The following is a 54,867-nucleotide window of genomic DNA, read 5'->3' on the forward strand; positions in this document are numbered from 1 at the left end:
ACAAAAAGCATTACTTCGTTGGAACGGCCGAAGCGCTGGTGGAAAAGGCGCACAAGGTGTGCCCGTACTCCAATGCCACCCGCGGCAATGTGAATGTGCGGCTGCACGTAGCCGTTTAAGCCTGCCCTCCAGGTGCAGCGATGCACAATTGGCAGGCACAAAAAAACCCGGCCGAAGCCGTTTTTTTACCCTTCACAAGAAGCATTACTTCTTGGAACGGCCGAAGCGCTGGTGGAAAAGGCGCACAAGGTGTGCCCGTACTCCAACGCCACCCGCGGTAATGTGGATGTACGGCTGCACGTAGCCGTCTAAACCTGCCCTGCAGGTGCAGTGATGCACAATTGGCAGACACAAAAAAACCCGGCCGAAGCCGGGTTTTTTGCCTTTCACAAGAAGCATTACTTCTTGGAACGGCCCTTGAAGCTGTTGTCGCGGGTGTCGATGTCGATCCACTCGTCGATCTGGATGAAGTCGGCAACCGAAATCTCGGTACCGTTCTTCAGTTTGGCAGGCTTCATGACCTTGCCCGAGGTGTCGCCGCGCGCAGCGTTCTCGGTGTAGACAACCTGACGGCTGATGGTGGTCGGCAGTTCAACCGATACCAGGCGGCCTTCGAAGAACACGGCTTCGCAGACGTCTTCCATGCCTTCTTCGATGTAAGGCAGAACAGCTTCGATGTCTTCTTCGTTCAGCTCGTACATGGTGTAGTCGCTGGTGTCCATGAAGGTGTACGAATCACCGCTGATGAACGACAGGGTCGCTTCTTTGCGGTCCAGGATCACGTCGTCCAGCTTGTCGTCTGCACCGTATACGGTTTCGGTTTTGTAGCCGGTCAGCAGGTTCTTCAGCTTGGTTTTCATGATCGCGCTGTTACGGCCCGACTTGGTGAACTCAGCTTTTTGAACCAGCCACGGGTCGTTGTCGATGCGCAGCACGGTACCGGGTTTCAGTTCTTTACCAGTTTTCATTACGAAGTATCCGAATCTGGATGGATTTATAAAAATCGAGGCCGCATATCATAGCGAATTTCCATAAAAGTGTACTAGCGCCGTGGCAAGGTCCGGCTGAGCGGCCTGTTGCGCCGCCCAGCGCCGGGCGTGCTGCTGCAGTTGCGGCCAATACCGGCGGGCTTCCTGCCAGGCCTGGCCCATGTCCTGATCCATGTTCCAGGCCCGCCACAGGCCCAGCAACGCGGCGCCGGCATCGGCTGACAAACCGCGTCGGTAATGCGCCAGGAACGCTTCGAGCTTTTCCCAGTGAGCATTCTCGTCCTGCACGTAGATGTGCCACAACATGGGCTGCCCGGCCCACTGCGCCCGCACGAACGAATCCTCGCCCCGCACCGCATTGAAGTCGCAGCACCACAGCAGCCGATCGAAATCATCCTGGCTGACGAACGGCAACACCTGCACGGTCAGCGCACCACGCGTGCGCACCTGCCCGGCCTGCAGCGGCGCCTCGCCAAGCCAGTGGCTGAGGCCGGCGACCACACGGCCTTGCGGCACCAGCAGGTGGCAGGCTTGGTCACCGGCAGCCAAGGCATCGAGCCATTTTCCCAGTTGCGGGTTTTCATAGGCGAACAGGCTGATCAGCAGCGCCCCGGGCGCGGGGCTTACAGCCAACCCCTGCAGGAACGCCTGCCGGGCAGCCGCCGACTGTTGCAACGCGTCGCGGCGGGCCAGCAGCTCAGCCTCGCGCAGCAGGCCACCGGTGTTTTCGGTGAAGCCGGGGAAGAAGAACACTTTGCGCAGGCCATTTGCCTGCGGCGACGGCAGACCATGGCAACCCTCTACCCAATCCTCGGCACTGAGGTATTCAAGGTTCAACCACAGTGGTGGCCGGGGGGAGGCCCGCATGGCCTCGACATAGGTCGCTGGCAACTGGCAGGCAAAGGCACCGATCACCACATCGGCAGGCGCTACCGGCAACCAGGCCGCCGGCCACTGGCGTACGTCCACGCCCTGCTGCCACTGCTGCGCCGCGTTGGCGTCGGCGCCGGGGCACATGGGCGTGAAGGCGTTGAGATCATCCACCCACAGGCGCACCGCCAGGCCATGCTCGGCCACCAACTGCCGGGCCAGGCGCCAGGTCACGCCAATATCGCCGTAGTTGTCGACCACGCTGCAGAAGATGTCCCAGGTGGCTTTCATGCGCCGTTCCCTTTAACTTGCGTAAAAACGCGGATTCTGCCCGACAGCATGCGACAATGCACCCCGCCCACTTGCCAAGGAGGCCGCCATGCCCCGCCGCCGTGAACTGACCATCACCCTGAAGCCGTTGCAGTTGATACTGTGCGTGGCTTTGGGCCTATGGCTTGGCGCAATGGCGATTGCCCTTAGCCTGCTGCTGGCCCATCAACTGTGGCCGCTCCCGCCCGAGCGGCAAGCCGCGGCCCCGGCCGTGGCACCAGCACCGGCACCGGTGCAACCGGCCGATGCGCAAGCTGAAATGTTCGAGCGCTACAAGCACATGCTGCAGCAACAGGAACAACAACAGGCCGCTGAGGCTGCGCAGGGTAACCCGCGCAACCTGAACAGCCCCAAGTGCCAGTTCTGGCTGCAACAGAATCGCACTGCACCTACCGACAAAAGCCAGGCCAACGTGCTGGAGTTCTGTTATTGACCACGCGCAAGCACCACCTGCTGGCACAGATCGTCGCCACCCTGGAACATGACCTGGACGTGCTGACCCGTGCGGCCCAAACCGCCTATGAAGCCGCCACGGCGGAAGAGAACGTCGCCGAGAACAAGTACGACACCCTGGGCCTGGAGGCCTCGTACCTGGCCACCGGGCAAGCCCGACGCAGTGCGCAAATCCGCCAGGCACTGCTGATTTACCAGCAACTGCTGCTGCGCGATTATGACCCGGCGCGCGGGGTGCACATGAGCAACCTGGTGACCCTGGAGGATGAAACTGGCGAACAACGTCGGGTGTTTCTGGGGCCTGAAGCTGCCGGCCTGAAAATTGCCGCAGCAGACGGGCTGGTGACAGTGATCACCCCGCGCTCGCCCCTGGGGCAAGTATTGCTGGGTAAACGGGTGGATGATGAGGTGAGCCTGGGAGTGCAGGTACTGTTCGTCGTTGATGTTGCCTGACGCCTACTAACACTGCAGGGCATCGAAGCGCCCCGCCAGGCCCTGCTCGGCGAACTGCTCGACGATGAAATCGACGAATGCACGGGTCTTGCCCGGCAACAGCTTGTGCTCGGCGAAATACAGGCTGATATGCCCATCGTCCACATACCAGTCCGGCAACACCCGCTGCAACCGGCCGGCCTGCAGGTAGGGCACCGCGAACGGCAAACTCACCAGCGCAATCCCCAGCCCCTGCTCGGCCACCGCGCAGGCAGCGTCCGAATCGCTCATGGTCATGGCCTGGCGCAAGAGCAATGGCTGCTGTCCCTGCCAGCGGCTGGTCAACGGCCACGAGCGCACCCGCCCGGTCTGCGGCGAGCGGATCAGAATGCCGTCATGGCGCTGCAACACGTGCGGCTCATCGATCTGTGCATGCCGCTGCAGGTACGCCGGCGCCGCCACCAGCACCCGGTGCGCCGGGGTCAACTTGCGCGCCACCACCCCCGGCGGCAGTTCAAAACCACCGCCAATGGCCGCGTCGAAGCCCTGGCCGATCAGGTCGACCTGGCGGTTATCGAAATGCCAGTCCGGAGTAATGGCTGGGTAGCGGCGCAGAAATTCGCCCAGCAAGGGCAGCACGTACAAACGCCCGAACACCGTGCCCATGCTGACCCGCAGCAGCCCGGCCGGTTGCCCTTCGGCACTGGCCAGGTTGGCCACCGCATACTGAATGGTGCGAAAGCTGTCGCTTACCTCGCCAAGAAAACGCTGCCCTGCTTCGGTCAAGGTCAGCTTGCGGGTACTACGCTGGAACAACCGCACCCCCAGGCGCGCCTCCAACTGCGCAACGTGCTTGCCCACGGCAGCCGGCGTAATGCGCAAGCGCCTGGCCGCTTCGGCAAAGCTGCCTACCTCGGCACTGCGGATGAAGCATTCCAACGCGTTGAACGATTCCATGGCCATGATTGGCAACCAAAAGTTTACTCTGCTTATAGTGATTGCCATCTTATCAGCAAGTAATCGAGCGCCGATACTGCGCCTATCCAAGGCATTCCAGCCTGGCTTACAGCAGGAGATCAGCATGTCCAAGCAACTTACACTCGAAGGCAAGGTGGCCCTGGTACAGGGCGGTTCCCGGGGTATTGGCGCGGCTATCGTGCGGCGCCTGGCCCGCGAGGGTGCGCAAGTGGCCTTCACCTACGTCAGCTCTGCCGGGCCGGCAGAAGACCTGGCACGGGAAATCGGCGACAACGGCGGCAAGGCCCTGGCCCTGCGCGCCGACAGCGCCGATGCCGCTGCCGTGCAGCTGGCCGTGGATGACACAGTGAAGGCCTTCGGCCGGCTGGATATCCTGGTCAACAACGCCGGGGTACTGACGGTCGCGCCGCTCACCGAATTCGACCTCGCCGATTTCGACCGCACGTTGGCGGTGAACGTACGCAGTGTCTTTGTCGCCAGCCAGGCCGCAGCGCGGTACATGGGCCAGGGCGGGCGCATCATCAACATTGGCAGCACCAATGCCGAGCGCATGCCGTTTGCCGGCGGCGCGCCTTATGCCATGAGCAAGTCGGCGCTGGTCGGCCTGACCCGCGGCATGGCGCGCGACCTGGGGCCGCAGGGTATTACCGTGAACAACGTGCAACCAGGGCCAGTGGACACCGACATGAACCCGGCCAGCGGCGAATTCGCCGAGAGCCTGATCCCGCTGATGGCAATTGGGCGGTATGGCGAAGCGGACGAGATTGCCAGCTTCGTGGCCTACCTGGCGGGGCCTGAGGCGGGCTATATCACGGGAGCGAGCTTGACGGTGGACGGTGGCTTTGCCGCCTGATTGCGCCGTTGGTGGCGGGGCTGGGCTGGCGGGCGCTTGCCTTTGGTGCAGTGGCACACGGTAGATCGAGCGCCACCCGCCGCCCCCGGCCCCGCAAATGCATTGGCGCCGTGCCCGGCACTTGCCGATAATACCCCACTTGCTGCTGCCCGCTACGAGAAACACATGCCCGCCCCTCCTCTCAGCCGCACCCTGATCCTGCTGATGGCCACCGCCACCGGCCTGGCCGTGGCCAGTAACTACTACGCCCAGCCGCTGTTGCACAGCATTGCCCAGCAATTCGGCCTGAGCACCGCCAGCGCCGGCAGTATCGTGATTGCCGCCCAGCTCAGCTATGGCGCCGGCCTGTTGCTGCTGGCACCGCTAGGCGACCTGTTCGAGCAGCGTCGGCTGATTACCGTGATGACCGCCATTGCCACTCTCGGCCTGGTCATCAGCGCCTGTGCCCCTGGCCTGCCGTGGCTGATTCTTGGTACGGCGTTGACCGGCCTGTTCTCGGTAGTGGCACAAATTCTGGTGCCCATGGCTGCCTCGCTGAGCGAGCCGCAGCAGCGCGGCCGTGCGGTCGGCACACTGATGAGCGGGCTGCTGCTGGGCATTCTGCTGGCGCGCACCGCGGCCGGCTTCATGGCCGAACTGGGCGGCTGGCGCAGTATCTATGTGCTGGCCGCCGTGCTGATGGCGATTACCGCCGTGGCGCTGTACCGCTGCCTGCCGCAACACCACAGCCATGCCGGGCTGAAGTACCCGGCGCTGATCGGCTCGGTGTTCCGCCTGTTCCTGGAAGAGCCGGTCCTGCGCTTGCGCTCGCTGCTGGGCCTGCTGGCATTCAGCCTGTTCGCCCTGTTCTGGACACCGCTGGCATTTCTGCTGGCAAACCCTCCTTACCATTATTCAGATGCGGTGATCGGCCTGTTCGGCCTGGCGGGTGCAGCCGGTGCACTGTCGGCCAACTGGGCCGGGCGCCTGGCCGACAGAGGCAAGGGCCAGCTGGGCACCACCGTGGGCCTGGTGGTATTGCTGCTGTCGTGGGTACCGTTGGGGTTTGCCCAACAGTCACTGCTGGCCTTGCTGCTGGGCGTGCTGATGCTCGACCTGGCGGTGCAACTGGTCCACGTGAGCAACCAGAACGCCGTGATCGCCCTGCGGCCCGAAGCGCGTACACGCCTCAACGCCGGGTATATCACCTGCTACTTCATTGGCGGTGCGCTGGGCTCTTTGTTGGGCACGCAGCTGTACCAGCGTCAAGGCTGGCTGGGCATCGTCGCGGCAGGGTTGGTCATCGGCGCCTTGGCATTGCTGGCATGGCTGCTTGCCGCGCGTAGAACCGAAGCTCGCCCCTCCGCCAAGGCGGCCTAGCCTGGTCGAAAAATCGACGCCAACTGGCGCCAGCACAAACGGCCAGGCGCATCTGCCTGACGGCCGAGCGCAACGCTGGATCGTCTTAGGGTAAAGGCGGCTGATAAGATGCCGCCTTTTCCCGGCCTGTCGCGCCTCCAGGAGCCCCCCGCATGCCCCCGCGCCCTCCCCGTCTGCCCCTGAGCCTGCTCGGCCTGGGCCTGGCCTTGCAGTGCCCCGCCGTGCTCGCCCAGGGCAGCGTGCTGCTGGCCCCGGTGCAGGTCGTCGATACCTACGCCAACGACGGCTACCAGGCCAGCGAGGCAGCAGTGGGTGGCTTCCAGCCCGCCCCCCTGCTCGACACCCCGGCTTCGATCAGTGTGTTCAGCCAGACACTGCTGGAAGACCGCCAGGTGCGCATGCTCAGCCAGGTGCTGCAAAGCGACGCGTCGGTTGGCGAAAGCTATGCCCCCATCGGTTACTACGAAAACTTCAATGTGCGGGGCTTTGCGCTGAACGCGGCCAGCAGCTACCGCATCAACGGCCAGACCATCGCCGGCGAACAGAGCGTCGCCCTGGAGAACAAGCAGCAGGTGGAACTGCTCAAGGGGCTGTCCGGGCTGCAGAGCGGCGTAGCGGCCCCCGGCGGCTTGATCAACTACGTGACCAAGCGCGCTGAAGCGGTGCGCAGCCTTACGCTGTCGACCAACGAACAGGGCGAGCGCTACCTGGCCACCGACCTTGGCGGCTGGTTTGGCAGCGAACAGCAGTTCGGCCTGCGCGCCAACCTGGCCCATGAAGACCTGCGCTCGTACGTCGACCACGCCGATGGCCAGCGCGACTTCGCCTCGCTGGCCTTCGACTGGCAGATCAGCCCCGACGCCACCCTGCAGCTGGACGCTGAATACCAGCACCGCGAACAGCGCTCGGTGCCCGGTTACCAGTTGCTCGGCGGCAGCGCAGTGCCGCACGGCATCGACCCGGATGACCGGCTGGCCTACCAGCACTGGGCAAAGCCGGTGCAGACCGACTCGCTGAACCTGGGCGGGCGCTTCGAGTACCGCTTCAACGACAACTGGACCGGCACCCTCAGCGCTTCGCGCAGCAAGGTGGTGATCGATGACTACAGCGCGTTTGCCTGGGGCTCGAGTGAAGGCGCGTACTTCGGCAGCACGGGCGATTACGACATCTACGACTACCGCAGCCCAGACGACACCCGCCGCACCGACGAGGCCCAGGCCCTGCTCACCGGGCGCTTCGATGGCTTGGGGGTGGGCCACGAACTGACCGTGGGCAGCAGCGCCCAGCGGCGCACGCTGGACCAGCGCCCGTATTACAACGAGTGGCTGGGTACCGGCAACATCTACACCGGGGCCCCGGCTTTCGAGCCGTCCGACAAGCCGCTTGGCGCCAGCCAGCGCCGCCTGGACAGCCGCCAGTACGGCCTGTTCGTCAGCGACAGCATCCGTTTCAACGACCAATGGCAAACCGTGCTGGGTGCCCGTGAGGTACGCCTGGACGAGCAGACCTGGGACGAGACCGGCGTCGCGGGGCGCCATACCCGCCAATACCAGCTGCTGCCCAATGCTGCGCTCATCTACAAGCCGCAGCCGGAGACCACTGTGTATGCCAGCTACGCCAAGGGGTTGTCTGCTGGCGGGACGGCGCCCTGGTTCGCCAGCAACGCCGCCGAAATCCTTGCGCCGACAACATCACACCAGCTGGAGCTAGGCCTCAAGCACGACTGGCAGGCGCTGAGCCTCAGCGCCGCGCTGTTTCAGATTCGCCAGGCCTACCAGTATGCGCGCCCCGACGGCGCCGGGAGCTTCACTTACGTGCAGCAAGGCCAGCAGAAGAACATCGGCCTGGAACTGGGCGCCAGCGGCTGGCTGACCCGCAGGCTGCAGGTGCAAGCTAGCGCAGCGGCCATTCGGGCGCGGGTGCAGGACAGCGGCACGCCCGACTATGAAGGGCACCAGGCGATCAACGTGCCACGCTTGCGCGCAGCTCTGCACGCCGAATACACCCTGCCGGTCGCAGGCCTGGCGTTGCTGGGCGGCGCACGCTACAGCGCCAGCAAGTATGCGAGCCAGGCGGGGAATGTGGCGGTTGGTGGGTATACGGTATTCGATGTAGGCAGCCGCTATCGTACGCGAGTCGGCGGGTATGACACGGTACTGCGGCTGACGGTGGACAACCTGTTCGACAAGCGTTACTGGCGCGATGTGGGCGACTACCTGGGTGACAACTACCTGTTCCAGGGCGCGCCGCGCAGTGCCCGGCTGTCAGCTTCGGTCAGTTTCTGATATTCAGGGCCGCGTGCGGCCCATCGCCGGCATGCCCGCTGCCACAGGGGCTTTGCAGCCGGCCCAATGGGCTTTGAAGCAAAAAGCCCCCGTGCTTTTCAGCGCGGGGGCTTTTCGTAGAATGTGGCGGTGAAGAAGGGATTTGAACCCTTGATACGATTTCTCGTATACACACTTTCCAGGCGTGCTCCTTCGACCACTCGGACACTTCACCGTTTCTCTCCAAGCCGTGCGGCCCGTCGAGGTGCGCTAATTTAGTGAAAGCGTTCCCCTTTGGCAAGCATTTTTTTCAGTTTTTTCATGTATTTGCACCAGAGCCCGGCTGGGCGCTGACCGACCAGTCAGCCTTGCTGCTTTACCTTGCCCATCGCGCTGGGTAACGTCGGTGCCACGCCAACAAAAGGACTCTGCCATGAGCGAGCTGATTACCTACCACGCCGAAGACGGCATCGCCACCCTGACCCTGAACAACGGCAAGGTCAATGCGATCTCGCCGGATGTCATCAGCGCGTTCAATGCCGCGCTGGACCGCGCCACCGAGGACCGCGCGGTGGTGATCATCACCGGGCAGCCAGGCATTCTATCGGGCGGCTACGACCTGAAGGTGATGACCCGCGGCCCACAGGAAGCCATCAGCCTGGTTACCGCCGGGTCCACCCTCGCCCGCCGCCTGCTGGCTCACCCCTTCCCGGTGGTGGTCGCCTGCCCGGGCAATGCCGTGGCCAAGGGCGCCTTCCTGCTGCTGTCGGCCGACTACCGCATTGGCGTCGAAGGGCCCTACAAGATCTGCCTGAACGAAGTGCAGATCGGCATGACCATGCACCACGCCGGCATCGAACTGGCCCGCGACCGTCTGCGCCGCTCGGCCTTCCACCGGTCGGTGATCAACGCCGAAGTGTTTGACCCGCATGCGTCGGTGGATGCCGGCTTCCTCGACAAGGTGGTGCCTGCCGAACAACTGCAGGAAGCGGCGCTGAGCGTGGCGCGGGAATTGAAGAAGCTGAACATGCTGGCGCACAAGAACACCAAGCTGAAGGTGCGCAAAGGGCTGCTCGAGGCCTTGGACACCGCCATACAACTGGACCAGCAGCCTATGGGTTGAGCCCGCTGGCCGCGACGCGGGGCAGGCGTACGCTGCTCCCGCGCAGGAGTGGGCTCACCCGCGAAGAGGCCAGCACAAGCTGACACCGGCATTTGCCCCAACCAGTGCACAGCCGTACACTGCCCGGCGACTGTCTGGTGTGAGTCGTACCATGCTTTATTTATTGCGCATGCTCCTGCTGGCGCTGCACTTTCTCGCCGTTGGCGTCCTGGGCCTGGCCATTGGCCTGTGCCGCCCCTTCAACCCCGACAACAGCCGCCTGTTCGCCCGCCTTTACAGCCGGCCGGCCACCTGGCTGCTGCGCATCAAGGTCAAGGCCGAGGTCGGCCCGCTGTGGGACCAACCACCCGGTTGCGTGATCGTCGCCAACCACCAGTCCAACTTCGATCTGTTCGTGCTGGGCCAGGTGGTGCCGCAGCGCACGGTCGCCATCGGCAAGAAAAGCCTGGGCTGGATACCGTTGTTCGGTCAGCTGTTCTGGCTGGGCGGCAACGTGTTGGTCGACCGCAACAATGCCTACCAGGCGCGCAAGGCCCTGCAGAAGACCACCCGGGTGCTGCAGAACGACACCTCTATCTGGATTTTCCCCGAAGGCACACGTAATGCCGGCGAGCAGTTGCTGGCGTTCAAGAAAGGCGCGTTTCACATGGCCATCGAGGCCGGCGTGCCGATCGTGCCAGTGTGCGTCAGCCGCTATGCCCGGCGCCTGAGCCTGAACAGCTGGCGCCGGCGCACCGTGATCGTGCGCTCGCTGCCGCCCATTGCCACCGCGGGCCTGACCCAGCAGGACCTGCCAGCGCTGGTGGAGCAATGCCGTGTGCAGATGCAACAGTGCATCGACCGCATGGAAGGGGAGCTGGGCAAGGGCTAGGTTGCTCTTCAGCCGTCTACAGCCCAAGCTATGAACCGTGTTCAACCGGAATAAGCGGGCAACCATGGGTCGAGTAGTGGCGTCAGCGGTGTACAGCGCCGGCCGGAAGGTCACCAACATCAGCATCGACGAAGGCAGCGAGTGGGCACGCAAGCCCGGGCATTTTGTGTGGATCGGCCTGGAAGAGCCCAACGCCGAGGAGCTGGCTACCCTGCAATGCCAGTTCAACCTGCATGAACTGGCCATTGAAGACGCCCTGGAAAAGCACAGCCGGCCCAAGCTCGAGACATTCGGCGACGCGCTGTTCATCGTCACTTACTCGCCGGTACGTCACGAAGGCAAGCTGGAGTTCATCGAAACCCACATCTTCGCCGGCAACGGCTACATCATCACCTGCCGCAACGGCCACTCCAAATCCTATGCCATGGTGCGCCAGCGCTGCGAGGCGCGGCCCTTGCTGCTGGAGCACGGTGAAGACTTCGTGCTGTACGCCCTGCTCGACTTTGTCACCGAAAACTACCAGCCAGTCAGCGAAGCCATCCATGGCGAGATCGAAGCGCTGGAGCAGAGCGTGCTGGGTGGCTCACTGCAAGAGGACGACATTCGCCGCCTGCACAGCCTGCGCCGCGATATCCTGCGCCTGCGCCGCTACGTGGCCCCCATGGTTGAGGTCAGCGAAGAGCTGCAGCGCCTGAGCTTCCCCTTCATCGACAAGAACATGCGCCCGTATTTTCGTGATGTGCAAATCCACGTCACCCGGCAGATGGAGGACTTGTCGGGCATTCGCGACATTGCCAGCCAGACCATCGAGATCGGCATGTTCCTCGAGTCGTCACGGCAAAGCATCGTGCAACGCAAGTTTGCCGCGTGGGCGGCGATCCTGGCGTTCCCCACGGCGATTGCCGGGGTGTATGGGATGAACTTCCAGAATATGCCGGAGCTGAGCTGGCATTATGGCTATTTTGCGGTGTTGGGGGTGATTGCTGTGGGGTGTACCGGGTTGTATGCCAGTTTCAAGAGGTCGGGCTGGCTATAGGCAGCTCGCGGCACCATCGCGACACAAGGCCGCTAAGAGCGGGTTTACCCGCGAAGCAGGCGGCGCGGTGGATGGCACCGGCCTTGCCGGTGTGGGAGCGGGCGTGCCCGCGAACACCGGCGCAGCCGGTGCCAAACACCGCGTCGCCTGCTTCGCGGGCAAGCCCGCTCCCACAATGAATCGCGCAGGCTTTTCAAATTTTGAGAAAGACAGTTGCTCCTACATCGGTAGCGTGAGCTGTAAGAGCGGGTTTACCCGCGAAGCAGGCGGCGCGGTGGCTGTGCTGGGCCGCCGAGCGGCCTCCGGCAATCTCAGGCGTTACCGGAAAGCTTGAGCCGCGCCGCCTGGGTGAAGTCCAGCATGCGGTTCAATGGCTTGATCGCCTTGGGCACCAACGCGGGGTCGACAAAAATCTCATCCCCCCCATTGCGCAGGCAGTGCAGCACGCGCTCGAGGGTGTTCATGGCCATCCACGGGCAGTGCGCGCAGCTGCGGCAGGCGGCGCCGTTGCCGGCTGTAGGCGCTTCGACGAATACCTTGTCCGGGCACAACTGCTGCATCTTGTAGAAGATGCCGCGGTCGGTAGCAACGATGAAGGTCTTGTTCGGCAAGGTCTGCGCGGCCTTGATCAATTGGCTGGTGGAACCCACCGCATCCGCCAACTCGATCACCGCTTCCGGTGATTCGGGGTGCACGAGGATGGCGGCGTCCGGGTACAACGCCTTCATGTCAGCCAACTGGCGCGACTTGAATTCTTCATGGACGATACAGGCACCGTCCCACAACAGCATGTCGGCACCGGTCTGCTTCTGAATGTAACGGCCCAAGTGCTGGTCCGGGCCCCAGATGATGGTTTCGCCGTTGTCCATCAGGCTTTCGACAATTTCCAGTGCGCAGCTGGAGGTCACTACCCAGTCGGCACGGGCCTTCACCGCAGCGGAGGTATTGGCATACACCACCACGGTGCGCTCCGGGTGCTGGTCGCAGAACGCCGAAAACGCTTCGACAGGGCAGCCCAGGTCGAGCGAACAGGTGGCCTCCAGGGTCGGCATCAGCACGCGCTTTTCCGGGGTGAGGATTTTTGCCGTTTCGCCCATGAAGCGCACACCAGCCACGATCACCGTTTCGGCGGGGTGGTTCTTGCCGAAGCGGGCCATTTCCAGCGAGTCGGACACGCAGCCGCCGGTTTCTTCGGCCAGCGCCTGAATGACCGGGTCGCAGTAATAATGGGCGACCAGCACAGCGTTCTGGGCCTTGAGCTCGGCAGCGATGGCCGCACGGTATTCGGCCTCCTGCTCGGCTGTCAGCGGGTTGGGCTGCTTGGCGTCGAGGTGGGCCTGAACCAACAGGCGTTCGGAAATCTGGGTCATGATCGCTGGACCTGCAGGCGCGCGTGCGCATCAAATCGAGTGTATCACCCGGCCCTGACAGATCGGCTAAGGGTGCCGGACGGCGCAGGCCGTCACGGCCCTCTGCGGGCGCGGATTATTATCGGAGGCCGAAGGCTACAGAGAATCCAGCGATTACTAAAGGGGTTTTTGTGTTGCCGGCGCTGGCCTGTTCGCGGGTAAGGCCGGCAACAGGCCAGCGCCGGATAACCATCACCCCCGCGGGGACAGCGCTGCGAGGTGCGCGGCCATCAGCATGGCGAACTCTTCCACGGTCATCTTCTGCCCATTGAAATCGACCATGCCATCGGCATAGTGCAGGCTGCTGACCACATCATCGCCCTGCACGGTGGCCAGGCCGCTTTGCACGGCCATCATGCCGACCATCTCCCCGGCCTGCCCCGACTGCATGGCGATCGCCTGTGCATCGGTTTGGCCATCGAGCAGCGCTTGCAGTGTCGCCAGGTCGCCAATCATGGGTTTGGACAGCGAGAGCTTGCCCTTCACCTCAGTGAGGACCTGTTTGCTCAGTTGGTCCGGCGGCAGGTCGAAGCTGGCCGGCGCGGCGAAATCCATGGCCAGGTTGAAGCGGCTCTCGCCGTTGGCGGTCTTGAACGACAGGTTTTCCAACGCCACCTTGGGCTTGGCCGCCAGCAGTTGCTGCAGGTCGCCCTGGAAGCGGGCCTTTTCGGCGTCGTCCATCTGGATTTGCGGCACCGGCTGGCCGGCAGCAGCGGCAGCTTCGAACTCCGGCAGGTGCGACTGGTACCATTTCGACAAGGCCTGCAGCGCCGGGGCATGGACAGAGGTGATGCTCACCGCCATTTGCGCCTTGCCCACCGCGCGGCCGTCCCAACTGATGTCCCCGACCTTGTACTCCACGCGGCCGCCCACGGTATCGGGGGTTTCAAGGCTCTGCAGGGCATACTGCTCCACGCCCTTGACCAGCAGGACCTGCTGTTTTGGCCCTAGCGTGACCTTGGCCTCGGCCAACAACAGGTCGACGTTGCCCACGTAGATATTGTCGTAAGGCGTGGCCGCCAGGTTGCCACCAAGCTTGAGACCCTGAAGCTCGAATGTGGCCGGTGGCTGGTCGTCATTCACCAGCTTCATCAGCAAACGGTCGGCATGGCCGTGGAACTTGGAGGCCTTGCCGTCCTTGTCGCCACTGACCTCCAATTGCATCCCTGAAAAATCGAGGCGGTTGCCGTCTGCCTTGTCGAGCTTGAGCGGGGCCAGTTGAATCTGGCTGACCACATCCCCCCCGTAACCCAGGCTGGTCTGCGCGCTGAGCGGCACCTTGCCGCCGGCAGCGTCGAACCAAGGCGCGACGGCATCGTCCTTCTGCAACGTGCTGTTGCTAACGGCCATCACCGGCACCAGCTTCAGCGCCTTGATGCGCGACCAGGGGAATGGGCCGTGCTCGATGTGGTCGGTCACGCCCACGTCGAAGTTGATCACCTCGCCTTCACCCACGTTGATGTCGCGGGCCTTGAGCCGGTACTGGGCGGTACTGCTGAAGAAGTGCTGTTCCAGCGACACCCGCTCGATACGCATGCTGCCACCGGTGGTGACCAGGGCCTTTTGCAGCTCGGCGTTGCTGCGGGCCACCGCGTTGTCCAGCTCGGCTGGCAACTGCTTGCCGGTGTACCAGGCGCCAGCGGTGGTTGCGACGGCGATGGCGACAGCCAGGCCGGAAAGAATGCCAACTGATTTCTTCATGAATTGAACCGATTGCTGTCCGTAAGGGCTGATTAGGCGGCCACGGGCCACACAGAGTGCGAAGAGTATCACCCCCACAGGCAAGGGACGCAGGGCAAAGTGCTGAAATCCTGCCTTTCGGAAGCGTCCGACAAACCGCCTAATCCGACGGTCAAATTGTTGATTTTTTCGAACACATCAATTGATCATAACCGCAAAAAAACGCGTAAAAACCGAACAAACCCCAAAAAGAATCGATAAATATTTCAATTGCGTAACATCTTGTCATGTTTAACTTGACACCCACCTACCCATCGTTTTTTATTTTCACCACTTTGCGCGTCCCCCGCGCCTTCCGCCGCTCCAACATAAAAGGTGAACAACATGGAGCCCACCCGCTCGCCCTTGCCGCATGCGCCATACCCCGTGCCCGCCGTACACGCCCAGCAACAGGAGCCATGCCAGCATGCAGCATGACCCTAGCGCTGCCGACAACGGCCAACTTCGCAAAACCCTGCGCCTGTGGCACGTGATCATCATCGGCCTGGCCTACCTGACACCGATGACGGTATTCGACACTTTCGGCATCGTCAGCGGGATAACCGCCGGCCACGTGCCCAGCGCGTACATCCTGGCGCTGGCCGGCATCCTGTTCACCGCAGTCAGCTATGGCACCCTGGTAAAACGCTTTCCGCAGTCGGGTTCGGCCTACACCTACACCCAGCGCGCGATCAACCCGCACGTGGGTTTCCTGGTCGGCTGGTCGTCGTTACTGGATTACCTGCTGCTGCCAATGGTCAATGCCCTGCTGGCCAAGCTGTACCTCTCGGCGATGTTCCCGGAAGTACCTGCGTGGGTGTGGGTGGCCGCTTTCGTGACCCTCATCAGCCTGATCAACATGCGCAGCGTGAACCTGGTGGCGCACTTCAACCTGCTGTTCGTGGGCGTGCAGGTGGCGATCATCGCCGTGTTCATCTACCTGTGCGTGCGTGGCCTGCACCATGGTGAAGGGCTTGGCACGGCCTGGAGCCTGATCCCGTTCGCCGACGGTCAAACCCAGTTCAGCGCACTGGCCGCCGGCGCGACCATCCTGTGCTTCTCGTTCCTGGGCTTTGACGCCGTCACCTGCCTGTCCGAAGAAACCCGCGACCCGGGCAAGACCATCCCGCGGGCGATCTTCCTCACCGCCCTGATCGGTGGCGTGGTGTTCATCACCGTGTCGTACTTCATCCAGGCCTACTTCCCGACCATGGCGCGTTTCCATGACCACGAGGCGGCGCTGCCGGAAATCGCCCTGTATGTCGGGGGCAAACTGTTCCAGTCGGTATTCATTGCCTGCACGGTGATCAACACCATCGCCTCGGGCCTGGCCTCGCAGACCAGCGTGTCGCGCCTGCTGTACGTGATGGGCCGCGACAACGTGATCCCGGCCCGCGTTTTCGCCCGCCTGCACGCACGCTACAAGACACCGGTACTGAACATTGCCGTGGTCGGCATCATTTCGCTGTCGGCGATTTTCTTCGACCTGGTGACTGCTACCTCGATCATCAATTTCGGCGCCCTGGTGGCGTTCAGCTTCGTCAACCTGTCGGTGATCAACCATTGCTACCTTCGCGAGGGCAACCGCAAGGGCCTGGCGAACCAGCTGAAGTACCTGGTACTGCCCACCATCGGCTTCTGCATCATCGTTTCGCTGTGGCTGGACCTCAATGCCCACTCGCTGATCTTTGGCGGTATCTGGGCTGCGCTCGGCCTGCTGTACCTGGGCTGGCTGACCAAGGCGTTCCGCTCGGCGCCCCCCAACTACGTGCCTGAATGACCCACGCTACCCACAACGCCCGCGCCTGGCCGCGGGCGTTGCAGTGTTCGAAAAGGAAAGCTCCATGCTGCTGCGCCGCCTCTCCATCCAATGGAAGATCACCTTGCTGGCCGGCCTTTGCCTGCTGGCGATCGTCGCCTTGCTGGTGGCCACCTCGCTGACTCAGGCACAGCGCAGTGCCACGCTGGTCAACCAAGCCAACACCGCCATGCTCGACAGCAGCGCGCGGCAGCGCCTGGCGGCCCACGCCGAAACCCAGGCCCTGCGCATTCAGCGCTACTTCATGGACGCTTATCAATACGGCAATGGCTTTGCCCGCCTGGTGCAAGTGCTGCAAGCCCGAGGTGGCAACGACCTGCGCGCCGAACTCACCCGCCAGGCGCGAGCCAGCCTGGCCGGCAAACCTGACATGATCGGCCTGTACCTGGTGTTCCAACCCAATGCACTGGACCAACAAGACAGCCAGTACCGCGGCCAGGACGCGGCGGGCAGCAACGAAAGCGGGCGCTTTTCGCTGTACTGGTCGCAGCCGCGCCCGGGCACCCTGGAGCGCGAAGCCATGCCAGAAGCGATGCTTGGCGACGCCAGCATCGGCAGCAACGGCGCGGCGAAGAACCGCTGGCTGACCTGCCCACTGCAGACCGGCACAACCTGCCTGCTGGAACCGTATCTGGACGAGGTCAACGGCAGCCAGGTACTGATGACCAGCATCGCCCTGCCCTTGCTGGAACACGGCAAAGTGGTGGGCGTGGTCGGCCTGGATATCAGCCTGGACAACCTGCAGCAGTTGAGCATAAACGGCCGCCGCGAGCTGTTCGAGGGTCAGGGCCAGGTGAGCATCGCCAGCGCGGGCGGCCTGCTGGCAGGCAATAGCCGCGACGCCAGCATGCTCGGCAAACCCGTTGAGCCTGCAGTTGCCGCTGGCCAGTTACGGGTTGCGCACCCCTTCACGCCCATTCCCGACGCCGCCCCGTGGCAGGTATTGCTGGAAGTGCCAGAAAGCGTGCTGCAGGCACCCGCGGTAGCCCTCAATCAGCGCCTGGATGCGCACAACCAGCGTGCCAACCTGACCAGCCTGCTGATTGGCCTGGGCGCGGCAGTGCTGGGCTTGCTGTTGGTGTGGCTCACGGCGCGCGGGGTCACCCGCCCCATCCTGGCGGTGGCTGCCCGGCTTGAAGACATCGCCAGCGGCGAAGGCGACCTTACCCGCCGCCTGGACTACGCCCGCCAGGACGAACTGGGCCAGCTCAGCGCGTGGTTCAACCGCTTCCTCGACAAATTGCAGCCGGTCATCGCCCAGGTCAAAGGCTCGCTGCAGGAGGCCCGCGGCACCGCCGACCAGTCGGCAGCCATCGCCAGCCAGACCAGCGCCGGCATGCAGCAGCAGCACCGTGAAATCGAGCAAGTGGCCACGGCGGCCAACGAAATGAGCGCCACTGCACTGGATGTCGCCCATAACGCCGCCCAGGCGGCCCAGGCGGCACGTACCGCCGACCAGGCCAGCCAGGAAGGCCTGCAGTTGATAGACAGCACCCGCCAGGGCATCGACCGGCTGGCACTGGACATGGACACGGCCATGGCCGACGCACGCGCCCTGGAGGGCCGCAGCGCTCAGATCGGCACGGTGCTGGAAGTCATCCGTTCCATCGCCGAGCAGACCAACCTGCTGGCACTGAATGCGGCCATTGAAGCAGCCCGTGCCGGGGAAGCCGGCCGTGGCTTTGCCGTAGTCGCCGACGAGGTGCGCGGGCTGGCACAGCGCACGCAGGTGTCGGTGGAGGAAATTCGCCAGGTCATCGAAGGCTTGCAGCAAGGCACGCAGGATGTCGTGGGCGCCATGCACGAGGGCCAACGCCAGGCGCAAGTCAGTGCCGCACGCATGGAGCAGGCCCTGCCGGCACTGCAACGCATTGGCGAGGCGGTGGCGGTGATCAGCGACATGAACTTGCAGATCGCCTCGGCCGCGGAGCAACAGAGCGCAGTGGCCGAAGAGGTGAACCGCAACGTAGCCGGCATTCGCGACGTTACCCAATCGCTGGCAGGCCAGGCAGACGAGTCGGCTCGCATCAGCCAGGCCTTGAACCGGCTGGCCAACCAGCAACAAGCGCTCATGGAGCAGTTCCGCGTCTAATCTGTGAGGGCTTCTTAGCGGGTACCCCCCCCACAGGGACCCGCACTGGCCTTTGAAGACATGCCCCCTGTAGGAGCGGGTTTACCCGCGAAGAGGCCCTCACAGGCACCACAGCATCATCGATTTTGCCGAGCACACCTTATGCAAACCGCACCCCGATCCTCGTTCTTCGACATCACCAGCGAACAGGGCCTGCTGCGCACCTCGATCGCCGTCACCCTGTTCATCGCCAGCATCGGCATCGCTTTCGGCGTGGCCTCCGGTTCGTTCTCGATCATGTTCGATGGCGTTTACTCACTGGTCGACGCCAGCATGAGCGGCCTGTCGCTGGTGGTGGTCAAGCTGATCACCTCGCATACCACCAGCGTGCAGATGTCGCGCAAGCTGCGCGAGCGTTTCACCATGGGCTTCTGGCACCTGGAGCCGATGGTGCTGGCACTCAATGGCATCCTGCTCAGTGGCGTGGCGGTCTATGCCCTGATCAACGCCGTCAGCAGCCTGCTGCAGGGCGGCCGACACCTGGAGTTCGGCATTGCCATGGTCTACGCGGTAGTGACCGTGATCTGCTGCGTGACCATCGCCCTGGTCGAGGCCCGCGCCAACCGCCAGCTGAAGTCGGACTTCGTGGCCATGGACGTCAAGGGCTGGGTGATGTCGGCCAGCATCACCGCTGCACTGCTGATCGCCTTCTGCTTTGGTTACGCGGTTCAGGGAACCTCATGGGAGTGGGTATCACCGTACATCGACCCGGCGGTACTGGCCCTGGTGTGCCTGGTGATTGTGCCGCTGCCGATGGCGGTGGTGCGCCAGGCCCTGGCGGAGATTTTCCTGGTCACCCCAGGCGACCTCAAGCTGCACGTGGACGAAGTGGCCAAGGCCTTTGTCGCCCGCCACGGATTGCAGTCCTACCGTGCCTATGTTGCCAAGGTCGGGCGCTCACGCGAGATCGAGCTGTACTTCATCGTACCCAAGGCCATGGCAGCGAAGACCATCGATGAATGGGACGCGTGGCGCAACGAGATTGGTGAAGCCGTGGGCGGTGAAGGGCCGAACCGCTGGTTGACGGTGGTGTTCACGGGTGACCCGGAATGGGCGGAGTAAGCGTTTGTTCATTGCAGAAGGCTTGCTAAGATCCCCCAAAAGCGTGATGCGATCAAAACTATGCTCAAAATATTCAGAGAACGACAATTCAAGAAAGCGTTCCGAAAACTGGGCGGCAAAGCTGCAGGTGGTTCTGGTTCCTTTAGCGCCCGTGCCTGCGCAACCATTGAGCAAGGTGTAAGCCTTGGACACGTCAGGGTAGAGTCGCCGTCGATAACCATCGGTGCCCACACGTATATCAGGAGTGGCAGCACGTTATCCGTGATTTCTGCAATCGGCCGTTTTTGCTCAATAGGATCCGACTGCACGCTGGGCCAGGAAAAGCATACCCACCCTACCGATTGGGTAAGCACGCACCCCTTCCAGTATGAAACGGGAGGCTTGTCCTATTCGCCAGGGGCCGCTTGGGTGACCCTGGGCCACGACGTCTGGGTCGGGCATGGCGCGACCATTTTGGAAGGTGTAGAGGTAGGCACGGGGGCAATCATTGCCACACGGGCAGTGGTGACAAAAAACGTGCCCCCCTATGCGATCGTTGGCGGAAACCCAGCCAAGTTCATCAAATACCGGCATAGCGCTGAAGTCATTGAGCGGCTGCTTGCTAGCCAATGGTGGAACCTGGATGTCGAGTACCTCAAACGCCTGCCCATGAACGACCCCGAGGCATTTCTCAAGGCAATTGAAAAGGGTGCACCAGCCGCCCCAGTACACTACTCGCAACTCTCCATCGCCAAGCGCAGGGTGCAAGAAGCGCCGTAGTGGGTTCAGCTTTATCAAACTTTGTCGATGGCCTTTGCGGTTGCGCGTCGAAGCTACTGACCAAGCAACGGCGCGGCTACATCCCGGAGCCGCTGCTTTTCTTCATCCAGGTGCAACGATGTCTGCGCACGTTTGACCAGTAAAGCGCCATGGTGTCGGCAATGCTTGCCATACCGCTGTGGATCGAGTTCAGCCAGACTGATCAATGCCTTGATCATCCGGATATCGATTTCCAACAGCCCTGCCCCGTCCCGTGCGATCAATGTAAAGAAGTCATCGAATAAATCGTGTACTTCGATGCACCGAACATGAACGCGTAGGCACTTCTCATCGACCTGGTCAGACGCCGGGGATTGCATCGACCACGTGGAAAAACACCTGACTCCACGGCCGATCACATCGATCACGGTCCCGGAATCATTGGTCGCCGGAGACAGGGCGCGCGAGGCGATTTCGGTTAGAACCGCAAGGCCGAAGCGTGGATCCTGGTCAAATGAGCGGCGTACACCAACCGTGACCGCGCGCAGGATTTCAGCCGCCAGCGCCGAGCCCTGTGGGGGAGGCGAAGCTGTGGGTAGCAGCCGCGCTATGGGCGCACCAATGTGGACAAAGGTGCCTGGCAGTACTTCCAGGTAGATCTTGAGCTGGTGCTTCTCGGCCACTGCCGCCAGGCCGCTGATATCGATGTGCTGGACGTAGCCAGTGTCGGTACTGGCAATCGTCAGCGCGCCAGAGGGCAGCACGCAGGATTCGGGATAAGGGGCACCACCCAGATAAGGCCAGCGGGCGCGATGCTCCAAGGCAGCCAGTGTAGCGGCCTCGACCCGATCAATTGTCTCGCCGACCCTCCCAAGCGTGGATAGGTGACCGATCCAGCGTAACAGGGTGTATACGATCAGGACGATCATCAACAGGGTCACCGCGAAAAGCACCACCCGCCCCTGAGCCCCATAAGCACCGGTACTCAGCGCGATGATGCCGACCAGGCTGAACAGGAACGAGCCAATGAAAGTGGCCAGTGCATTCTGCGTTGTCGAATCTTCCATCACCAAGGTCGTCGCCCTGGGTGTCACGCCATTACTGGCAGCACCGTAGGCAGAAACGATGATACTCAAGGAAAACGTGGTCACCGCCAACATGCTGGAGGCGATGATGCCGAGTATCTTGTCGACCGAGTCTGCACCGATCTTCGCAGGCAGCGATGGCGGTACGAAGTCGCGTAAGGCGATGGCGAGCAAGGCCGTGACAACGCCAGCAAGCGAAAACAGCGTTGTACGGAACCACAGGCGTTTTGTCACTTGACGCAGGACCCAGCTCAACCGAGTGATCATTGTTTCTATCCTTATGGTGGTCAACGCTTCCCGGGCACGGTTTGGCATTGCCCTCAGCTTGCGCCGTAGCGTTTGCATCATTGCGTTACTAGGCCGAAGCCAGTGGAAGTGGCCCATTAGATAGTGCGCCGAGTACAGGCGTAAAGACGACGCCCGCACCCAGAATGTCTGCAAATGAAACGATCACGGCCTACAGCGCCCGCGTGTCCTCTTAAAGCAGCGCTGCGATCACCGACCCATCCGCCCGTAGTTCGACGAACAAGTCTGAGCTGTTCCAGATCATGATATTAGGAAACTGGCGCCATGCTATTGACTGCGTGCGATTCATGACGATGCGGATCCTCGGTTACACACAGCCGTGATAGCCCGCAGACCCGCTAACTCATTGACTTTTCTGGGGCAGAAATGAAAAAGCCCGCCATAACTGGCGGGCTATTCCATGTTGACATCACGCAGAAGCGAGTCCAAGACTCGCCTCACACGGCTGCGAGACTAGAAAACGGCTATGGCAAGCCCCTATCTAGTACCCACGAACCGTTGTGAATATGGTGGGTCGTGTAGGATTCGAACCTACGACCAATTGGTTAAAAGCCAACTGCTCTACCAACTGAGCTAACGACCCGTTGGATGGCGCGTATAATACTGATTTCTAACGGGAAATCAATACCCTCTGATCAGTTCAAGCGTAGCGCGTGGGGTCGTCGACACCGGCAGCCCCGAAACCATCGGCACGCAGGCGGCAGCTGTCGCACTTGCCGCAGGCACGCCCTTCATCGTCGGCCTGGTAGCAGGAAACGGTCAGGCTATAGTCCACGCCGCGGGCCATACCAGCCTGCACGATTTGCGCCTTGCTCATGTTCTGCAGCGGCGCCTGGATCCGGAAGCCCTGCCCTTCGACCCCAGCCTTGGTCGCCAGGTTGGCCATGCGCTCGAACGCTTCGACGAACTCAGGGCGGCAATCCGGGTAGCCGGAGTAGTCCACGGCGTTCACGCCAATGAAGATATCACGTGCCTCCAGCACTTCTGCCCAGCCCAGCGCCAGTGACAGGAACACGGTATTGCGCGCTGGCACATAGGTCACTGGAATACCTTCACCGGGTGTTTCCGGCACGTCGATGCTGCTGTCGGTCAAGGCCGAACCTCCGATACCGTCCAGGTTCAAGCCAATGACCTTGTGCTCGACCACGCCCAGGTCGCGGGCCACACGGGCAGCGGCGTTAAGCTCGGCGCGATGGCGCTGGCCGTAATCGAAGCTCATGGTATAGCAGCTGTAGCCGTCGGCCTTGGCCATGGCGACTACCGTGGCCGAGTCCAGGCCACCGGACAACAGGATGACTGCGCGTTTTTCTGTCATGTGTATTTACTCCTCAATCAACGCCCGGGTTCGTCGTTCCACAGCAGCTTGTGCAACTGCAGCTGGAAGCGCACGGGCAGGTTGTCGGCGACGATCCAGTCTGCCAGGTCGCTGGCGCTCACCTGATGATGGCTGGGTGAAAACAGCACTTCACCGGCACGCTCGGCCAGGTTGTACTGGATCAGCTTGGAAACTGCCCAGTCGTAATCCTCGCGGGAACAGATGACGAACTTGACCTGGTCGTTGCGGGTCAGCTGGTCGATGTTCGAATAGAGGTTACGGTGCGACTCTTCGGAACCTGGGGTCTTCAGGTCTACCACACGACTGACCCGGGTGTCGGTGCCGGCGATATCCAGCGCGCCACTGGTCTCCAGAGACACCTCGTAGCCGGCATCGCACAGCCGCTGCAGCAGCGGCAGGGCATTCGGTTGGGCCAGCGGTTCGCCACCGGTGACGCACACATAGCGCGGCCTGAAGCCGGCCACTTGCTCGAGGATCGAGTCGAGGGTACGAACGGTACCGCCACTGAAGGCGTAGGCACTGTCGCAGTACTGGCAGCGCAGGGGGCAACCGGTGAGCCGCACGAATACCGTGGGCAGCCCAGCCGTTCGTGTTTCACCCTGCAAAGAGTAAAAGACTTCGGTGATGCGTAATGTGTCTTGCATGCTCGCCACGGGCGTGACAGCTAAACAGGCTGCCCGCCTCCGTCAGGCACTGCCGCGGACTCGACATCGCGTTATCCGCAGCAGCGTGTTTACGAAAAAAGGGCCGTGATTCTAACGAAAAAACCCGCGACTGGCGCGGGTTTATTTCAAACGCAACTGCAAAGCGCCTTAGAGCTTTTGCAGGTCACGCTGTGCCAATTGCGCGGCAGAGGTGCCGGGATACTGGGTGATGACCTGTTGCAGGATGCTCTTGACCTTGTCGGTGTGGCCCATGCGGCGCTCGACGTCGGCCAGTTTGTAAAGCGAGTCTGGCACTTTGCTGTGCTTGGGGTACTTTTGGCTGACCTGGGCAAACGCCTGGCTGGCGCCTTGCAAGTCACCCTTGGCCAAGTTCACCTCACCCAACCAGTACTGGGCATTGCCGGCGTACTGGCTGTTCGGATATTTGCGCAGGAAGGCGGTGAAGGCCTGGCTGGCCTTGTCGAAGTCTTTTTGCTTGATCAGGTCGAAAGCTGCATCGTAGTAGAGCTTCTCTTTCGCCGGATCACCGGGCTCGCTACTGGCGGCCGGTTGTTGCGCAGCAGCACCGGCTGCTGCACCGGAGGCGGCATTGGATGCACCACCGGAGGAATTGTCAGGGGTTGCGGCAGGTGCAGCACCACTGTTGATGCGACGGTCCAGGTCCTGGTATCGCTCCAGGTTTTCCTGCTTCATGCGCGACACATCGTTTTGCAGCTCTTCGATGATGCCTTGCTGGCGGGAAAGCTGGTCCTGCATCTGTTGCAGCTGCATGAACAGCTGGCCCTGTGCAGAGGCAGGGGCCGAAGCCCCCGACCCGGCATAGGCGCCGCTCGTGCCATAACCCGCAGGCGGATAACTGCCTGCGTTGTCATCTACTACAGGGACCTCAGCCCAGGCCGCGAGCGGCAGGCTGAGTGCGAGGACGGTTACTACACGGCGGCACATACGCATAAGAACTTACTTACGCAGTTCTACGCGACGGTTCTGAGCCCAGGACTGCTCGTCGTTGCCGGTAGCAACTGGACGCTCTTCGCCGTAGGAAACCACTTCCAGCTGAGCAGGGGAAACACCCTGCAGAACCAGGTAGCGCTGAACGGCTTTCGCACGACGCTCACCCAGAGCCATGTTGTACTCGCGGGTGCCGCGCTCGTCGGTGTTACCTTCCAGAACAACGCGGTTGCCGTTGGCTTTCAGGTCCTTGGCGTGAACGTCCAGAGCGCGCATGGCTTCTGGCTTCAGGTCCGAGCTGTCGTATTCGAAGTAGAAGGTGGTGATTGCGCGCAGGGCCGCTTCTTCGCTCAGGGAGCCGTCGACAGCGCCAGTGTTGGCACCGTAGCCAGCGTTAGGATCTACAGCAGCGCCTTCGCCTGCGTTGTCACCGCCCTTCGAGGAGCAACCTACAGCTACGGCCATGGCCAGAGCCAGCGCAGCAAATTTACCAAACTTCAGCATTTCCATCGTGAAACTCCTAATGAAACCCCAGTGTGTTAAGCAAAACGTATTACGCCGCAATCAGTTCAGGTAAGGGGACCAGGACGGTTCTCTGACTTCGCCTTGAGCGGTAGGAAGTGGGAGCCTCACGCGGCCATTAAGCGACACGAGCATCAAGACTCCCCGGCCCTGCTGGCGGGTGGCGTAGATTAGCATGGTGCCGTTTGGCGCAACAGTGGGAGACTCATCAAGACTTGTTTCCGAGAGAATCTTTACACTTCCGCGCTGCAAGTCCTGTGCCGCCACTTTGAAGTTGGTAAAGCCCTGTTGGCGATGAATCATCACCAGGGTTTTCTCGTCTGCCGAAAGTTTCGGGTTGGCGTTGTAGTTACCCACGAAGGTTACGCGCTCGGCACCACCCCCACCGACCGACTGTTTATAGATCTGCGGTTTGCCGCCCCGGTCGGAGGTGAAGTAAATGGTGTTGCCGTCTTTACCCCAGAACGGCTCGGTATTGATACCAGGGCCGGCGGTTACGCGGCTGATCTGGCGCGAGGCCATGTTCATCACGTAGATGTCCGGGTTGCCGTCCTTGGACAGCACGAAGGCCAGGCGCGAACCGTCAGGCGACCAGGCTGGCGCGCCGTTCAGGCCCTCGAAGTTGGTCACCTGTTCGCGGCGGCCGGTATCGATGTTCTGCACGAAGATGCGCGGGCGCTTCTGTTCGAACGACACGTAGGCAATACGCTTGCCATCCGGTGCGAACCGCGGCGACAGGATAGGCTCGCGCGATTGCAGCAGGGTGACCGCACGTGCACCGTCGTAGTCCGAACGCTGCAGGGTGTAGCGGGTATTGTTGGTGGAGAAGCGCTCGGCAGTCACATACAGCATGCGGGTCGAGAACGCGCCCTTGATGCCGGTGAGCTTCTCGAACGACTGGTCTGCAATGTAGTGCGCCATGTCGCGCAACTGGTCGGTGCTGCCCGCCACGCTACCGGTCAGCACTTGCTGCTCGGTGGCGACGTTGAACAGCGCGTACTGCACCTGCAGGCGACCACCCGAGGGCACGATGCTACCGACCATCACGTACTGGGCACCCAGGGCTTTCCAGTCACGGAAGATCACTTCGCTGGCCTGCGACGGCTGGCTGATCATGTTCTGCCGCGGAATCGGTGAATAGTAGCCAGAGTTGCGCAGGTCGTTGCCGATGATGTCGGCAATGTCTTCAGGCAACACGCTACCGCCCTGCATACCGAACGGTACTACCGCGATGGGCGTGGCCCGGTCGCTGCCGCTGGTGACCAGGATGTTCTTTTCCTCTGCCACCGCCAAGCCTGCCACGCAGCAGAGCAAGACCAGCAGTCCTCTCAGACGTTTAATCACAACGCTAGATCCTCAGGTGTAAATGTCATCTTGAACGAACGATAACGGTTGAAATCGCTCGGCTTCATACCCTGCATCTCGGTCAAACGACCAATGTTCTTGACCGCAGCTACCGCCGAACTGTCGAACGGGCCGTCACCACTGGAACGGACCACGCTGACACTGGTAACGGTACCGTCCGGCAACATGCTTACCTGCAGGGTCACCGTCATGCCCTTGCGCGCGGAAGGCGGACGCGCCCAACCCTCGGCCGCGCGCATGCGGATCAGGTCGTCGAAATCGCCGGCCACCTGGTCACCTTGCTCGTCAGCCAGGGCCTGCTGCCGCTCGGTGGTATCGGACAACAGCTCGGCCAGGGCCTGGGCTTTCTTGTCTTCTGCCGCCTTGCGGGCCGCTTCCTGTGCCTTTTTCTTTTGGGCGTCTGCAGCGGCCTTCTTCTTGGCCTCTTCAGCTGCCTTCTTCTTCGCGTCCTCGGCCGCCGCTTTCTTCTTGGCGTCCTCGGCTGCTTTCTTCTTGGCCTCTTCGGCTGCCTTCTTCTTGGCGTCCTCGGCGGCTTGTTTCTTCGCCTCTTCAGCGGCCGCTTTCTTGGCCTCTTCTTCGGCTTTTTTCTTCGCTTCGTCCTCAGCCTTCTTCTTGGCGATGTCAGCCTGCTGCTTCTCGGCGGCTTTCTTCGCTTCGTCGGCCTTCTTGGCTTCGGCGGCTTGCTTGGCCTTGGCGGCTTCGGCGGCCTTGGCGGCGTCCTCGGCTTTTTTCGCCTCGGCGGCTTCGCGAGCCTCTTCGGCCTTTTGAGCGGCGTCGGCTTTCTTTTGTTCCGCAGCCTTGATGGCCTCCTGCTCGACCTTCTTCTGCTCCAACTGCTCGACTTCAGTCTGGCGCGACGCGGTCTTCTTCGCTTCCCCGGCAATCTTCTGGTTGGTCTGGGTGGTCGCCTGGCTCTTGGACTTGAGCTGGTAAAGGGTAGCCTGGACGATTGGCTTGGAAGGCGGCAGCTCAGGCGTCATGGCAAAACTGACGAACAGCAGGCCGAACACCAGCACATGCAGACCGATGGCCCAGACACTGGGCCAGAAGTAGCTTTCCGAGGCGGATGGCTCTCGCTGTTGCATCAGGGCGCCTCGGTAATCAGGCCAACGTTACCGACACCGGCCTTCTGCAACCCGCCCATGGCACCCATGACCGCGCCATAGTCGACCGCCTTGTCACCCCGAATGAATACCTGGGTCTGCTTGCCCTGGTCACGGCCGGCGGCAATGATCTTGGTCACGGCGTCGGTCATGGCCGGCAGGGTCATGGCCTTGTCCATCTGCTTGTCGGTATCGACTTCGCTGCCGAGGTTCCAGTAATAGGTCTTGTCGGCCTTGATGGAGATGGTGAGGATCTGGACGTTGTTGTCCTGCGGCAAGGCTTCGCTGGAAACCTTGGGCAGGTCTACCTTCACGCCCTGGTTGAGCATGGGCGCCGTCACCATGAAGATGACCAGCAGCACCAGCATCACATCGATGTAGGGCACCACGTTCATCTCGGCGACGGGCTTGCGTTTGTGGCGAACTCGGGCCATGGGCTTCTACCTGATTACTCTTCGCTGGTGTGCACTTTACGGTGCAGGATCGCCTGGAACTCGTCGGCGAAGGTGTAGTAACGACCGATCAGCACTTCGCTGCGCGCGGCAAAACGGTTGTAGGCAATGACCGCCGGAATTGCCGCGAACAGGCCGATGGCCGTAGCCACCAGGGCTTCGGCGATACCTGGGGCAACGGTGGCCAGGGTCGCTTGCTGGGCACTGGCCAGGCCGCGGAAGGAGTTCATGATGCCCCATACGGTACCGAACAGGCCGATGTACGGGCTGGTGGAACCGACGGTGGCCAGGAACGGCAGGCTCTGCTCGAGCTTTTCTTCCTCGCGCGAGATGGCCACGCGCATGGCACGGCCCACGCCTTCCATCACCGCGTCGGGGTCTACACCCGGCTGCTGGCGCAGGCGCGAGAACTCTTTGAAGCCGGCACGGAATACTTGCTCCACGCCTGAATCCGGGTCTGGGTTGCTGCCTGCCTGACGGTACAGCTTGGACAGGTCGATGCCCGACCAGAAGCGCTCTTCGAAGGCATCCAGCGCACGACGACCGGCGCGCAGCATGGCGCTGCGCTGGAAGATCATGATCCATGAGGTGACCGAGGCGGCCACCAGGGTCAGCATTACCAGCTGAACCACCACGCTGGCATTGCTGACCAGACTCCACATGGAGGTATGGTCGACGACGTTAGCTTCCACGCTTATTCTCCTGCGTTCGATTGATTACCCGAGCCGTCCGCCGCAAAAGCGTCGCGCAGCTGGGGGGGTATGGCTCGGGGTTTGAAAGTGTCAGCACGCACTGCGGCCACCAGGAACTGCCCCTCGCAGAGCAGCGTTTCATCGTTTTCCCGCCAAACCTGCTGGACGAAACGCAGGCTGGCGCGATTGAGTTCAAGTACTTGCGCGGTGACCCGCAGTTGGTCGTCCAGCCGCGCCGGCGCGTGATAGCGCGCTTCGCTGGAATGGACCACGAACAGCAGATTGTCTTCGGCCAGTTGCGACTGGGAGAACCCCAGGTGCCGCAGGCGTTCGGTGCGCGCGCGCTCCATGAATTTCAGGTAGTTGACGTAATACACCACGCCACCGGCATCGGTATCCTCGTAATAGACGCGACAACGGTGTGCGAACGGTTCCAGGCCATTTTGCGCGCGCATACTCTAGTGCTTACTCCTCGGCTTGCCAATCCGCTGTGGCAACTGTTTTTTCGTCATTAATGTCTTATTGCCAGCAACCATTCGGCGTGCCTGCGGTAGGACCACGAAAAGTCGGTTTCGATCTGTCATTCATCGCCCGGTTCCGAATAATCTGCGCCCTCCCCCAGGCGCCCTGGAATATTCAGGCCGAAGTGCAGGTAGGCATGCCGTGTGACGACGCGGCCACGCGGCGTGCGCATGATGTAACCCTGTTGAATCAGGTAGGGCTCGAGTACGTCTTCGATGGTATGGCGCTCTTCGCTGATGGCCGCCGCCAGGTTGTCGACGCCCACCGGGCCGCCATCGAACTTCTCGATCATGGTCAGCAACAGGCGACGGTCGGAATGATCAAAACCGCGCTCGTCGACGTCCAGCAGGTTCAACGCCATGTCAGCCACGGCCTTGGTGATCTGGCCCTTGCCGCGCACCTCAGCGTAGTCACGCACGCGGCGCAGCAGGCGGTTGGCGATTCGTGGCGTGCCACGGGCGCGGCGGGCAATTTCGTAGGCGCCCAGGTCCTCAATGGCCAGGCCAAGAATATTGGCCGAGCGGCTGACGATGGTGGCCAGGTCCTTGTCGCTATAGAACTCCAGGCGCTGGACGATGCCGAAGCGGTCACGCAACGGGTTGGTGAGCATCCCGGCACGGGTAGTTGCACCGACGAGGGTGAACGGCGGCAGGTCGAGCTTGATCGAACGGGCCGCTGGCCCTTCGCCGATCATGATGTCGAGCTGGAAGTCTTCCATGGCCGGGTACAGCACCTCTTCGACAACCGGCGACAACCGGTGGATCTCGTCGATGAACAGCACGTCGTGCGGTTCGAGGTTGGTCAGCATGGCCGCCAGATCGCCCGGGCGCTCCAGAATCGGCCCAGAGGTGCTCTTCACCGAAACGCCCATTTCATGGGCGATGATGTTGGCCAGGGTGGTCTTGCCCAAGCCTGGCGGGCCGAAGATCAGCGTGTGGTCGAGCGACTCGCTGCGCCCGCGAGCAGCCTGGATGAACAACGACATCTGCTCGCGCACCACCGGCTGACCGATGTACTCGCTCAGGCTCAGCGGCCGGATCGCACGGTCCTGGACTTCTTCACGGTCGCGGCCACTGGCGGCGATCAGGCGGTCGGCTTCGATCACTTGGCAATCATCCCTTTCAGGCTGCGGCGGATCAGTTCTTCACTGCTCAAGCCAGCCTTGTCCTTGATCGCGGCAATCGCCTTGCTGGCTTCCTGCGGCTTGTAGCCCAGCGAGACCAGGGCACTGACTGCATCGGCCTCGGCGCTGGACGCGCTGGCGGCCGGCAACGGCCCATCCGACACCAGGGTGAACATGGCCGGCGAGGTTTCCCAGGCCTTGAAGCGGTCCTTCAGTTCGACCAGCAGGCGTTCGGCGGTTTTCTTGCCGACCCCCGGCACGCGTACCAGGGCCGAAGTATCCTGGGCCTGTACGCAACGTACCAGCTCGTCGACCTCCAGCCCGGACATCAACGCCAGGGCCAGCTTGGGCCCCACGCCGTTCAGGCGGATCAACTCGCGGAACAGCTCGCGCTCGCGCTTTTCGGCAAAACCATAAAGCAGGTGGGCGTCTTCGCGCACCACCAGATGGGTGTGCACAGTGACGGTTTCGCCCACTTTGGGCAGACGGTACAGCGTGGTCATGGGCACTTCGAGCTCGTAGCCCACGCCATTGACGTCGATAATCAGGTGCGGCGGCTGTTTTTCCGCCAGGGTGCCGCGCAAACGTCCAATCACGTTCCGATCCTTCCTCTCGGGGAGCCGGTCAACGACCGCTCAACCCTATCAGCAAATGCGGCGGGTGAATGCTTCACCCGGACAAATTTTGTATCTGCGCATGAAGCGCTCAAAGACGCAAGCGCCCGCCGCGTCGCCGCGCGGTGGCCAGGCCATGGGGCACCAGGCTGGAACGGGTATGGGCATGGCACAGGGCAATGGCCAGCGCATCGGAGGCATCGATCTGCGGCTTTTGCGTCAGTTTCAGCAGGTGCATGACCATCATCATCACCTGTTCCTTGTTGGCCCCACCGGTGCCGGCCACAGCTTGCTTGACCTGAGTGGCGCTGTATTCAGCGATTTCCAGGCCGGCTTCGGCAGCGGCAACGATAGCGGCGCCGCGCGCCTGGCCGAGCTTCAGCGCCGAGTCGGCGTTGCGGGCCATGAACACCCGCTCGATGCCCATGGTTACCGGGCCGTGCTGGGTGATGATTTCACTGACACCACGAAAAACGATCTGCAGCCGCTCGTGCAGCTCGCCGCTGCCGGTGCGGATACAGCCCGACGCCACGTACTCGCAACCACGGGCGGTCTGGCGGACGACGCCGTAGCCGGTGATTCGCGAGCCGGGGTCGATACCTAGAATCAGAGTCATAAAGCCCGTCGAAAAAATGATGCATCTCTACAAACTGCGCCGACCCTTTCGCGGGTAAACCCGCTCCTACAGGTACTGCACCACATTTGAAATGGGCGTAATACCTGTAGGAGCGGGTTTACCCGCGAAAGGGCCGGCACAGGCGCTATCAAACGCTCAGAGTTGGCACAAAATGCCAAATCACCTTAGCCGAGGTTTTCCATGATCTCGTCGGAAATCTGGGCGTTGGAGTAGACGTTCTGCACGTCATCCAGGTCTTCGAGCATGTCGATCAGCTTGAGCACCTTCTCGGCACCCTCCTGGTCGAGTTCGGCACTGGTGGTCGGCTGCATCACGATTTCCGCGTCAGCGGCCTTGAAGCCAGCCTCTTCCAGGGCGTTACGCACGGCATAGAAACTGTTGAACGAGGTGAATACCTCGAACGAACCGTCGTCGTTGGCTACCACGTCGTCGGCATCGGCCTCCATCGCCGCTTCCATCAACGCGTCTTCGTCCACGCCCGGCGCAAAACTGAGCTGCCCCTTGCGCTCGAACAGGTAGGCCACCGAGCCATCAGTACCGAGGTTGCCGCCACACTTGGTGAAGGCATGGCGCACGGCGGCGGCGGTACGGTTGCGGTTGTCGGTCATGGCTTCGACCATGATCGCCACGCCACCCGGGCCGTAACCTTCGTAGCTGAGCTCTTCGACGTTGTCGCTTTCGTTGGTGCCAGCCCCACGGGCCACCGCGCGGTCGATGATGTCGCGGCTCATGTTGGCGCCTAGGGCCTTGTCCAGCGCCAGGCGCAGGCGCGGGTTGGATGCCGGGTCAGGGCCGCCCTGCTTGGCAGCGACCGTCAGTTCGCGGATCCACTTGGTGAAGACCTTGCCTCTCTTGGCATCCTGGCGCTCTTTGCGGTGCTTGATGTTCGCCCACTTGGAATGACCAGCCATAACGACTCCGTTTTCCTTGAATCACAAACAGCCCCGCCCCATGACGGGGCGGGACGGGAAAATGCCTGCGCCGAAACGCAAAGGCGCATCCATGTGGATGCGCCCGGGACTGCTTATTCGACCTTGGTCTGTTCACGCAGTCGGATGTGCAGCTCGCGCAGGGCCTTGGCGTCGACCAGGCCAGGGGCCTGGGTCATGACACACGCGGCGCTCTGGGTTTTCGGGAAGGCAATCACTTCACGAATGGACTGGGCGCCAGTCATCAGCATGACCAGGCGGTCCAGGCCGAAGGCCAGGCCACCGTGAGGCGGTGCACCGAACTTCAGGGCGTCGAGCAGGAAGCCGAATTTCTCTTCCTGTTCTTCGGCTTCGATACCCAGCAGGCGGAACACGGCCTGCTGCATCTCTTTGCGATGGATACGGATCGAACCGCCACCCAGCTCGGTACCGTTCAGCACCATGTCGTAGGCACGCGACAGCGCGGTAGCCGGGTTGGCCTCGAGCTCTTGCGGGGTGCACTTCGGCGCGGTGAACGGGTGGTGCAGCGCGGTGAAGCTGCCGTCTTCGTTCTCTTCGAACATCGGGAAGTCGACGACCCACATCGGTGCCCACTCGCAGGTCAGCAGCTCGAAGTCGTGGCCCAGGCGGATACGCAGCGCGCCCAGCGCTTCGCTGACCACCTTGAACTTGTCGGCACCGAAGAACACGATGTCGCCGTCTACGGCGCCAACGCGGTCGAGGATGGTGTTGAGGTTGGCCTCGGGGATGTTCTTGACGATCGGCGACTGCAGGCCTTCAACCCCCTTGGCGCGCTCGTTGACCTTGATGTAGGCCAAGCCCTTGGCACCGTAGATGCCAACGAACTTGGTGTACTCGTCGATCTTGCTGCGCGGCATGCTGGCGCCGCCTGGCAGGCGCAGGGCGGTTACACGGCACTTCGGATCGTTGGCCGGGCCAGCGAACACCTTGAAGTCGACATCCTTGAGCTGGTCGGCAACGTCAACCAGTTCCAGCGGGTTACGCAGGTCTGGCTTGTCGGAACCGTAGCGGCGCATGGCTTCTTCGAAGGTCATGTGCGGGAATTCGCCGAATTCCAGGTCGAGCACTTCCTTGAACAGCTTGCGGATCATGCTTTCGGTCAGGCCCATGATCTCGCTTTCATCGAGGAAGCTGGTCTCGATATCGATCTGGGTGAATTCCGGCTGGCGGTCGGCACGCAGGTCTTCGTCACGGAAGCACTTGGCGATCTGGTAGTAACGGTCGAAGCCGGCCACCATCAGCAGCTGTTTGAACAGCTGTGGCGACTGCGGCAGGGCGAAGAAGCTACCGGCGTGGGTACGGCTAGGTACCAGGTAGTCGCGCGCGCCTTCCGGGGTAGCACGGGTGAGAATTGGGGTTTCGACGTCGAGGAAGCCATTTTCGTCAAGGAAGCGACGGATGCTGCTGGTAATGCGCGAGCGCAGGCGCAGCTTGTCGGCCATTTCCGGGCGACGCAGGTCGATGAAGCGGTAGCGCAGGCGGGTTTCTTCGCCGACGTCGGAGTACTCGTTCAGCGGGAACGGTGGCGTTTCTGCTTCGTTGAGCACGGTCAGCTGGTAGCCGAGGATTTCGATGGCACCGGACGCCATGTTGGCATTCACTGCACCCTCAGGGCGCTTGCGGACCTTACCGGTCAGCTGCACGACGTATTCGCTGCGCACGCGGTCGGCAGCGGCGAAAGTTTCGGCGCGATCCGGGTCGAACACGACCTGGGCCATGCCTTCGCGGTCACGGATGTCGAGGAAGATCACCCCGCCGTGGTCGCGGCGCCGATGGACCCAGCCGCAAAGGGTGACTTCCTGGCCGTCCAGGCTCTCGTTCAGTTGGCCGCAATAATGGCTGCGCATCATGATGGTGGTTTCGCTTCTCGTGATTCGTGTATTCGGTGGAGGCCTTGGCCGCCCGGAGGGCTAATACTGCAAGACCCGGTCACAGCATTCAACTCAGTCGGCCTTGTCGCCGCCTGCCAGATTCTTTTTCGCCCCGGTCTTGAAGTCGGTTTCGTACCAACCGTTACCGCTCAGGCGGAAGCCTGGGACCGACAGCAGCTTCTTCAGCGCTGGCGCCTGGCAGGCCGGGCAATCGGTCAGCGGCGCGGCGCTGATCTTCTGCAGCACTTCCATACGGTGCTCGCAGGATGCACATTGATAGTCATACAGGGGCATGGGTGTCTCTCGTCAACCAAAACGCTGGCTGCGGGGGCAGCAAAAAGCGGGATTATATATGGTTAGCAAGCACTGCGCAGCCCGCCAGGCGATCAGCGCGCACTTGGCGGGTTCTGCAGCCACGCCACGCAGATGACCCGGATCAGGCCGCTGAAGTTGCGTACACCACCCTGGCGCAGGTGGATCTCGCGGTCCACGTAGGACAACACCGCGCTGACCGAGCAACGGTTGGCGGCGGCAATGCGCTCGAGGATCTGCCAGTAGACGGCCTCCAGGCGCAGGCAGGTGGAAAAGCCGTTGAGGCGCACGGAGCGCGACACCGGCTGGATCTGCAACATGTCGAAATCCGCCTTGAACGGATCGATGCACGGTTTCCCCGGCCAACGCCCCTGGCCATTTACACGCTTGCTCGCTTGCATCATGCGCCACACTTCCTCGTCACAGGTACCAGGTGGCCTATGAAGCGCTGATGGGCGCGGTTAAAGCAGCGGCAAAGTGTTCCTGCACAAACACTGATTGTCATGCACGACGCGGACTGTGGGAGCGGGCTTGCCCGCGAACACCGGCGTAGCCGGTGCCAGCCACCGCGCTGGATTCTTCGCGGGCACGCCCGCTCCCACACAGGCCGCGTCGCGCTTATGAATCGAGTTCTCTGCGCGACAGCGCAGCCCGTAGGGCTGTGTTATCTCCCACAGGGTTATGTGACAACCTGGGTAATTATTTGCCGTCGAGCAGCACCCGCAGCATCCATGCGGTTTTCTCGTGCACCTGCATACGCTGGGTCAGCAGGTCGGCTGTCGGCTCGTCACTGACCTTGTCGACCACCGGGAAAATACTGCGCGCAGTGCGCACCACGGCCTCCTGCCCTTGCACCAGCTGGCGGATCATCTCTTCCGCAGCGGGCACCCCTTCCTCCTCCTTGATGGACGAGTGCCGGGCATAAAATGCGTACGACCCCGGCGCCGGGAAGCCCAAGGCACGGATGCGCTCAGCGATGGAATCCACCGCCAGCGCCAGTTCGTTGTACTGCTCTTCGAACATCAGGTGCAGGGTGCGGAACGAAGGCCCTGTGACGTTCCAGTGAAAGTTATGGGTTTTCAGATACAGCACGTAGGTATCCGACAACAAGCGGGACAGCCCATCAACGATGGATTTGCGATCTTCTTCACTGATACCGATATCGATTGCCATGAAGTTCCCCTTTGCATAAGGCTTGAGACTCAAGCGGGCGACGACCACTGTAGCAATACTTGGCGCCTGTCGCATGTGACATGGCGCAACACATAGGCCGCCGGGCGGCCTGCGGTTTGAGTAGCCTGCGGCTTTACTGTTAAATAGGCAGCGTGCCACCCGTGCGGACTGTTATTGCCGGGTGCATAGGCTGGCCTGCCACGTGTTTGCGCTTTACACCTCATGCGCACCGTGCTGCCCGCTCTTCCTGTGATCGGCCTTATCAACTGTGAGCCAACCCCCATGTTCAAGATCGTCCATCTGGTGACGGGCGTAGCAGCTTTGCTGCTATCGCTCATACCCAGCCTGAAAACCGAAGCAACCCCCTTCCTCCAGCAACCCGACGCGGTCTACCTGGCCCTGCTTGGCCTGCTCAACCTGGTCCTGGCGCCAGTCGTGCCCCTGTATTACCGCGGCGCGCGCCAGCAACTGCAGCACCTGGCCTGTGCCTTGCTGGTGGTGGCCGTGGTGCTGCAGACCCTGACCCTGCTGGCCCGCCCGGAAATGGGCAACCTGGCAGCACTGGTCTGCGCCACGTTGGCCGTCGCCCTGCACCTGGCGGTGGGCTTTGCGCGCAGCCCGCGCAAGCCACGCAACAGCCAGCACACATCTCCAGATACCGGCAACCGCGATACCGGCACCGTGAAGTGGTTCAACACGTCCAAAGGCTTTGGCTTCATCTCCCGTGATTCGGGTGATGATATCTTCGTGCACTTTCGCGCCATTCGCGGGGAGGGTCACCGCATCCTCGTCGAAGGCCAGCGCGTGGAGTTCTCGGTGATGCACCGCGACAAAGGCCTGCAGGCCGAGGATGTGGTGGCCGTGACCCGCCGCTGATACCGCCAGCCCCAGCACGCACGCTCCCACAGGCCTTGACTACCGGCCTGTGGGGGCGCCTGCACCCGATCAGAACAGTAATCAGTGCATCAATAATGCGGCGGCGGCGCCTCGTCCCCTTCGCTACCGAATTGCCCCATCATTTCTTCATGACGCTTTATCAGCTCGGCCACCTGCAGCTGCAGGCGCTCGATCACCTTCGCCTGCTCGACCACTACATCATTCAATGCCTGGAGAGTGTCATCCTGGAAGGCCTGGCGGGTTTCCAGTTCGATCATGCGCATTTCCAGTGACATGTCAGGCCTCCTGATAACCGGCCAGCCCCAAGTCGCGCACGCGCTGGCGCACCGCCTGCAGCTGGGCATCGGTATAGGCCACTGGCGGGCACTTGCCCCAGACCGGGGCGGGCCAGGCAGCGTCGTCACGCCGGCGCACGATCACGTGCATGTGCAACTGGCTTACCACATTGCCCAAAGTTGCCACATTCATCTTGTCGGCGCGGTAGCTGGCCTTCAGCGCTGCTGCCAACTGGGTGGTCTCCTGCCAGAGCTGCTGCTGCTCGTGCGCATTCAACTCGAACAGCTCACTCACCTCAGCACGCTTGGGCACCAAAATGAACCATGGGTAATTGGCATCCTTGCTCAGCAGCAGCTGGCACAGCGCAAACTCCCCCAGCACCAGGGAATCCTGCTGCAAACGCGAATCGAGGACGAACACGGCATATCTCCTTAAGGCAAAGACGACCCGCATCGAGCGGAAAGCGGGGACGGCAAGGATACCCTGCACAATCCCGGTAACACAGCGCTACTTTTCGCACCAAAATGAGGCCATCTACCCACCCCTCCCACACCTGCCACCCCACAACCGACTTGGGATGAACAAATGGCGGTAACACATTGACTTTTATGAACGTGCTTTAAATTTTAATGATTCTCGAACTCAACAATACCAAAACGGCGCTCGCCCCCGTGTTTACGGCAGTTTCCGACCCTCGGTCGCCGGTTTTGTGAAAATTTCATGAACTGTTGCGAATTTTGAGCACGCTTGTTGCATTCCTTTCACGCCAAGTCGGCACGGCATCTGCAATGGCAGGTGAACGCGACAAATAACAACAGCGGCATTGGTTACCAGGGAGTTTCCTCAGCCGGCATCGGTAGTTACCGATTCATGACGGCTAAAGGAGCAGCGCTGGGGTTATACGGCCCTTATACCGGGGCGTGATTTGCGACATGGAAATACCTGAACGCGACATGGTGGAAAAGTTCCGTAAAGAGTGTCTATCGCCATATCGCCAAGAACAGTCAGCGTGCTATACATTTTCGCCGACATAACAAGAAAGAGCTGCTCCATATAACTAAAACACTTGGACGCAGCGGTACTCTTCCTAAAAACCAAAGGAGCAAATCACGATGCGCGTGATGAAGTGGAGCATGATCGCCCTGGCCGTTGCGGCAGGGACCTCGCAGTTGGCAATGGCCTCCGCACAAGATGAGTCCAAAGGTTTCATCGAAGATAGCAAGCTGAACGTCAAGACCCGCATGCTGTATTTCAGCCGTGACTTCCGCAACAACGCGCCTGGCAGCCAGAGCCGCGCGGAAGAAACCGGCCTTGGCTTCCTGGGCACCTTTGAATCCGGCTTCACCCAAGGCACCGTAGGCTTCGGCGTCGACGCCATCGGCATGCTCGGCCTGAAGCTGGACAGCGGCCGCGGCCGCGCCGGCACCGGCCTGTTCCCGACTGGCTCGGACGGTCGCTCGCAAGATGATTACTCGGAAGCGGGCGGCGCTGTGAAAATGCGCATCTCCAATACCGTACTGAAGTGGGGCGACCAGTTCACCGCACTGCCAGTATTCGCAACCGACGACAGCCGCTTGCTGCCAGAAGTTGCCGAAGGTGGCCTGATCACCAGCAACGAAATCGACGGCCTGACCCTGCACGCCGGTCACTTCACCGCGCTGAACGCCCAGGCCCAGACCTACCACGACAGCCTGCGGCTGACCGAGGCCAATGTCTTTGGTGGCACCTACGCCCTCTCCGACAACCTCAGCACCAGCGTTTACTACTCGCGTGTCGAAGACCACTTCCGCAAGTGGTACGGCAATATCAACTGGGCGCTGCCGATCAGCGACAAGCAAGGCCTGGTGTTCGACTTCAACATCTATGACACCAAGTCCATCGGCAACAACCTGACCGGTGCATTCGTCAGCAAGTCCGACGGCAGCAACGAACTGGACAACATCGCAGCCAGCCTGTCGGCCGCGTACAACGTCGGCGCCCACACCTTCACCCTGGCCTACCAGAAGGTCACCGGTGACGGCGACTACGCCTACGGTGTAGACGGTGGCGGCACGGTCTTCCTGGCCAACTCCGTGGCCCGTTCCGACTTCAACGCCGAAGACGAAAAATCCTGGCAGGCTCGCTACGACCTGAACTTCGCTGAATTCGGCGTACCCGGCCTGACCTTCATGACCCGCTATGTACGTGGTACCGGTGCAACCACCCGCACCACCGACAGCGGCAAGGAATGGGAACGCGACATCGACGTCAAGTACGTGATGCAGAGCGGCCCGGCCAAGGACCTGAGCTTCCGCGTCCGTCAAGCTACCTACCGTTCAGCCGATGGCGTTTACTACGGTTCGCCTTCGATCGACGAACTGCGCCTGATCGTGGAGTACCCGCTGAGCATCCTGTAAGCCTGGCTTGCAGTGCCCCGCACCTGAAAAGCCCGGCGACCACGCCGGGCTTTTTCTTGGCTGACAAGCGTCACGCCCTGGGGCATCCTGTACGCCTTCGTTTCACCCCCGTACAATGCGGGGCTATTTCAACGTCTTAGGCAATCGACACGGCTAACCATGCGCACCAGTCAATATTTGCTCGCCACCCAGAAAGAAACCCCTGCCGATGCAGTGGTCATCAGCCATCAGCTCATGCTGCGTGCCGGCATGATCCGCAAACTGGCTTCCGGCCTGTACACCTGGCTGCCGATGGGCCTGCGGGTAATGCGCAAGGTCGAGGCCGTGGTGCGTGAGGAAATGAACGCCGCCGGCGCCCTCGAAGTGCTGATGCCAAGCATCCAGCCCGCCGAGCTGTGGCAGGAGTCTGGCCGCTGGGAACAATACGGCCCGGAACTGCTGCGCCTCAAAGACCGTCATCAGCGTGACTTCTGTGTTGGCCCAACCCACGAAGAAGTGATCACCGACCTGGCCCGTAACGAGCTGTCCAGCTATAAACAGCTGCCGCTCAACATGTACCAGATCCAGACCAAATTCCGCGATGAAATCCGCCCGCGCTTCGGCCTGATGCGTGGCCGCGAGTTCATCATGAAAGACGCCTACTCATTCCATGCCGACCAGGCTTCCTTGCAGGAAACCTATGACCGCATGCACCAGGCCTACAGCAACATATTCACGCGCCTGGGCCTGGACTTCCGCCCAGTGCAGGCTGACACCGGCTCGATCGGCGGCAGCTACTCGCACGAATTCCACGTACTGGCCGAGTCTGGCGAAGACGACGTGATTTTCAGCGACAGCTCCGACTACGCCGCCAACATCGAAAAGGCCGAGGCCATCCCACGGGAAACCGTGCGCCCTGCGCCTACCGAAGAGCTGCGCCTGGTCGACACGCCAAACGCCAAGACCATCGCTCAGCTGGTGGAAAACTTCGGGCTGCCGATCGAGAAAACCGTCAAGACCCTGATCGTGCGCGGCGCCGAGGAGGGCAAGCTGGTGGCCCTGATCGTTCGTGGCGACCACGAGCTGAACGAAATCAAGGCCACCAAGCTTGAACAGGTTGCCGACCCGCTGGTAATGGCCACCGAAGCCGAACTGCGCGAGGCAATCGGTGCCGGCGCCGGCTCGTTGGGCCCATTGAACCTGCCGCTGGAATGCATCATCGACCGTTCGGTGGCGCTGATGAGCGATTTCGGTATTGGTGCCAACATCGACGACAAGCACTATTTCGGCGTGAACTGGGAGCGCGACCTGCCAGTGCCACAGGTAGCCGACCTGCGCAATGTGGTTGAAGGCGACCCGAGCCCGGACGGCCAAGGCACCCTGATCATCAAACGCGGCATCGAAGTCGGGCATATCTTCCAGCTGGGCACCAAGTACAGCGAAGCGCTGAAGTGCCAGGTGCTGGGCGAGAACGGCAAGCCGGTCGTGCTGTCGATGGGTTGCTACGGCATTGGCGTATCGCGCGTGGTGGCAGCTGCCATCGAGCAGAGCTACGACGACAAAGGCATCATCTGGAACGACGCCCTGGCCCCGTTCCAGATCGCCCTGGTACCGCTGCGCTACGAAACCGAAGCGGTTCGCGAGGCAACCGACAAGCTGTACGCCGAACTGACCGCCGCCGGCTTCGAAGTACTGCTGGACGACCGCGACAAGAAGACCAGCCCCGGCATCAAGTTCGCCGACATGGAGCTGATCGGCATCCCGCACCGCATCGTGGTCAGCGATCGCGGCCTGGCCGAAGGCAACCTGGAGTACAAGCACCGCACCGAGCAGGACGCCCACCCGTTGCCGCTCAATGAAGTGCTGACCTTCCTGCAGGCCCGCGTTCGCCGCTGATAACCAATGCACGAGTAATCATGTTCAAGCGAAGTACCTTTACCCGGGGGGGCGCCGCACTGTGCGGCGCCCTGCTCGTCAGCGGCTGCGCCAACCAGATGTCCCAGCGCAGCGACCATGAGGAGCGCGTGGAGCGCAAACTGCTCGCCCACACCCTGCAGATCGATGTCGGCGAGCCGAAGGTGATGGAGCTGCCGCAACGGCGTGTGCGCGTGCATGAGCAAAAGCGTTTCGAAGTGACCGAGTTCGAAGTCACCCGCCGCTATGATCGCTACACGCCTTACCAGCCCTGGCGGGAGATCTACGAGATCCCGCTGGGTGCGGTGGCCGTTGTGGCCGGGGTTGGCGCCAACGTGGTCAATGTCTTCGCCTTGGGCAACCTGCCGCAAAGCATGACCCACGACTGGCTCAGCTATGGGGTGGACGGGCTCAACCCGTTCATGAACGTAGCGTCCAATGGCCGCGCCCAGCAGAACCTGGCCGGGATCAGCGAAGTGCAGAAAGGCCAGCGTGAAGAATCCACCAGCATGCCGTGGAGCGAACGCCTGGTCGAGGTCAAAGCTGGCAAGATGACTCACGAGCTGACCACCGACCGTAGCGGCGTACTGCGCCTGAACCTGCTGGACAGCCCGTTTTCGGAGCAGAACCTCAACCACGTCGGCACCCTGCACCTGCAAGTGCTCGACGAGGACAACGGGGTCCGTGGCGACGCCAGCCTGCTGGTCAGCGCCACCCTGCGCAACAAGCTGCTTGAGGCCCATGAGCTGATCTTCGATGACCTTGAAGATGACGACGTCAGCCAGTGGGTACACCGGGTCAAGCGCCTGTCCGAGCTGGGCCTTGAAGAAGAAGCCAGCGAAATGGAACAGAGCCTGATCGAGCTGACCCGCAACGACCCGGAACTGCAGCAGGAGTTTCTGCAGTCGCTGACCAAGGCTACCGGGCGATTGGTGGCTGACCCGGGGGCGCAATAACCCGGTCTCTACCCGCGCCACGCGTCGCGGTCACCTTGTGGATCGGCATTGCGTCGCCCACCGCGACGCATGGCCGCTTCTTTATATAGGCGCAAACAGCTCCAGCTGTTCATGCGCCCCGCGCAGATCGCGCAACCTTACCCCTACCCCCAACAACCGCACCGGCTTGCCACCGCGGGCGAACGCCTGCCCCAGCAATTGCCGGTAGCTTTCCAGGTCCCTGCCCGCACCCGCCTGTTCCAGCGTGGTTTGGCTGAAGTCATGAAACTTGACCTTGACGAAGGGTTTCTCTGGCCGGTAACTGCTGTCCATGCGGGCGATGCGTTCGTTCAGGCTTTCCAGCAGCTCCGGCAAACGCGCCAGGCAACTGGCCAGGTCCGGCAGGTCGGTGTCGTAGGTATTTTCCACGCTGACCGACTGGCGCCGGCTATCGTTGTGCACCGCACGCTCGTCAATACCTCGCGCCAACCCCCACAACCGTTCACCGAAACTGCCGAACTCGCGCACCAGCGCCAGGCGCGACCAGTCACGCAGCTGCAGGCAGGTTTCGATACCCAGGCGCGTCAGTTTGTCTGCAGTGACCTTGCCCACGCCGTGCAGCCTGGCCACTGGCAAGGCCGCAACGAATGCCTCGACCTCATCGGGGGTAATCACGAACAGCCCGTTGGGCTTGCGCCAGTCGCTGGCGATCTTGGCCAGGAACTTGTTCGGCGCCACCCCCGCCGACACGGTGATATGCAGGGTTCGCGCGACTCGCCGGCGAATATCCTCGGCAATACGGGTGGCGCTGCCCGAATACCATTGGCTGTCGCTGACATCCAGGTAGGCCTCGTCCAACGACAAGGGCTCGATCAGCTCGGTGTAGTCACGAAAGATGGCATGAATTTCCCGCGAGGCTTCGCGATAGGCCTCGAAACGCGGCTTGACGATCAACAAGTCCGGGCACAGTTTCAGCGCGTGGCGCGATGCCATGGCTGAACGCACACCGTAGGCACGCGCTTCATAGTTACAGGTGGCGATCACGCCACGGCGCTCCGCCGAGCCGCCCACCGCCATGGGCCGCCCGGCCAGGCGCGGGTCGTCACGCATCTCGATCGCGGCATAGAAGCAATCGCAGTCAACGTGGATGATCTTGCGCAAAGACATGGATGACCGTCAGCACTGTAAATTCATACAGATAGTATCGCATGGGGCCGCCCGTTCAACAGCTGACCCGCATGCCCGCGCGATAATCGGCCTGAAACGCCCGCCGCGCCTGAGCCGCATGCGGGTTCGATGCGCTAAGGGTTTGAACAAAAAAGGTTTTTCCAAAACAATTGCTTGACACTCGCGCGCAAATCCGTAGAATTCGATCTCACAGGCGCGGGATGGAGCAGCCTGGTAGCTCGTCGGGCTCATAACCCGAAGGTCGTCGGTTCAAATCCGGCTCCCGCAACCAGTTTCGAGAAAAGGCCACTGTTAACGCAGTGGCCTTTTTCTTTGCCCGTGATAAAGCCAGTTTCCAAAAAGTCTCGGTAAATCAAAAAGTAGCGCTTGACACACACGCTGCACACTGTAGAATTCGCCCCACTGACGCGGGATGGAGCAGCCTGGTAGCTCGTCGGGCTCATAACCCGAAGGTCGTCGGTTCAAATCCGGCTCCCGCAACCAGATTCAAGATAAGGCCACTGTTAACACAGTGGCCTTTTTCTTTGCCCTTGAAAAAAGGTTTGAACCACAGCGTGATAATACTTGACACCTGACCGTCACACTGTAGAATGCGCCCCTCTGACGCGGGATGGAGCAGCCTGGTAGCTCGTCGGGCTCATAACCCGAAGGTCGTCGGTTCAAATCCGGCTCCCGCAACCATATTCGTCAGAACAAACCCCGCCTGTGTAACAGCAGCGCGGGGTTTGTTGCATTTGTCTCCTGCCACTCGCATGACCGGGTTTACCGATCCAACCTGCGGTGTTGAGGGGTCATCCTCTGGATGAACTATCTTTAACGCTGCCGGACGACTGCAAGTCATGTTGTCCGGAGTAATATCCGGATACGTTTTCCAAAGGGACTTTCACTTGGCCGCACCTCTCCTCCACCTCGCGCTGCTTGCCCGGGGCAATTCATGACTACGCACAACCCCGAACCCCAGGTACCGCTTGCCACGGCGCTGCCAGGTGCGGTTCAGCGCCTGCCGTTGCTCGAACGCCTGAGCCGCTACCGCCAGCCCATCGGCCTTGCGGTAACCCTACTGCTGTTCACCATGGCCCTGATCGCTTGCCGCCACTTGCTCAGCGAACTGGACATCTACGCCCTGCACGACGCCATGCTCAGTGTTCCGGCGCAGTCGCTGCTGGGCGCGTTCGTCGCGACGGTGGTCGGCTTCGTGATCCTGCTTGGCTACGAGTGGTCGGCCAGCCGCTACGCCGGGGTCAAGCTACCGGCACCTACCCTGGTGCTGGGTGGTTTCAGCGCGTTCGCCATCGGCAATGCCATCGGCCTGTCGATGCTCTCGGGCGGCTCGGTGCGCTACCGCTTGTACGCCCGCCATGGGCTGGGGGCTGGCGAGGTCGCACGCATGACCGTTTTTGCCAGCCTCTCGCTGGGCTGCGCGCTTCCGCCCCTGGCCGCCCTGGCGACCTTGAGCGACCTGCGGGCTGCATCCAGCGCACTTGGCCTGGCCCAGGGCCTGCTGGCGGGCATCGCCAGTGCGGTGCTGGTCGCCTCTGCCCTGCTGGTCATCGGCTTGTATCGTCGGCGCCTTGCCGAACAGCCACTGGCCAATAACCTGCTGGTGCAACTGGGGCGCCGCACCTTGCGCCTGCCGGATGCCCGCCTGACTGCCCTGCAACTGCTGATCACTGCACTGGATGTGGCAGCTGCCGCTACCGTGCTGTACCTGCTGCTGCCCGAAGCGCCTCCGTTCGGCGCGTTCGTGCTGGTGTATCTGCTGGCCTTGGCGGCAGGTGTGCTCAGCCATGTACCGGGCGGGGTCGGGGTGTTCGAGGCGATCCTGCTGGCGGCCTTTGCCAATCAGCTCGGTGCAGCGCCACTGGCTGCCGCATTGTTGCTGTACCGGTTGATCTACGTAGTGGTGCCGCTGCTGCTGGCCTGCGTGTTGCTGTTGGCCAACGAAGCCCGGCGCCTGCTGTTCGCGCAGCAGGCCATGAAGGCTGCCTCGGGGCTGGCTGCGCCTATCCTGTCGATCCTGGTGTTCCTGTCCGGTGTGGTGTTGCTGTTCTCCGGCGCCACCCCGGAAATCGACACGCGTCTGGAGCACATGGGCTTTCTGGTGCCACACCGGCTGATCGATGCATCGCACTTCGGCGCCAGCCTGATCGGCGTGCTGTGCTTGCTGCTGGCCCAAGGCCTGCGTCGGCGCCTGTCGGCCGCCTGGATGCTGACAATCGTATTGTTGCTGGTCGGTGCCCTGCTGTCGTTGCTCAAAGGCTTCGACTGGGAAGAGGCCAGCCTGCTGACCTTTACTGCCACCTTGCTCGCCGTGTTCCGGCGCTCGTTCTACCGCCCCAGCCGGTTGATGGAGCTGCCCTTCTCGCCGGTATTTCTGGTCGCAAGTGCCTGTGTTGTCGGGGCCTCGGTGTGGCTGCTGCTGTTTGCCTACCAGGATGTGCCCTACAGCCATCAGCTGTGGTGGCAGTTCACCCTCGACGCCGACGCCCCCCGCGGCCTGCGCGCCGCCATGGGCAGCGCCTTGCTGTTGGCGGCCCTGGCACTGACCTGGTTGCTGCGCACCGCACCACCGGTGATCCACCTGCCCGACGAAGAAGAACTGCAGCGTGCCAACCGCATTCTGCTGGCGTCCGACCAGCCTGACGGCGGCCTGGCGCTTACCGGCGACAAGGCCTTGCTGTTCCACCCACGGGACAATGCCTTCCTCATGTATGCCCGGCGCGGCCGTAGCCTGGTGGCACTGTACGACCCGATCGGCCCGGCACAGGAACGGGCCGAGATGATCTGGCAGTTCCGCGACCTGTGCGACCTGCACCATGCGCGGCCGGTGTTCTACCAAGTACGTGCGGAAAACCTGCCGTTCTACATGGACATTGGCCTGACCGCGCTGAAGCTGGGTGAAGAGGCCCGGGTCGACTTGCGCCGCTTCGACCTCGAAGCCAAGGGCAAGGAAATGAAGGACCTGCGTTATACCTGGAACCGCGGCGGACGCGATGGCCTGAGCCTGGAAATCCACGAGCCTGGCCAAGCACCGCTGGCAGAACTGAAGGAAATCTCCGACGCCTGGCTAGGCGGCAAGAACGTACGCGAGAAAGGCTTCTCGCTGGGACGCTTCAGCCCGGACTACCTGCAGCACTTCCGGATTGCCCTGATTCGCTTCCAGGGCCGGCCGGTGGCCTTCGCCAACCTGCTGGAAACCCACAGCCACGAACTGGCGAGCCTGGACCTGATGCGCGCCCACCCCGAGGCCCCCAAGCTGACCATGGAGTGCATGATGATCGGCTTGATCTTGCACTATAAAAGCCGTGATTACGGGCGCTTCAGCCTGGGTATGGTGCCGCTCTCCGGCCTGCAGCCACGGCGTGGCGCGCCATTGACCCAGCGCCTGGGCTCACTGGTGTTCCGCCGTGGTGAGCAGCTTTACAACTTCCAAGGGCTCCGGCGCTTCAAGGACAAGTTCCAACCGGACTGGGAACCCCGCTACATGGCCGTGCCAGCCGGGCTCGACCCGCTGGTGGCACTGGCCGACACTGCCGCCCTCATTGCTGGCGGCCTGACTGGATTGGTGAAACGTTGATGACCCGACGCTATTGGCTGTACCTGCTGGTTCCCCTGTTGCTGGCTGCCCTGGGTGGCGGGCTGGCGTTCTGGCTGTGGACGCGCCCTGCCCCAGAGGCGCACCTGGAACAACTGAGCATCAATGACACCCCCATTACCCGGGTCACGCCAGGCGTGCACCCCAAAGTCAGCGTGGCCATCGGCGTGCCTCAGGACCAGGCGCTGAGCGACAAGCAACTGCTGGACCTGGCCCAGGCTGGCGAGGCCCAGCTGGTGCAGGTGATCCTGCCACCGACCGATTGCAGCAAGCAGCAACAGGCGCTGGACCAAGCCCTGAAGCAATTGCCGGCAAAACCCGACCTGGTCGCCGGTATCGGCCCTGGTGCCGCGCAGGCCTGGCGCTGGCTGGCCGGGCAGAGCGATGACAAGGCCCGCGCCATTTCCGTAGGTTTCGCCCTTGAGCAGCCCGGCTGCCAGGCGCCGTTGCCCACATCGGCGGCGCATGGCCACTGGAGCGTGGCCTGGAACGACAACCCGGACGACGCCAGCGCCGCCTTCGTGCGTGACCAGGCCAATGCCGAAACCAGCATCAGCGATTACGACATCCACCTGCCGCAGGTGCTCAAGGCGCAACTGACCCAGGCCTTGCTCGGCCACGATGGCAACGCGCTGCCAGTCCCGGTAGTCGAGGTGCCGGCCGGGCAAACCACCGATACCGTCACCCTGTTCCTTTCCGGCGACGGCGGCTGGCGCGACCTGGACCGTGATGTGGCCGGTGAAATGGCCAAGCTGGGCTACCCGGTGGTCGGCATCGACACGCTGCGCTATTACTGGCAGCACAAAACCCCCGAGCAAAGCGCTGCCGACCTGTCCGAACTGATGCAGCACTACCGCCAGAAATGGGGCACCAAGCGGTTCGTGCTTGCCGGGTACTCATTCGGGGCCGACGTACTGCCGGCGATCTACAACCGCCTGCCGGCCGAAGACCAGCAGCGTATCGACGCCGTGATGCTGCTGGCCTTTGCCCGCAGTGGCAGTTTCGAGATCGAAGTCGAGGGCTGGCTGGGCAAGGAAGGCCAGGAAGCGCCAACCGGGCCGGAAATGGCCAAGCTGCCCGCTTCCAAGGTGGTGTGTGTGTATGGCGTCGAGGAAGCCGACGAAAGCGGTTGCACCGACGGCACGGCTGTTGGCGAGCGCTTGAAGCTGCCCGGCGGCCACCACTTCGACGAGAACTACCCGGCGCTGGCCAAGCGCTTGATTGGCGAAATCGAGACGCGCCAAGGCAAGGCGAGCGTGGCTGAGCAGAACTGACAAAAATCGGGGCGGCTTGGCGGCCCATCGCTGGCAAGCCAGGCCCCCACAGGAACCGCGCCATGTTGAATACCAGCGCAGTACTTGTGGCAGCCTGGCTTGCCAGCGATGGGCTGCGAAGCAGCCCCTTGCCAATCAGATCTCGACCTGGGTCCCCAGCTCGATCACCCGGTTCAGCGGCAAGTTGAAGAAGCGCAGGTTGCCGTTGGCATTCTTCAGCAGGAAGGCGAACAGGTTGCCACGCCAGCGCGACATCCCCTCGAGCCGTGAGGCGATCACCGTCTCACGGCTGAGGAAGTACGTGGTGCGCATGGGGGTGAAGTCCAGGCCATCCAGATGGCACAGTTTCAACGCCGCCGGTACGTCCGGCTCGTCCATGAAGCCAAAATGCAGCAGCACGCGGAAGAAGCCGTCACCATAGGCTTCCACTTCGAAGCGCTCGTGCTCCGGCACCCGCGGCCGATCCTCGCTGACCACCGTCAACAGCACCACCTGGCTATGCAGCACCTGGTTATGCAGCATGTTGTGCAATAGCGCATGCGGCACGGCATCGGAACGCGCGGTCAGGAACACCGCCGTGCCTTCGACCCGGTGCGGTGGCTGGATGCGGATACTGCTGATGAACAACGGCAGCGGCAGTGCCCCTTCGTCGATGCGCTCGACCAGGATCTGCTTGCCACGCTTCCAGGTGCTCATCAGCAGGTACAGCACGCCCCCGGCCAGCACCGGGAAGGCGCCACCCTGGACAATTTTCGGCACGTTGGCGGCAAAGAACAGCCCGTCGACCAGCAGGAAACCGACCAGAATCGGCACCGCCAGCAGCGGCGGCCACTTCCACAGCAGCAGCATCACCGCCGACACCAGGATCGTGGTCATCAGCATGGTCCCGGTTACCGCCACGCCGTAGGCTGCCGCCAGCGCCCCGGAGGACTCGAAACCGATCACCAGCAGTACTACGCCCACCATCAGGGTCCAGTTCACCGCACCGATATAGATCTGCCCTTGCTCGTCGCTGGAGGTGTGCTGGATCTGCATGCGCGGGATATAACCCAGCTGGATGGCCTGGCGGGTCAAGGAGAAGGCCCCGGAAATCACTGCCTGCGAGGCGATCACCGTGGCCAGGGTGGCCAGGCCGACCAACGGCAACAGCGCCCAGCCCGGTGCCAGCAGGTAGAACGGGTTGCGGGCCGCATCCGGGTCCTGCAGCAAGAGCGCGCCCTGGCCAAAATAGTTGAGCACCAGCGCCGGCAGCACCAGGATGAACCAGGCACGGGCGATAGGCTTGCGGCCAAAGTGGCCCATGTCGGCATACAATGCCTCGGCACCGGTCAGCGCCAGCACCACCGCACCCAGAATGGCCACGCCCATCCCCGGGTGCACCACGAAGAAGTTGACCGCCCAGCCGGGATTGAAGGCCTTGAGCACTTCCGGGCTTTGCGAAATGCCGTGCACGCCCAGTGCACCGAGCACCACGAACCAGGTGACCATGATCGGGCCGAACAGCTTGCCGATCTTCTCGGTACCGTGCTTCTGCACCAGGAACAGGGCCACCAGCACCACCAGCGAGATCGGCACCACCCAGTGGTCGATACCGTCGAACGCCAGGCCCATGCCCTCTACCGCCGACAGCACCGACACCGCCGGGGTGATCATGCTGTCGCCATAGAACAGCGAAGCGCCGATCAGGCCACAGATCACCATCAGTGTGCGCAGCCGCGGGTAGGCCGCCGTAGCCCGCCGCGCCAGCGCAGTCAGGGCCATGGTGCCGCCCTCGCCCTGGTTGTCGGCGCGCAGGATGAACATCACGTACTTGAACGACACCACCCACAGCAGCGACCAGAGGATCAGCGACAGGATCCCCAGTACGCCGTCATGGTTGACCGGCACCCCATAACCACCGGTAAAGACTTCCTTGAGGGTATACAGCGGGCTGGTGCCGATATCGCCATAAACCACCCCGACCGCTGCCACGAGCAGGCCCAGCGACCGCGTCGCACCCTGCTTACCCTCGTGCCCGCCCTCAGCGTGACTGCTTGCCTGAACCATCGACCACTCCCGCAGACGGCCATTACGGCCTTTCAGTATTCACTCTGCGACCAAGCACTCACTGCAGCTTGGCGCAACGGCGCGAAGCATAGCGCAGCGTTCGTCGTATTTCTGCTGGTCAAGCGTCCCTGCGCTCGCTAGAATTGCGCACTTTTTGATCAGAGGCGCCAAAAGCGCCCGTCAAGATCGCCCCCGATTCCGGCCGGGCGACCTGCATTCAATACCGAGGTTAGTCATGTCCACCACGCCCGCCACCCCCAAGGTAGGTTTCGTAAGCCTGGGTTGCCCCAAAGCCCTGGTCGATTCCGAGCGCATCCTGACCCAGCTGCGCATGGAAGGCTATGAAGTTGTGCCCACTTACGAGGATGCCGACGTGGTGGTGGTCAACACCTGCGGCTTCATCGACAGTGCCAAGGCCGAATCGCTGGAAGTCATCGGCGAAGCGATCAAGGAAAACGGCAAGGTCATCGTGACTGGCTGCATGGGCGTTGAAGAAGGCAACATCCGTGACGTGCACCCAAGCGTGCTGTCGGTCACAGGCCCGCAACAGTACGAGCAGGTGGTCAACGCCGTGCACGAAGTGGTGCCACCCCGCCAGGACCACAACCCGCTGATCGACCTGGTACCGCCACAAGGGGTCAAGTTGACCCCGCGCCACTACGCCTACCTGAAAATTTCTGAAGGCTGCAACCACAGCTGCAGCTTCTGCATCATCCCGTCGATGCGCGGCAAGCTGGTCAGCCGCCCGGTGGGCGAAGTGCTGAGCGAGGCCGAGCGCCTGGTGAAAGCCGGGGTCAAGGAGATCTTGGTGATTTCCCAGGACACCAGCGCCTATGGCGTCGACGTCAAGTACAAGACCGACTTCTGGAACGGCCGCCCGGTCAAGACCCGCATGCTCGAACTGTGCGAAGCACTGAGCAGCCTGGGTGCCTGGGTGCGTTTGCACTACGTGTACCCGTACCCGAATGTCGACGATGTGATCCCGCTCATGGCGGCCGGCAAGATCCTGCCGTACCTGGACATTCCGTTCCAGCATGCCAGCCCGAAAGTGCTCAAGTCGATGAAGCGCCCGGCTTTCGAAGACCGTACCCTGGCACGCATCAAGCAATGGCGCGAACAGTGCCCTGAACTTGTGATCCGTTCCACCTTCATCGTCGGCTTCCCCGGCGAAACCGAAGAAGACTTCCAGTACCTGCTGGACTGGCTGACCGAAGCCCAGCTCGACCGCGTGGGCTGCTTCCAGTACTCGCCGGTGGAAGGCGCCCCGGCCAACGACCTGGGCCTGGATGAAGTGCCGGACGACATCAAGCAGGACCGTTGGGACCGCTTCATGGCCCACCAGCAGGCCATCAGCGCGGCCCGCCTGCAACTGCGCATCGGCAAGGAGATCGAAGTGCTGATCGACGAAGTCGAGGCGCAAGGTTCGGTAGGCCGCAGCTTCTTCGATGCCCCGGAAATCGACGGCAGCGTGTTCATCGATGGCGACCATGGTTTCAAGCCAGGCGACAAGGTTCGTTGCCGGGTGGTAGACGCCGACGAATACGACATGTGGGCCGAGCCGGTCTGACACCCACGCAGTACGCTGCGCACCATCGCCGGCCAGCAGCTCCTTTACCAGGGAGCTGCCTGGCCGATGATGGGCCGTGCAGGCGCACCGGCAATCCTTGGGCCTGTTGCGCTTTTAGCATCTATCGTTTCCTCAGCCCCAGAGGAACGTACCCCGATGCGCCAGCCATTGTCCCTGCAAACCCCGCACCTTAGCGACTACCCCGAACTGGCCCAGGTCTGGGAAGACTCGGTGCGCGCGACCCACGATTTTCTACCCGATGCCTATATCCGGCTGCTGCGTGAGCATGTGCTGTACCGCTACCTCGACGCCGTGATGCTGGTCTGCTGCAAGGACCGCCAGCGTATCTGCGGGTTTGCCGGAGTCGCCAGCGGCCGGGTGGATATGCTCTTCGTTGCCCCGGCCTACCGTGGCCAGGGCGTGGGCAGGCGCCTGCTGCGCTACGCTATCAACGAACTCAATGCCGAAACCCTGGACGTCAACGAGCAGAACCTGCAAGCCTTGGGCTTCTACCTGCATGAAGGTTTCGAGGTAGTCGGCCGCTCCCCTACCGATGGCCTTGGCCAACCCTACCCCCTGCTGCATATGCGCCTGCGGGGCACAGGCCAGTGCAGCGGCGACTGAATATGCCGCCAGCAGGTCGCCGAAATGGCGCAACTGACACAGATTCCCATCATCAACCGCGTAGGGGCAGGTACAATGGTCACCTTTCCCTGCCTCTGCGAATTGCGCCATGTCCGAACCCGTCCGCCTGTCCAAACGCCTCATCGAGCAGCTTGGCTGCTCTCGCCGCGAGGCCGAGCTGTACATTGAAGGAGGCTGGGTCACGGTCGATGGCGTGGTGATCGAGCAGCCGCAGTTCAAGGTCGGGCAACAGCGCGTCGAGCTGTTGCCTGGCGCCCGCGCCGAGACCCTGGAGCCGGTGACCCTGCTACTGAACCAGCCTGCCGGCATGGACAGCGAAAGCGCCCGCGCCAGCATCAGCATGGGCAGCCTCAGCGAAGCCCACCGCGAGGGCGTGCGTGCGCTGCACGGGCACTTTGCCCGGCAGGCTTGCATCGCCCCACTGGAGCGCGGTGCCAGTGGCCTGCAAGTGTTCACCCAGGACTGGCGGGTGACCCGCAAGATCGAAGCCGACCTGCGCCGCCTGGAGCAGGAATTCATCGTTGAAGTGCGCGGCCAGACCACGCCCCAGGCACTGGAGCGCCTGGCCCGCGGTGCTACGCGCAACGACCGTGAGCTACCCAAGGCCAAGGCCAGCTGGCAGAACGAGACCCACCTGCGCATGGCCCTGAAAAACCCGCAGCCTGGGCAGATCGCTGAACTGTGCGCTTACCTGCGCCTGGAGCTGGTCGGCATGCGGCGCATTCGTCTGGGTGGCGTGTCGATGGGCAAGTTGCCGTTGGGCCAATGGCGCTACGTGGCCACTACCGAACGTTTCTAAGCAATAGGCCGCGCTGGAACGCGCGGCACCTGAACAGGATTCAGCAGCAATGAACCACAACGATGTCCTGCGCAGCCTGCGCTACATGCTCAAGGTGAACGACGCCAAGATGGCCGAGATCATCGGCCTCTCCGGCCTCGAAGTGCACCCGCTGGTGCTCGCCACCTATCTGAAGAAAGAAGACGAAGAAGGCTTTGTCCGTTGCCCTGAGCGGGTGATGGCGCACTTCCTCGACGGCCTGGTGTTCTACCGTCGCGGCAAGGATGACAGCCGCCCGGCGCAACCGATCGAGCTGCCGGTGACCAACAACCTGATCCTCAAGAAGCTGCGGGTGGCTTTCGAACTCAAGGAGGACGACTTGCACGCGATCCTCAAGTCCGTGAACTTCCCGGTGAGCAAGCCGGAGCTGAGCGCACTGTTCCGCAAAGCTGGCCACGACAACTACCGGCCGTGCGGCGACCAGTTGCTGCGCAACTTCCTCAAGGGCCTGACTTTGCGCGTGCGCGGCTGAGTGACCATGCAGCACACCGTTACCCCGGTCGGTATGGTCCGTTCATGCTTCAAGGAAAAGTTTGCCATTCCGCGCCAACCGCAGCTGGCTCCCGCCGCCCGCGGGGTGCTGGAGCTGCTGCCGCCGTTCGACCAGGGTGAAGCAGTCGAAGGCCTGGAGCAGGTCAGCCATGTCTGGCTGCTGTTCCTGTTCCACCAGGCGCTGGAAGACAAGCCACGCCTGAAGGTGCGGCCACCGCGCCTGGGTGGCAACAAGAGCATGGGCGTGTTCGCGACCCGCGCCACCCATCGGCCCAATGGCATCGGCCAGTCGGTGGTGCGTCTGGAGGGGGTTGAACCCGGGCGGCTGCTGCTGTCCGGGATTGACCTGCTGGACGGCACGCCGGTGCTGGACATCAAGCCCTACGTGCCTTACGCCGACAGCATTGCATGCGCCAGCAACCAGATGGCCAGCGCCGCGCCTGCAGCCATTGCCGTGCACTGGGCCGACAGCGCATTGGCGCAGGCCCGCGAGCATGCATTGCGGCTGGGTGAGCCGCTGGTGGCGCTGATCGAACAATGCCTGGCCCAGGACCCACGCCCGGCCTACCAGGTACCTGCACCAGAACGGGTGTACGGGGTGAGGTTCTGGGATGTGCAGGTGCGCTGGCATTACCCGCAGCCGGAGGCGATCCGGGTGTTGGAGGTCGTGCTGGCCTGACCCCGATTCAGGCTTGTTCGCTGTCCATTGTAGG

Annotated in this window: 49 protein-coding genes, 5 tRNA genes and 4 pseudogenes; 29 read left to right on the top strand and 29 right to left on the bottom strand. The window is 62.3% G+C overall.

What is annotated here, in order from left to right:
* Both ACF8SD_RS01210 and ACF8SD_RS01215 read left to right on the top strand, forming a co-directional pair.
* Positions 1-119: pseudogene (locus tag ACF8SD_RS01210) on the top strand (hypothetical protein); the annotation flags it as partial.
* Between the two features lie 100 nt (positions 120-219).
* Positions 220-312 (top strand): annotated as a pseudogene (locus ACF8SD_RS01215) (organic hydroperoxide resistance protein); the annotation flags it as partial.
* A gap of 86 nt (positions 313-398) precedes the next feature.
* On the opposite strand, the gene efp reads toward ACF8SD_RS01215, so the two are convergent.
* Together efp and earP are read right to left on the bottom strand one after the other, a co-directional pair.
* Positions 399-968: an elongation factor P gene (gene efp / locus ACF8SD_RS01220; protein WP_009685223.1), complete on the bottom strand. Its 570-nt coding sequence runs from the start codon at positions 966-968 to the stop codon at positions 399-401.
* Between the two features lie 48 nt (positions 969-1,016).
* Complete coding sequence (gene earP / locus ACF8SD_RS01225; RefSeq protein WP_392483337.1) at positions 1,017-2,150, bottom strand: elongation factor P maturation arginine rhamnosyltransferase EarP; 1,134 nt, start codon at positions 2,148-2,150, stop codon at positions 1,017-1,019.
* A gap of 88 nt (positions 2,151-2,238) precedes the next feature.
* Between earP and ACF8SD_RS01230 the strand changes: the two genes are divergently transcribed.
* On the top strand, positions 2,239-2,622 hold the full coding sequence (locus ACF8SD_RS01230) for a hypothetical protein (protein ID WP_173890741.1): 384 nt from the start codon (positions 2,239-2,241) through the stop codon (positions 2,620-2,622).
* On the top strand, positions 2,619-3,095 hold the full coding sequence (locus ACF8SD_RS01235) for a GreA/GreB family elongation factor (protein WP_392483338.1): 477 nt from the start codon (positions 2,619-2,621) through the stop codon (positions 3,093-3,095). The genes ACF8SD_RS01230 and ACF8SD_RS01235 overlap by 4 nt, the downstream gene beginning before the upstream one ends.
* A gap of 6 nt (positions 3,096-3,101) precedes the next feature.
* Here ACF8SD_RS01235 and ACF8SD_RS01240 read toward each other — a convergent pair whose 3' ends face one another.
* Positions 3,102-4,037, bottom strand: a complete 936-nt coding sequence (locus tag ACF8SD_RS01240) for a LysR family transcriptional regulator (RefSeq protein ID WP_173890743.1) — start codon at positions 4,035-4,037, stop codon at positions 3,102-3,104.
* Between the two features lie 118 nt (positions 4,038-4,155).
* Here ACF8SD_RS01240 and ACF8SD_RS01245 point away from each other — a divergent pair, with 118 nt between their 5' ends.
* The 3 genes from ACF8SD_RS01245 to ACF8SD_RS01255 all read left to right on the top strand — a co-directional run bounded on the left by ACF8SD_RS01245 (position 4,156) and on the right by ACF8SD_RS01255 (position 8,549).
* Positions 4,156-4,905 carry a 3-oxoacyl-ACP reductase family protein gene (locus ACF8SD_RS01245; protein ID WP_009685217.1) on the top strand — a complete coding sequence of 250 codons (750 nt, stop codon included), beginning with the start codon at positions 4,156-4,158 and terminating at the stop codon, positions 4,903-4,905.
* Between the two features lie 165 nt (positions 4,906-5,070).
* The gene (locus ACF8SD_RS01250) at positions 5,071-6,264 is read left to right on the top strand and encodes an MFS transporter (RefSeq protein WP_392483339.1); all 1,194 of its coding nucleotides are present in this window, start codon (positions 5,071-5,073) and stop codon (positions 6,262-6,264) included.
* 152 nt (positions 6,265-6,416) lie between these two features.
* Positions 6,417-8,549 carry a TonB-dependent siderophore receptor gene (locus ACF8SD_RS01255; RefSeq protein ID WP_392483341.1) on the top strand — a complete coding sequence of 711 codons (2,133 nt, stop codon included), beginning with the start codon at positions 6,417-6,419 and terminating at the stop codon, positions 8,547-8,549.
* Between the two features lie 124 nt (positions 8,550-8,673).
* Here ACF8SD_RS01255 and ACF8SD_RS01260 read toward each other — a convergent pair.
* A tRNA-Ser gene (locus ACF8SD_RS01260) sits at positions 8,674-8,763 on the bottom strand.
* A gap of 198 nt (positions 8,764-8,961) precedes the next feature.
* Here ACF8SD_RS01260 and ACF8SD_RS01265 point away from each other — a divergent pair.
* From ACF8SD_RS01265 to ACF8SD_RS01275, 3 genes are all read left to right on the top strand, one after another.
* Positions 8,962-9,651, top strand: a complete 690-nt coding sequence (locus tag ACF8SD_RS01265; protein ID WP_392483343.1) for a crotonase/enoyl-CoA hydratase family protein — start codon at positions 8,962-8,964, stop codon at positions 9,649-9,651.
* 151 nt (positions 9,652-9,802) lie between these two features.
* A complete protein-coding gene (locus ACF8SD_RS01270; RefSeq protein WP_392483344.1) occupies positions 9,803-10,522 on the top strand; it encodes a lysophospholipid acyltransferase family protein in 720 nt (239 codons plus the stop codon).
* Between the two features lie 64 nt (positions 10,523-10,586).
* Positions 10,587-11,558 (top strand): magnesium and cobalt transport protein CorA, encoded by a 972-nt coding sequence (locus ACF8SD_RS01275; RefSeq protein WP_392483346.1) that lies wholly within the window; start codon positions 10,587-10,589, stop codon positions 11,556-11,558.
* 311 nt (positions 11,559-11,869) lie between these two features.
* On the opposite strand, the gene nadA is transcribed toward ACF8SD_RS01275, so the two are convergent.
* Both nadA and ACF8SD_RS01285 read right to left on the bottom strand, forming a co-directional pair.
* Positions 11,870-12,928 (bottom strand): quinolinate synthase NadA, encoded by a 1,059-nt coding sequence (gene nadA / locus ACF8SD_RS01280; RefSeq protein WP_009684090.1) that lies wholly within the window; start codon positions 12,926-12,928, stop codon positions 11,870-11,872.
* A gap of 231 nt (positions 12,929-13,159) precedes the next feature.
* Complete coding sequence (locus ACF8SD_RS01285; protein ID WP_173890757.1) at positions 13,160-14,668, bottom strand: YdgA family protein; 1,509 nt, start codon at positions 14,666-14,668, stop codon at positions 13,160-13,162.
* Between the two features lie 445 nt (positions 14,669-15,113).
* Between ACF8SD_RS01285 and ACF8SD_RS01290 the strand changes: the two genes are divergently transcribed.
* The 5 genes and pseudogenes from ACF8SD_RS01290 to ACF8SD_RS01310 all read left to right on the top strand — a co-directional run bounded on the left by ACF8SD_RS01290 (position 15,114) and on the right by ACF8SD_RS01310 (position 20,457).
* Entirely contained in the window at positions 15,114-16,466 is a 1,353-nt protein-coding gene (locus tag ACF8SD_RS01290; RefSeq protein WP_173890758.1) for an APC family permease, read from the top strand.
* Positions 16,467-16,875: 409 nt separating this feature from the next.
* Positions 16,876-17,739, top strand: a pseudogene (locus ACF8SD_RS01295) (HAMP domain-containing protein); the annotation flags it as partial.
* 348 nt (positions 17,740-18,087) lie between these two features.
* Positions 18,088-18,597 (top strand): annotated as a pseudogene (locus ACF8SD_RS01300) (methyl-accepting chemotaxis protein); the annotation flags it as partial.
* A gap of 141 nt (positions 18,598-18,738) precedes the next feature.
* Complete coding sequence (locus tag ACF8SD_RS01305) at positions 18,739-19,698, top strand: cation diffusion facilitator family transporter (RefSeq protein WP_173890760.1); 960 nt, start codon at positions 18,739-18,741, stop codon at positions 19,696-19,698.
* 60 nt (positions 19,699-19,758) lie between these two features.
* Complete coding sequence (locus tag ACF8SD_RS01310; protein ID WP_173890761.1) at positions 19,759-20,457, top strand: CatB-related O-acetyltransferase; 699 nt, start codon at positions 19,759-19,761, stop codon at positions 20,455-20,457.
* Positions 20,458-20,510: 53 nt separating this feature from the next.
* Here ACF8SD_RS01310 and ACF8SD_RS01315 read toward each other — a convergent pair whose 3' ends face one another.
* From ACF8SD_RS01315 to ACF8SD_RS01405, 19 genes are all read right to left on the bottom strand, one after another.
* Positions 20,511-21,788, bottom strand: coding sequence for a DUF2254 domain-containing protein (locus ACF8SD_RS01315; protein WP_392483353.1), 1,278 nt, complete (start codon positions 21,786-21,788; stop codon positions 20,511-20,513).
* Between the two features lie 546 nt (positions 21,789-22,334).
* Positions 22,335-22,410 (bottom strand) — tRNA-Lys (locus ACF8SD_RS01320).
* 57 nt (positions 22,411-22,467) lie between these two features.
* Complete coding sequence (queC, locus tag ACF8SD_RS01325; protein ID WP_173890764.1) at positions 22,468-23,142, bottom strand: 7-cyano-7-deazaguanine synthase QueC; 675 nt, start codon at positions 23,140-23,142, stop codon at positions 22,468-22,470.
* A gap of 17 nt (positions 23,143-23,159) precedes the next feature.
* Entirely contained in the window at positions 23,160-23,807 is a 648-nt protein-coding gene (gene queE, locus ACF8SD_RS01330; protein ID WP_009684060.1) for a 7-carboxy-7-deazaguanine synthase QueE, read from the bottom strand.
* A gap of 168 nt (positions 23,808-23,975) precedes the next feature.
* The gene (gene ybgF / locus ACF8SD_RS01335) at positions 23,976-24,779 is read right to left on the bottom strand and encodes a tol-pal system protein YbgF (RefSeq protein ID WP_029887417.1); all 804 of its coding nucleotides are present in this window, start codon (positions 24,777-24,779) and stop codon (positions 23,976-23,978) included.
* A gap of 6 nt (positions 24,780-24,785) precedes the next feature.
* Positions 24,786-25,286, bottom strand: a complete 501-nt coding sequence (gene pal, locus ACF8SD_RS01340) for a peptidoglycan-associated lipoprotein Pal (RefSeq protein ID WP_029887416.1) — start codon at positions 25,284-25,286, stop codon at positions 24,786-24,788.
* A 54-nt stretch (positions 25,287-25,340) separates the two neighbouring features.
* On the bottom strand, positions 25,341-26,642 hold the full coding sequence (gene tolB, locus ACF8SD_RS01345) for a Tol-Pal system beta propeller repeat protein TolB (protein WP_173890765.1): 1,302 nt from the start codon (positions 26,640-26,642) through the stop codon (positions 25,341-25,343).
* The gene (gene tolA / locus ACF8SD_RS01350) at positions 26,639-27,748 is read right to left on the bottom strand and encodes a cell envelope integrity protein TolA (protein WP_054905832.1); all 1,110 of its coding nucleotides are present in this window, start codon (positions 27,746-27,748) and stop codon (positions 26,639-26,641) included. The genes tolB and tolA overlap by 4 nt, the downstream gene beginning before the upstream one ends.
* Positions 27,748-28,200, bottom strand: coding sequence for a protein TolR (gene tolR / locus ACF8SD_RS01355; protein WP_003254760.1), 453 nt, complete (start codon positions 28,198-28,200; stop codon positions 27,748-27,750). The genes tolA and tolR overlap by 1 nt, the downstream gene beginning before the upstream one ends.
* A gap of 14 nt (positions 28,201-28,214) precedes the next feature.
* On the bottom strand, positions 28,215-28,910 hold the full coding sequence (tolQ, locus tag ACF8SD_RS01360; protein ID WP_009684054.1) for a protein TolQ: 696 nt from the start codon (positions 28,908-28,910) through the stop codon (positions 28,215-28,217).
* A gap of 2 nt (positions 28,911-28,912) precedes the next feature.
* Complete coding sequence (gene ybgC / locus ACF8SD_RS01365) at positions 28,913-29,365, bottom strand: tol-pal system-associated acyl-CoA thioesterase (RefSeq protein WP_054911979.1); 453 nt, start codon at positions 29,363-29,365, stop codon at positions 28,913-28,915.
* Positions 29,366-29,490: 125 nt separating this feature from the next.
* Positions 29,491-30,537 carry a Holliday junction branch migration DNA helicase RuvB gene (ruvB, locus tag ACF8SD_RS01370; protein ID WP_029887414.1) on the bottom strand — a complete coding sequence of 349 codons (1,047 nt, stop codon included), beginning with the start codon at positions 30,535-30,537 and terminating at the stop codon, positions 29,491-29,493.
* A complete protein-coding gene (ruvA, locus tag ACF8SD_RS01375) occupies positions 30,534-31,151 on the bottom strand; it encodes a Holliday junction branch migration protein RuvA (RefSeq protein ID WP_029887413.1) in 618 nt (205 codons plus the stop codon). The genes ruvB and ruvA overlap by 4 nt, the downstream gene beginning before the upstream one ends.
* Before the next feature lie 109 nt (positions 31,152-31,260).
* Positions 31,261-31,785, bottom strand: a complete 525-nt coding sequence (ruvC, locus tag ACF8SD_RS01380; RefSeq protein ID WP_029888028.1) for a crossover junction endodeoxyribonuclease RuvC — start codon at positions 31,783-31,785, stop codon at positions 31,261-31,263.
* A gap of 185 nt (positions 31,786-31,970) precedes the next feature.
* On the bottom strand, positions 31,971-32,717 hold the full coding sequence (locus tag ACF8SD_RS01385; RefSeq protein WP_029888029.1) for a YebC/PmpR family DNA-binding transcriptional regulator: 747 nt from the start codon (positions 32,715-32,717) through the stop codon (positions 31,971-31,973).
* A gap of 113 nt (positions 32,718-32,830) precedes the next feature.
* Positions 32,831-34,606 (bottom strand): aspartate--tRNA ligase, encoded by a 1,776-nt coding sequence (gene aspS, locus ACF8SD_RS01390; protein WP_173890767.1) that lies wholly within the window; start codon positions 34,604-34,606, stop codon positions 32,831-32,833.
* A 93-nt stretch (positions 34,607-34,699) separates the two neighbouring features.
* Complete coding sequence (locus tag ACF8SD_RS01395) at positions 34,700-34,921, bottom strand: FmdB family zinc ribbon protein (RefSeq protein WP_003254776.1); 222 nt, start codon at positions 34,919-34,921, stop codon at positions 34,700-34,702.
* A gap of 92 nt (positions 34,922-35,013) precedes the next feature.
* On the bottom strand, positions 35,014-35,343 hold the full coding sequence (locus ACF8SD_RS01400; RefSeq protein ID WP_009684046.1) for a ribbon-helix-helix domain-containing protein: 330 nt from the start codon (positions 35,341-35,343) through the stop codon (positions 35,014-35,016).
* Between the two features lie 295 nt (positions 35,344-35,638).
* A complete protein-coding gene (locus ACF8SD_RS01405) occupies positions 35,639-36,112 on the bottom strand; it encodes a Dps family protein (RefSeq protein ID WP_009684045.1) in 474 nt (157 codons plus the stop codon).
* A 282-nt stretch (positions 36,113-36,394) separates the two neighbouring features.
* On the opposite strand from ACF8SD_RS01405, the gene ACF8SD_RS01410 reads away from it, so the two are divergent.
* Positions 36,395-36,988 carry a cold-shock protein gene (locus tag ACF8SD_RS01410; RefSeq protein WP_173890768.1) on the top strand — a complete coding sequence of 198 codons (594 nt, stop codon included), beginning with the start codon at positions 36,395-36,397 and terminating at the stop codon, positions 36,986-36,988.
* Between the two features lie 89 nt (positions 36,989-37,077).
* Here the strand turns inward: ACF8SD_RS01410 and ACF8SD_RS01415 are convergent, their stop codons facing one another.
* Positions 37,078-37,284, bottom strand: coding sequence for a SlyX family protein (locus ACF8SD_RS01415; RefSeq protein WP_173890769.1), 207 nt, complete (start codon positions 37,282-37,284; stop codon positions 37,078-37,080).
* Between the two features lies 1 nt (position 37,285).
* Entirely contained in the window at positions 37,286-37,705 is a 420-nt protein-coding gene (locus ACF8SD_RS01420) for an HIT domain-containing protein (RefSeq protein ID WP_173890770.1), read from the bottom strand.
* Between the two features lie 692 nt (positions 37,706-38,397).
* Between ACF8SD_RS01420 and ACF8SD_RS01425 the strand changes: the two genes are divergently transcribed.
* The 3 genes from ACF8SD_RS01425 (at position 38,398) to ACF8SD_RS01435 (ending at position 42,530) form a co-directional block, all read left to right on the top strand.
* Positions 38,398-39,681, top strand: coding sequence for an OprD family porin (locus ACF8SD_RS01425; protein WP_173890771.1), 1,284 nt, complete (start codon positions 38,398-38,400; stop codon positions 39,679-39,681).
* A gap of 159 nt (positions 39,682-39,840) precedes the next feature.
* Positions 39,841-41,556, top strand: a complete 1,716-nt coding sequence (locus ACF8SD_RS01430; protein WP_173890772.1) for a proline--tRNA ligase — start codon at positions 39,841-39,843, stop codon at positions 41,554-41,556.
* Positions 41,557-41,576: 20 nt separating this feature from the next.
* Entirely contained in the window at positions 41,577-42,530 is a 954-nt protein-coding gene (locus ACF8SD_RS01435) for a hypothetical protein (protein ID WP_173890773.1), read from the top strand.
* 81 nt (positions 42,531-42,611) lie between these two features.
* Here ACF8SD_RS01435 and dinB read toward each other — a convergent pair whose 3' ends face one another.
* Entirely contained in the window at positions 42,612-43,670 is a 1,059-nt protein-coding gene (dinB, locus tag ACF8SD_RS01440; protein ID WP_161892868.1) for a DNA polymerase IV, read from the bottom strand.
* Between the two features lie 221 nt (positions 43,671-43,891).
* On the opposite strand from dinB, the gene ACF8SD_RS01445 reads away from it, so the two are divergent.
* The 5 genes from ACF8SD_RS01445 (at position 43,892) to ACF8SD_RS01465 (ending at position 48,566) form a co-directional block, all read left to right on the top strand.
* A tRNA-Met gene (locus ACF8SD_RS01445) sits at positions 43,892-43,968 on the top strand.
* Positions 43,969-44,103: 135 nt separating this feature from the next.
* Positions 44,104-44,180, top strand: a tRNA-Met gene (locus tag ACF8SD_RS01450).
* Between the two features lie 121 nt (positions 44,181-44,301).
* Positions 44,302-44,378: transfer RNA gene (locus tag ACF8SD_RS01455), tRNA-Met, on the top strand.
* 253 nt (positions 44,379-44,631) lie between these two features.
* A complete protein-coding gene (gene mprF, locus ACF8SD_RS01460) occupies positions 44,632-47,274 on the top strand; it encodes a bifunctional lysylphosphatidylglycerol flippase/synthetase MprF (RefSeq protein WP_392483349.1) in 2,643 nt (880 codons plus the stop codon).
* Positions 47,274-48,566, top strand: a complete 1,293-nt coding sequence (locus ACF8SD_RS01465) for a virulence factor family protein (RefSeq protein WP_173890775.1) — start codon at positions 47,274-47,276, stop codon at positions 48,564-48,566. Before mprF ends, ACF8SD_RS01465 begins: the two co-directional genes overlap by 1 nt.
* Before the next feature lie 135 nt (positions 48,567-48,701).
* Here the strand turns inward: ACF8SD_RS01465 and ACF8SD_RS01470 are convergent, their stop codons facing one another.
* Positions 48,702-50,612, bottom strand: a complete 1,911-nt coding sequence (locus ACF8SD_RS01470; protein ID WP_009682553.1) for a potassium transporter Kup — start codon at positions 50,610-50,612, stop codon at positions 48,702-48,704.
* A 235-nt stretch (positions 50,613-50,847) separates the two neighbouring features.
* Between ACF8SD_RS01470 and rimO the strand changes: the two genes are divergently transcribed.
* From rimO to tsaA, 5 genes are all read left to right on the top strand, one after another.
* A complete protein-coding gene (gene rimO / locus ACF8SD_RS01475; protein ID WP_009682554.1) occupies positions 50,848-52,179 on the top strand; it encodes a 30S ribosomal protein S12 methylthiotransferase RimO in 1,332 nt (443 codons plus the stop codon).
* Between the two features lie 156 nt (positions 52,180-52,335).
* Positions 52,336-52,803: a GNAT family N-acetyltransferase gene (locus ACF8SD_RS01480; protein ID WP_392483350.1), complete on the top strand. Its 468-nt coding sequence runs from the start codon at positions 52,336-52,338 to the stop codon at positions 52,801-52,803.
* Between the two features lie 109 nt (positions 52,804-52,912).
* Positions 52,913-53,623, top strand: coding sequence for an rRNA pseudouridine synthase (locus tag ACF8SD_RS01485; protein WP_392483351.1), 711 nt, complete (start codon positions 52,913-52,915; stop codon positions 53,621-53,623).
* Between the two features lie 49 nt (positions 53,624-53,672).
* Positions 53,673-54,134, top strand: coding sequence for a DUF1456 family protein (locus ACF8SD_RS01490; protein WP_029887591.1), 462 nt, complete (start codon positions 53,673-53,675; stop codon positions 54,132-54,134).
* Between the two features lie 6 nt (positions 54,135-54,140).
* Entirely contained in the window at positions 54,141-54,833 is a 693-nt protein-coding gene (tsaA, locus tag ACF8SD_RS01495; RefSeq protein WP_392483352.1) for a tRNA (N6-threonylcarbamoyladenosine(37)-N6)-methyltransferase TrmO, read from the top strand.
* Positions 54,834-54,867: the final 34 nt, after the last annotated feature.

It is taken from the genome of Pseudomonas sp. CJQ_9 (assembly GCF_043106615.1).
Taxonomy (GTDB): domain Bacteria; phylum Pseudomonadota; class Gammaproteobacteria; order Pseudomonadales; family Pseudomonadaceae; genus Aquipseudomonas; species Aquipseudomonas juntendi.

What these genes read in the sequence shown, in the direction of transcription:
- ACF8SD_RS01415 (WP_173890769.1), bottom strand. Translation starts at nt 37,284, where the DNA reads ATGTCACTGGAAATGCGCATGATCGAACTGGAAACCCGCCAGGCCTTC.
- ACF8SD_RS01270 (WP_392483344.1), top strand. Translation starts at nt 9,803, where the DNA reads ATGCTTTATTTATTGCGCATGCTCCTGCTGGCGCTGCACTTTCTCGCC.
- ybgC (WP_054911979.1), bottom strand. Translation starts at nt 29,365, where the DNA reads ATGCGCGCGCAAAATGGCCTGGAACCGTTCGCACACCGTTGTCGCGTC.
- ybgF (WP_029887417.1), bottom strand. Translation starts at nt 24,779, where the DNA reads ATGCGTATGTGCCGCCGTGTAGTAACCGTCCTCGCACTCAGCCTGCCG.
- ACF8SD_RS01310 (WP_173890761.1), top strand. Translation starts at nt 19,759, where the DNA reads ATGCTCAAAATATTCAGAGAACGACAATTCAAGAAAGCGTTCCGAAAA.
- pal (WP_029887416.1), bottom strand. Translation starts at nt 25,286, where the DNA reads ATGGAAATGCTGAAGTTTGGTAAATTTGCTGCGCTGGCTCTGGCCATG.
- ACF8SD_RS01255 (WP_392483341.1), top strand. Translation starts at nt 6,417, where the DNA reads ATGCCCCCGCGCCCTCCCCGTCTGCCCCTGAGCCTGCTCGGCCTGGGC.
- efp (WP_009685223.1), bottom strand. Translation starts at nt 968, where the DNA reads ATGAAAACTGGTAAAGAACTGAAACCCGGTACCGTGCTGCGCATCGAC.
- ACF8SD_RS01430 (WP_173890772.1), top strand. Translation starts at nt 39,841, where the DNA reads ATGCGCACCAGTCAATATTTGCTCGCCACCCAGAAAGAAACCCCTGCC.
- ACF8SD_RS01290 (WP_173890758.1), top strand. Translation starts at nt 15,114, where the DNA reads ATGCAGCATGACCCTAGCGCTGCCGACAACGGCCAACTTCGCAAAACC.
- mprF (WP_392483349.1), top strand. Translation starts at nt 44,632, where the DNA reads ATGACTACGCACAACCCCGAACCCCAGGTACCGCTTGCCACGGCGCTG.
- nadA (WP_009684090.1), bottom strand. Translation starts at nt 12,928, where the DNA reads ATGACCCAGATTTCCGAACGCCTGTTGGTTCAGGCCCACCTCGACGCC.
- ACF8SD_RS01385 (WP_029888029.1), bottom strand. Translation starts at nt 32,717, where the DNA reads ATGGCTGGTCATTCCAAGTGGGCGAACATCAAGCACCGCAAAGAGCGC.
- ACF8SD_RS01470 (WP_009682553.1), bottom strand. Translation starts at nt 50,612, where the DNA reads ATGGTTCAGGCAAGCAGTCACGCTGAGGGCGGGCACGAGGGTAAGCAG.
- tolR (WP_003254760.1), bottom strand. Translation starts at nt 28,200, where the DNA reads ATGGCCCGAGTTCGCCACAAACGCAAGCCCGTCGCCGAGATGAACGTG.
- rimO (WP_009682554.1), top strand. Translation starts at nt 50,848, where the DNA reads ATGTCCACCACGCCCGCCACCCCCAAGGTAGGTTTCGTAAGCCTGGGT.
- ACF8SD_RS01435 (WP_173890773.1), top strand. Translation starts at nt 41,577, where the DNA reads ATGTTCAAGCGAAGTACCTTTACCCGGGGGGGCGCCGCACTGTGCGGC.
- ACF8SD_RS01305 (WP_173890760.1), top strand. Translation starts at nt 18,739, where the DNA reads ATGCAAACCGCACCCCGATCCTCGTTCTTCGACATCACCAGCGAACAG.
- ACF8SD_RS01230 (WP_173890741.1), top strand. Translation starts at nt 2,239, where the DNA reads ATGCCCCGCCGCCGTGAACTGACCATCACCCTGAAGCCGTTGCAGTTG.
- ruvC (WP_029888028.1), bottom strand. Translation starts at nt 31,785, where the DNA reads ATGACTCTGATTCTAGGTATCGACCCCGGCTCGCGAATCACCGGCTAC.
- ACF8SD_RS01405 (WP_009684045.1), bottom strand. Translation starts at nt 36,112, where the DNA reads ATGGCAATCGATATCGGTATCAGTGAAGAAGATCGCAAATCCATCGTT.
- ACF8SD_RS01245 (WP_009685217.1), top strand. Translation starts at nt 4,156, where the DNA reads ATGTCCAAGCAACTTACACTCGAAGGCAAGGTGGCCCTGGTACAGGGC.
- queC (WP_173890764.1), bottom strand. Translation starts at nt 23,142, where the DNA reads ATGACAGAAAAACGCGCAGTCATCCTGTTGTCCGGTGGCCTGGACTCG.
- tolA (WP_054905832.1), bottom strand. Translation starts at nt 27,748, where the DNA reads ATGCAACAGCGAGAGCCATCCGCCTCGGAAAGCTACTTCTGGCCCAGT.
- ACF8SD_RS01480 (WP_392483350.1), top strand. Translation starts at nt 52,336, where the DNA reads ATGCGCCAGCCATTGTCCCTGCAAACCCCGCACCTTAGCGACTACCCC.
- ACF8SD_RS01465 (WP_173890775.1), top strand. Translation starts at nt 47,274, where the DNA reads ATGACCCGACGCTATTGGCTGTACCTGCTGGTTCCCCTGTTGCTGGCT.
- ACF8SD_RS01285 (WP_173890757.1), bottom strand. Translation starts at nt 14,668, where the DNA reads ATGAAGAAATCAGTTGGCATTCTTTCCGGCCTGGCTGTCGCCATCGCC.
- queE (WP_009684060.1), bottom strand. Translation starts at nt 23,807, where the DNA reads ATGCAAGACACATTACGCATCACCGAAGTCTTTTACTCTTTGCAGGGT.
- ACF8SD_RS01240 (WP_173890743.1), bottom strand. Translation starts at nt 4,037, where the DNA reads ATGGCCATGGAATCGTTCAACGCGTTGGAATGCTTCATCCGCAGTGCC.
- ACF8SD_RS01490 (WP_029887591.1), top strand. Translation starts at nt 53,673, where the DNA reads ATGAACCACAACGATGTCCTGCGCAGCCTGCGCTACATGCTCAAGGTG.
- ACF8SD_RS01425 (WP_173890771.1), top strand. Translation starts at nt 38,398, where the DNA reads ATGCGCGTGATGAAGTGGAGCATGATCGCCCTGGCCGTTGCGGCAGGG.
- ACF8SD_RS01485 (WP_392483351.1), top strand. Translation starts at nt 52,913, where the DNA reads ATGTCCGAACCCGTCCGCCTGTCCAAACGCCTCATCGAGCAGCTTGGC.
- ACF8SD_RS01395 (WP_003254776.1), bottom strand. Translation starts at nt 34,921, where the DNA reads ATGCCCCTGTATGACTATCAATGTGCATCCTGCGAGCACCGTATGGAA.
- aspS (WP_173890767.1), bottom strand. Translation starts at nt 34,606, where the DNA reads ATGATGCGCAGCCATTATTGCGGCCAACTGAACGAGAGCCTGGACGGC.
- earP (WP_392483337.1), bottom strand. Translation starts at nt 2,150, where the DNA reads ATGAAAGCCACCTGGGACATCTTCTGCAGCGTGGTCGACAACTACGGC.
- tsaA (WP_392483352.1), top strand. Translation starts at nt 54,141, where the DNA reads ATGCAGCACACCGTTACCCCGGTCGGTATGGTCCGTTCATGCTTCAAG.
- ACF8SD_RS01410 (WP_173890768.1), top strand. Translation starts at nt 36,395, where the DNA reads ATGTTCAAGATCGTCCATCTGGTGACGGGCGTAGCAGCTTTGCTGCTA.
- ACF8SD_RS01275 (WP_392483346.1), top strand. Translation starts at nt 10,587, where the DNA reads ATGGGTCGAGTAGTGGCGTCAGCGGTGTACAGCGCCGGCCGGAAGGTC.
- ACF8SD_RS01315 (WP_392483353.1), bottom strand. Translation starts at nt 21,788, where the DNA reads ATGATCACTCGGTTGAGCTGGGTCCTGCGTCAAGTGACAAAACGCCTG.
- ACF8SD_RS01250 (WP_392483339.1), top strand. Translation starts at nt 5,071, where the DNA reads ATGCCCGCCCCTCCTCTCAGCCGCACCCTGATCCTGCTGATGGCCACC.
- ACF8SD_RS01265 (WP_392483343.1), top strand. Translation starts at nt 8,962, where the DNA reads ATGAGCGAGCTGATTACCTACCACGCCGAAGACGGCATCGCCACCCTG.
- ACF8SD_RS01400 (WP_009684046.1), bottom strand. Translation starts at nt 35,343, where the DNA reads ATGATGCAAGCGAGCAAGCGTGTAAATGGCCAGGGGCGTTGGCCGGGG.